This window comes from Paenibacillus athensensis, assembly GCF_004514475.2.
GTDB classification, from domain to species: Bacteria; Bacillota; Bacilli; order Paenibacillales; family NBRC-103111; genus Paenibacillus_AL; species Paenibacillus_AL athensensis.
Map to the genome: position 1 here is coordinate 1 of NZ_MYFO02000009.1, position 57,671 is coordinate 57,671.

At 56.2% G+C, this 57,671-nt stretch carries 46 protein-coding genes, 13 tRNA genes, 1 rRNA gene and 1 other annotated feature (1 of these 61 running past the window's edge); of the genes, 48 read left to right on the forward strand and 12 right to left on the reverse strand.

The features are described 5' to 3' along the window. Positions 1 to 42: 42 nt before the first annotated feature. The 10 genes from rrf (at position 43) to B5M42_RS16380 (ending at position 1,006) form a co-directional block, all read left to right on the forward strand. Positions 43 to 159 (forward strand): 5S ribosomal RNA (gene rrf / locus B5M42_RS16335). A 12-nt stretch (positions 160 to 171) separates the two neighbouring features. Beyond that, positions 172 to 247, forward strand: a tRNA-Asn gene (locus B5M42_RS16340). 1 nt (position 248) lies between these two features. Further along, positions 249 to 324 (forward strand) — tRNA-Thr (locus tag B5M42_RS16345). A gap of 7 nt (positions 325 to 331) precedes the next feature. Beyond that, positions 332 to 403, forward strand: a tRNA-Glu gene (locus tag B5M42_RS16350). A gap of 20 nt (positions 404 to 423) precedes the next feature. Next, a tRNA-Val gene (locus tag B5M42_RS16355) sits at positions 424 to 499 on the forward strand. Positions 500 to 528: 29 nt separating this feature from the next. Further along, positions 529 to 601, forward strand: a tRNA-Thr gene (locus tag B5M42_RS16360). Between the two features lie 9 nt (positions 602 to 610). Continuing rightward, positions 611 to 682: transfer RNA gene (locus tag B5M42_RS16365), tRNA-Gln, on the forward strand. 6 nt (positions 683 to 688) lie between these two features. After that, positions 689 to 764, forward strand: a tRNA-Lys gene (locus B5M42_RS16370). Between the two features lie 17 nt (positions 765 to 781). Continuing rightward, positions 782 to 861: transfer RNA gene (locus B5M42_RS16375), tRNA-Leu, on the forward strand. Positions 862 to 921: 60 nt separating this feature from the next. Then, positions 922 to 1,006 (forward strand) — tRNA-Leu (locus B5M42_RS16380). Positions 1,007 to 1,420: 414 nt separating this feature from the next. Here the strand turns inward: B5M42_RS16380 and B5M42_RS16385 are convergent. Further along, complete coding sequence (locus B5M42_RS16385; protein ID WP_134753959.1) at positions 1,421 to 2,920, reverse strand: DHA2 family efflux MFS transporter permease subunit; 1,500 nt, start codon at positions 2,918 to 2,920, stop codon at positions 1,421 to 1,423. A 218-nt stretch (positions 2,921 to 3,138) separates the two neighbouring features. On the opposite strand from B5M42_RS16385, the gene B5M42_RS16390 reads away from it, so the two are divergent. From B5M42_RS16390 to glmS, 14 genes are all read left to right on the forward strand, one after another. Beyond that, entirely contained in the window at positions 3,139 to 3,702 is a 564-nt protein-coding gene (locus tag B5M42_RS16390; protein WP_134753961.1) for a TetR-like C-terminal domain-containing protein, read from the forward strand. Positions 3,703 to 3,833: 131 nt separating this feature from the next. Continuing rightward, a complete protein-coding gene (locus B5M42_RS16395; RefSeq protein ID WP_134753963.1) occupies positions 3,834 to 4,049 on the forward strand; it encodes a RidA family protein in 216 nt (71 codons plus the stop codon). A 304-nt stretch (positions 4,050 to 4,353) separates the two neighbouring features. Then, positions 4,354 to 4,428: transfer RNA gene (locus B5M42_RS16400), tRNA-Gly, on the forward strand. A gap of 6 nt (positions 4,429 to 4,434) precedes the next feature. After that, positions 4,435 to 4,511, forward strand: a tRNA-Arg gene (locus B5M42_RS16405). Between the two features lie 19 nt (positions 4,512 to 4,530). Next, positions 4,531 to 4,604, forward strand: a tRNA-Pro gene (locus tag B5M42_RS16410). Between the two features lie 19 nt (positions 4,605 to 4,623). Then, a tRNA-Gly gene (locus B5M42_RS16415) sits at positions 4,624 to 4,697 on the forward strand. Between the two features lie 279 nt (positions 4,698 to 4,976). Beyond that, positions 4,977 to 7,763 (forward strand): phosphoenolpyruvate carboxylase, encoded by a 2,787-nt coding sequence (ppc, locus tag B5M42_RS16420; RefSeq protein ID WP_134753965.1) that lies wholly within the window; start codon positions 4,977 to 4,979, stop codon positions 7,761 to 7,763. 129 nt (positions 7,764 to 7,892) lie between these two features. Continuing rightward, on the forward strand, positions 7,893 to 8,762 hold the full coding sequence (locus B5M42_RS16425) for an EamA family transporter (protein WP_230632953.1): 870 nt from the start codon (positions 7,893 to 7,895) through the stop codon (positions 8,760 to 8,762). 151 nt (positions 8,763 to 8,913) lie between these two features. Continuing rightward, positions 8,914 to 9,498, forward strand: a complete 585-nt coding sequence (gene sigW, locus B5M42_RS16430) for an RNA polymerase sigma factor SigW (RefSeq protein ID WP_134753967.1) — start codon at positions 8,914 to 8,916, stop codon at positions 9,496 to 9,498. An 84-nt stretch (positions 9,499 to 9,582) separates the two neighbouring features. Further along, positions 9,583 to 10,188, forward strand: a complete 606-nt coding sequence (locus B5M42_RS16435) for a zf-HC2 domain-containing protein (RefSeq protein ID WP_134753969.1) — start codon at positions 9,583 to 9,585, stop codon at positions 10,186 to 10,188. A 221-nt stretch (positions 10,189 to 10,409) separates the two neighbouring features. After that, positions 10,410 to 11,225, forward strand: a complete 816-nt coding sequence (cdaA, locus tag B5M42_RS16440; RefSeq protein WP_134753971.1) for a diadenylate cyclase CdaA — start codon at positions 10,410 to 10,412, stop codon at positions 11,223 to 11,225. Continuing rightward, on the forward strand, positions 11,218 to 12,462 hold the full coding sequence (locus tag B5M42_RS16445) for a CdaR family protein (protein WP_134753973.1): 1,245 nt from the start codon (positions 11,218 to 11,220) through the stop codon (positions 12,460 to 12,462). The genes cdaA and B5M42_RS16445 overlap by 8 nt, the downstream gene beginning before the upstream one ends. 46 nt (positions 12,463 to 12,508) lie before the next feature. Further along, positions 12,509 to 13,852 (forward strand): phosphoglucosamine mutase, encoded by a 1,344-nt coding sequence (gene glmM / locus B5M42_RS16450; RefSeq protein ID WP_134753975.1) that lies wholly within the window; start codon positions 12,509 to 12,511, stop codon positions 13,850 to 13,852. Between the two features lie 660 nt (positions 13,853 to 14,512). Continuing rightward, positions 14,513 to 16,342, forward strand: coding sequence for a glutamine--fructose-6-phosphate transaminase (isomerizing) (gene glmS, locus B5M42_RS16455; protein ID WP_134753977.1), 1,830 nt, complete (start codon positions 14,513 to 14,515; stop codon positions 16,340 to 16,342). 95 nt (positions 16,343 to 16,437) lie between these two features. Here the strand turns inward: glmS and B5M42_RS16460 are convergent, their stop codons facing one another. Further along, a complete protein-coding gene (locus tag B5M42_RS16460) occupies positions 16,438 to 17,688 on the reverse strand; it encodes a hypothetical protein (protein ID WP_134753979.1) in 1,251 nt (416 codons plus the stop codon). A gap of 85 nt (positions 17,689 to 17,773) precedes the next feature. Beyond that, on the reverse strand, positions 17,774 to 18,532 hold the full coding sequence (locus B5M42_RS16465; RefSeq protein WP_167690002.1) for a cysteine peptidase family C39 domain-containing protein: 759 nt from the start codon (positions 18,530 to 18,532) through the stop codon (positions 17,774 to 17,776). Positions 18,533 to 18,931: 399 nt separating this feature from the next. On the opposite strand from B5M42_RS16465, the gene B5M42_RS16470 reads away from it, so the two are divergent. The 14 genes from B5M42_RS16470 to B5M42_RS25375 all read left to right on the forward strand — a co-directional run bounded on the left by B5M42_RS16470 (position 18,932) and on the right by B5M42_RS25375 (position 41,687). Then, positions 18,932 to 23,074, forward strand: coding sequence for a discoidin domain-containing protein (locus B5M42_RS16470; protein ID WP_134753983.1), 4,143 nt, complete (start codon positions 18,932 to 18,934; stop codon positions 23,072 to 23,074). A 47-nt stretch (positions 23,075 to 23,121) separates the two neighbouring features. Beyond that, positions 23,122 to 23,385, forward strand: a binding site (T-box leader). A gap of 79 nt (positions 23,386 to 23,464) precedes the next feature. Beyond that, complete coding sequence (gene leuA, locus B5M42_RS16475; RefSeq protein ID WP_134753985.1) at positions 23,465 to 25,132, forward strand: 2-isopropylmalate synthase; 1,668 nt, start codon at positions 23,465 to 23,467, stop codon at positions 25,130 to 25,132. 307 nt (positions 25,133 to 25,439) lie between these two features. Continuing rightward, on the forward strand, positions 25,440 to 27,419 hold the full coding sequence (locus B5M42_RS16480; RefSeq protein ID WP_167690004.1) for a LacI family DNA-binding transcriptional regulator: 1,980 nt from the start codon (positions 25,440 to 25,442) through the stop codon (positions 27,417 to 27,419). 36 nt (positions 27,420 to 27,455) lie between these two features. After that, entirely contained in the window at positions 27,456 to 28,274 is an 819-nt protein-coding gene (locus tag B5M42_RS16485; RefSeq protein WP_134753989.1) for a sugar phosphate isomerase/epimerase family protein, read from the forward strand. A 52-nt stretch (positions 28,275 to 28,326) separates the two neighbouring features. Further along, the gene (locus tag B5M42_RS16490; protein WP_134753991.1) at positions 28,327 to 29,490 is read left to right on the forward strand and encodes a levoglucosan dehydrogenase; all 1,164 of its coding nucleotides are present in this window, start codon (positions 28,327 to 28,329) and stop codon (positions 29,488 to 29,490) included. Positions 29,491 to 29,562: 72 nt separating this feature from the next. Continuing rightward, positions 29,563 to 31,059, forward strand: coding sequence for a sugar ABC transporter ATP-binding protein (locus B5M42_RS16495; protein WP_209280733.1), 1,497 nt, complete (start codon positions 29,563 to 29,565; stop codon positions 31,057 to 31,059). Then, a complete protein-coding gene (locus B5M42_RS16500) occupies positions 31,040 to 32,017 on the forward strand; it encodes an ABC transporter permease (RefSeq protein WP_134753993.1) in 978 nt (325 codons plus the stop codon). Before B5M42_RS16495 ends, B5M42_RS16500 begins: the two co-directional genes overlap by 20 nt. Positions 32,018 to 32,030: 13 nt before the next feature. Next, positions 32,031 to 33,185 carry a Gfo/Idh/MocA family protein gene (locus B5M42_RS16505; RefSeq protein WP_134753995.1) on the forward strand — a complete coding sequence of 385 codons (1,155 nt, stop codon included), beginning with the start codon at positions 32,031 to 32,033 and terminating at the stop codon, positions 33,183 to 33,185. 127 nt (positions 33,186 to 33,312) lie between these two features. Next, positions 33,313 to 34,536 (forward strand): substrate-binding domain-containing protein, encoded by a 1,224-nt coding sequence (locus B5M42_RS16510; RefSeq protein ID WP_134753997.1) that lies wholly within the window; start codon positions 33,313 to 33,315, stop codon positions 34,534 to 34,536. A gap of 39 nt (positions 34,537 to 34,575) precedes the next feature. Next, complete coding sequence (locus B5M42_RS16515; RefSeq protein WP_134753999.1) at positions 34,576 to 35,721, forward strand: agarase; 1,146 nt, start codon at positions 34,576 to 34,578, stop codon at positions 35,719 to 35,721. Between the two features lie 172 nt (positions 35,722 to 35,893). After that, positions 35,894 to 37,879, forward strand: a complete 1,986-nt coding sequence (locus B5M42_RS16520; RefSeq protein WP_134754001.1) for a LacI family DNA-binding transcriptional regulator — start codon at positions 35,894 to 35,896, stop codon at positions 37,877 to 37,879. A gap of 297 nt (positions 37,880 to 38,176) precedes the next feature. Continuing rightward, positions 38,177 to 38,923 carry a polyphosphate polymerase domain-containing protein gene (locus tag B5M42_RS16525; RefSeq protein WP_134754003.1) on the forward strand — a complete coding sequence of 249 codons (747 nt, stop codon included), beginning with the start codon at positions 38,177 to 38,179 and terminating at the stop codon, positions 38,921 to 38,923. After that, positions 38,916 to 39,605, forward strand: coding sequence for a DUF4956 domain-containing protein (locus B5M42_RS16530; RefSeq protein WP_134754005.1), 690 nt, complete (start codon positions 38,916 to 38,918; stop codon positions 39,603 to 39,605). The genes B5M42_RS16525 and B5M42_RS16530 overlap by 8 nt, the downstream gene beginning before the upstream one ends. A 12-nt stretch (positions 39,606 to 39,617) precedes the next feature. Beyond that, a complete protein-coding gene (locus tag B5M42_RS25375) occupies positions 39,618 to 41,687 on the forward strand; it encodes a carbohydrate-binding domain-containing protein (protein WP_209280734.1) in 2,070 nt (689 codons plus the stop codon). Between the two features lie 411 nt (positions 41,688 to 42,098). On the opposite strand, the gene B5M42_RS16545 is transcribed toward B5M42_RS25375, so the two are convergent. Next, complete coding sequence (locus B5M42_RS16545; protein WP_134754007.1) at positions 42,099 to 43,172, reverse strand: DJ-1/PfpI family protein; 1,074 nt, start codon at positions 43,170 to 43,172, stop codon at positions 42,099 to 42,101. A 4-nt stretch (positions 43,173 to 43,176) separates the two neighbouring features. Beyond that, on the reverse strand, positions 43,177 to 43,827 hold the full coding sequence (locus B5M42_RS16550) for a DUF2306 domain-containing protein (RefSeq protein ID WP_134754009.1): 651 nt from the start codon (positions 43,825 to 43,827) through the stop codon (positions 43,177 to 43,179). Positions 43,828 to 44,023: 196 nt separating this feature from the next. Between B5M42_RS16550 and B5M42_RS16555 the strand changes: the two genes are divergently transcribed. The 3 genes from B5M42_RS16555 (at position 44,024) to B5M42_RS16565 (ending at position 46,192) form a co-directional block, all read left to right on the forward strand. Further along, positions 44,024 to 44,710 carry a response regulator transcription factor gene (locus tag B5M42_RS16555; protein WP_134754011.1) on the forward strand — a complete coding sequence of 229 codons (687 nt, stop codon included), beginning with the start codon at positions 44,024 to 44,026 and terminating at the stop codon, positions 44,708 to 44,710. Positions 44,711 to 44,715: 5 nt separating this feature from the next. Further along, positions 44,716 to 45,801 (forward strand): sensor histidine kinase, encoded by a 1,086-nt coding sequence (locus B5M42_RS16560; RefSeq protein ID WP_134754013.1) that lies wholly within the window; start codon positions 44,716 to 44,718, stop codon positions 45,799 to 45,801. 70 nt (positions 45,802 to 45,871) lie between these two features. Next, positions 45,872 to 46,192, forward strand: coding sequence for a hypothetical protein (locus tag B5M42_RS16565; protein ID WP_134754015.1), 321 nt, complete (start codon positions 45,872 to 45,874; stop codon positions 46,190 to 46,192). A gap of 161 nt (positions 46,193 to 46,353) precedes the next feature. Here B5M42_RS16565 and B5M42_RS16570 read toward each other — a convergent pair whose 3' ends face one another. Continuing rightward, the gene (locus B5M42_RS16570) at positions 46,354 to 46,848 is read right to left on the reverse strand and encodes a glutathione peroxidase (RefSeq protein WP_134754017.1); all 495 of its coding nucleotides are present in this window, start codon (positions 46,846 to 46,848) and stop codon (positions 46,354 to 46,356) included. Positions 46,849 to 46,970: 122 nt separating this feature from the next. On the opposite strand from B5M42_RS16570, the gene B5M42_RS16575 reads away from it, so the two are divergent. The 3 genes from B5M42_RS16575 to B5M42_RS16585 all read left to right on the forward strand — a co-directional run bounded on the left by B5M42_RS16575 (position 46,971) and on the right by B5M42_RS16585 (position 48,790). Further along, positions 46,971 to 47,435 carry a MarR family winged helix-turn-helix transcriptional regulator gene (locus B5M42_RS16575; protein ID WP_134754019.1) on the forward strand — a complete coding sequence of 155 codons (465 nt, stop codon included), beginning with the start codon at positions 46,971 to 46,973 and terminating at the stop codon, positions 47,433 to 47,435. Between the two features lie 14 nt (positions 47,436 to 47,449). After that, positions 47,450 to 47,908, forward strand: coding sequence for an SRPBCC family protein (locus B5M42_RS16580; protein WP_134754021.1), 459 nt, complete (start codon positions 47,450 to 47,452; stop codon positions 47,906 to 47,908). Positions 47,909 to 48,136: 228 nt separating this feature from the next. Continuing rightward, a complete protein-coding gene (locus B5M42_RS16585; RefSeq protein WP_134754023.1) occupies positions 48,137 to 48,790 on the forward strand; it encodes a FusB/FusC family EF-G-binding protein in 654 nt (217 codons plus the stop codon). A gap of 109 nt (positions 48,791 to 48,899) precedes the next feature. Here B5M42_RS16585 and B5M42_RS16590 read toward each other — a convergent pair whose 3' ends face one another. Further along, entirely contained in the window at positions 48,900 to 50,168 is a 1,269-nt protein-coding gene (locus B5M42_RS16590) for a hypothetical protein (protein ID WP_134754025.1), read from the reverse strand. 160 nt (positions 50,169 to 50,328) lie between these two features. Between B5M42_RS16590 and B5M42_RS16595 the strand changes: the two genes are divergently transcribed. Further along, on the forward strand, positions 50,329 to 51,078 hold the full coding sequence (locus B5M42_RS16595; RefSeq protein ID WP_134754027.1) for a response regulator transcription factor: 750 nt from the start codon (positions 50,329 to 50,331) through the stop codon (positions 51,076 to 51,078). Continuing rightward, positions 51,056 to 52,507, forward strand: a complete 1,452-nt coding sequence (locus B5M42_RS16600) for a sensor histidine kinase (protein ID WP_134754029.1) — start codon at positions 51,056 to 51,058, stop codon at positions 52,505 to 52,507. The genes B5M42_RS16595 and B5M42_RS16600 overlap by 23 nt, the downstream gene beginning before the upstream one ends. 193 nt (positions 52,508 to 52,700) lie before the next feature. Here the strand turns inward: B5M42_RS16600 and B5M42_RS16605 are convergent, their stop codons facing one another. The 4 genes from B5M42_RS16605 to B5M42_RS16620 form a co-directional block, all read right to left on the reverse strand. Further along, the gene (locus B5M42_RS16605; protein WP_134754031.1) at positions 52,701 to 53,087 is read right to left on the reverse strand and encodes a GIY-YIG nuclease family protein; all 387 of its coding nucleotides are present in this window, start codon (positions 53,085 to 53,087) and stop codon (positions 52,701 to 52,703) included. A gap of 16 nt (positions 53,088 to 53,103) precedes the next feature. Further along, a complete protein-coding gene (locus B5M42_RS16610; protein WP_134754033.1) occupies positions 53,104 to 53,586 on the reverse strand; it encodes a DUF6530 family protein in 483 nt (160 codons plus the stop codon). A gap of 276 nt (positions 53,587 to 53,862) precedes the next feature. Then, positions 53,863 to 54,186 (reverse strand): YnfA family protein, encoded by a 324-nt coding sequence (locus B5M42_RS16615; RefSeq protein WP_230632955.1) that lies wholly within the window; start codon positions 54,184 to 54,186, stop codon positions 53,863 to 53,865. Between the two features lie 210 nt (positions 54,187 to 54,396). After that, the gene (locus B5M42_RS16620; RefSeq protein WP_134754037.1) at positions 54,397 to 54,882 is read right to left on the reverse strand and encodes a DinB family protein; all 486 of its coding nucleotides are present in this window, start codon (positions 54,880 to 54,882) and stop codon (positions 54,397 to 54,399) included. A gap of 102 nt (positions 54,883 to 54,984) precedes the next feature. On the opposite strand from B5M42_RS16620, the gene B5M42_RS16625 reads away from it, so the two are divergent. Continuing rightward, positions 54,985 to 55,935 carry a helix-turn-helix transcriptional regulator gene (locus B5M42_RS16625; RefSeq protein ID WP_134754039.1) on the forward strand — a complete coding sequence of 317 codons (951 nt, stop codon included), beginning with the start codon at positions 54,985 to 54,987 and terminating at the stop codon, positions 55,933 to 55,935. A 292-nt stretch (positions 55,936 to 56,227) separates the two neighbouring features. On the opposite strand, the gene B5M42_RS16630 is transcribed toward B5M42_RS16625, so the two are convergent. Then, positions 56,228 to 57,010 (reverse strand): hypothetical protein, encoded by a 783-nt coding sequence (locus B5M42_RS16630; protein ID WP_134754041.1) that lies wholly within the window; start codon positions 57,008 to 57,010, stop codon positions 56,228 to 56,230. A gap of 266 nt (positions 57,011 to 57,276) precedes the next feature. Here B5M42_RS16630 and B5M42_RS16635 point away from each other — a divergent pair, with 266 nt between their 5' ends. Continuing rightward, positions 57,277 to 57,671: the 5' end (the start) of a fibronectin type III domain-containing protein gene (locus tag B5M42_RS16635; RefSeq protein ID WP_134754043.1), read on the forward strand. It continues 1,336 nt past the right edge of the window; only the first 395 of its 1,731 coding nucleotides appear in the window; it begins with the start codon at positions 57,277 to 57,279; its stop codon lies off the right edge, out of view.

Below are 57,671 nucleotides of genomic sequence, written 5' to 3' on the forward strand. Positions count from 1 at the left end.
TATCTAGTTTTCAGGGAATACCGTAAGGTATTGGACTGACTGTTTGGTGATGATGGCGGAGGGGACCCACGCGTTCCCATCTCGAACACGACCGTTAAGCCCTCCAGCGTCGATGGTACTTGAACCGCAGGGTTCCGGGAGAGTAGAACGTTGCCAAGCAGAACTTCATATTCCCTGATAGCTCAGTTGGTAGAGCACTCGACTGTTAATCGAGTTGTCACAGGTTCGAGTCCTGTTCGGGGAGCCACGCTTCCATAGCTCAGTAGGTAGAGTGCATCCATGGTAAGGATGAGGTCACCGGTTCGATTCCGGTTGGAAGCTCCAGTTGTTTGGCCCGTTGGTCAAGGGGTTAAGACACCTCCCTTTCACGGAGGTAACAGGGGTTCGAATCCCCTACGGGTCATTTTCTTTCTATATAAATATGGAGGCTTAGCTCAGCTGGGAGAGCATCTGCCTTACAAGCAGAGGGTCGGCGGTTCGATCCCGTCAGCCTCCACCACTTCAACTTAGAAGTGGACACAAGATTATGCCGTTGTAGCTCAATTGGTAGAGCAACTGACTTGTAATCAGTAGGTTGGGGGTTCAAGTCCTCTCGACGGCATGTTTGTATTGGGGATTAGCCAAGCGGTAAGGCAACGGACTTTGACTCCGTCATGCCTAGGTTCGAATCCTAGATCCCCAGTTTCTTGAGCCATTAGCTCAGTCGGTAGAGCACCTGACTTTTAATCAGGGTGTCGTAGGTTCGAGTCCTACATGGCTCACCATTTGTGAGCAACGATTTGCGCGTATGGCGGAATTGGCAGACGCACCAGACTTAGGATCTGGCGGGAGACCGTGGGGGTTCAAGTCCCTCTACGCGCATGCTTTTACTTGTTCTTCTCCCGAATGAATGATCGGGAACGGTGGTTTTTCTTTGATTATGCGGTCGTGGCGGAATTGGCAGACGCGCACGGTTCAGGTCCGTGTGGGCTAACCCCCCGTGGAGGTTCGAGTCCTCTCGACCGCATCTACCCAAACCGAACAGCCTCGGGGCTTGTGCCCTGTGGCTTTTTTTATTGCCTGATTATCTAGAGATGGATGATGATTGGACCGTGAATCATGTTGTCCGCATGGACTAGTGAAGCTACTTGCTGCTGCTCAAAAAGGTTGTGGCTGAAGCTTGAGCGGTTGTAGAGGTTGTAGGGCCGCGGGAGCCATTACACCTCTCTATAGCCGGCACCGGGCTCTCTTAGCCGCGTAGGGGACAGACCTCTCGCTAATAGACCTTGGTACAGGCGTTATAAGCGGCGCAAAGACACTTGATTTGCCCAGGTAGGGGAAAAGTATTCATGCCCGCCCTTAGGCGTTAAAACACAAAAAAAGCGTGCGAGAACATCATCTCGCGCGCTCTTTGCTATTTTGGAGGAAGGAAGCGGCCGTATCAGGCCGGGCTTTCGTTTTGGGCCAGCTTGGCTTTGCCGAGCGGGACCTCTTGTGCTTCAGGAGCGGCAGTCACTTTTCGAATAAAAAATGAAAGAATCAAGCCGATCACGCCGATGGCGATAATGACCAGGTAAGCATCGTTGATGCCTTGGATGGTCGCCTCCTGCAGCAGATGCTGTTTGTTGGCGTTGGCTCCTGCGGAAGTCATCATTTCCGTCAAATGGCTTTTGGTACGCGTAGTCATGACGGTTACGAGCAAGGAGGTGCCGATCGCACCGGCAACTTGCTTGATGGTGTTGGAAATCGCGGTACCGTGAGCGTTCAGGCGGGCCGGCAGCTGATTCAGACCGGCTGTTGTAATAGGCATCAGGAACATGGCCATCCCGAAGCGGCGGCCTGTAGACATCAGCACCAGGTAAGTGTAGCTGGTAGCGTCGGTCAAGTTCACAAAGCCAAGCGTCGTGACAATCGTAATGGCCATGCCGATCACGGAAAGCCATTTGGCTCCAAAACGGTCGAACAGCTTGCCGGTAATCGGCATCATCACAGCCATCAGGAGAGCGCCGGGCAGCATCAGCAGGCCGGATTCAAGCGGCGTGTAGCCGCGAACATTTTGCAGATACAGGGGCAAGAGCATCATATCGGCGTACATCACCATTGTGACGGCGATGTTGATAATGGTGGTCAGTGAGAACATGCTGTACCGGAAAGCGCGCAGATCCAGCAGCGGATGTTTGATGGTCAATTGACGCCAAGCGAATGCAATGAGCGCAACGGCGCCGATAATCAGCAGGGAAACGACCTCTGCGCTGGACCAGCCTTTGCTGCCGGCAGTGCTGAAGCCGTACAGCATGGTGCCAAAGCCAATGGTTGAAACAATGACGCCCCACATATCGAGGGTAGGGAACGTGCGTTCGGCGACATTTTTCAAATAGATAAATGCTACGACGATGACGATAACGGCTAAAGGAATAATGCTATAAAATAACACGCGCCAGCTGAAATGGCCTAACACGTAGCCGGCAACCGTCGGTCCGATGGCCGGAGCGAAGACGAGCGCAAAGCCGACCATCCCCATTGCAGCGCCGCGTTTATCCGGCGGGAACAGGGTAAGAATAACGTTCATCAGCAGCGGAATAATGATACCTGCGCCAGCGGCTTGAATCAGCCGTCCGGTGAGCAGGATTTCAAAGCCCGGCGCAAGCCCGCAGATGACGGTACCGATCAGAAACAGCAGCATGGAGGTCTGGAAGAGCTCGCGCGTCGTAAAGCGCTGCATCAGATAGGCGGTAATCGGGATCAGGACGCCGTTGACGAGCATGTAGCCCGTGGTCAGCCATTGTGCGGTGGAAGCCGCGATTTGGAAGTCGGTCATCAACTCCGGCAGCGCTACGCTCATAATCGTTTGGTTGAGCACGGCAATAAATGCGCCGAGAATCATGACGAAGAGTAAGGGGCCTCTTTTGATAGAGTCGCCGGTTCTCTGAGTGGAAGTCATGGAAGGGTTCGGTCCTTTCTGGAATGGATTTTAATAAACAGAGTGTAGTATAATTTACTCATTGTTGAATTATAAAACGTGATATGCAAGGCGGCAAGCGACAGGATGAAGCCGTGTGTCGATTAATCAACATGGAAGCGATTAATTGTCGTTTATGAATCAGATATTAGACATATCGTAAGCAATGGTTATTTTGAAAGCTGTGGGAGGGCTGGAGGATGAATGGTTCGGGAAAAACGGTCAAGCTGGACCCGCGCGTTGTGCGAACGCGTCAGCTGATCCGGGAAGCTTTTGTGGATCTGCTGGGTGAAATTGATGTGGAGAAAATTACGGTGAACCGGATTACCGAGCGGGCGACCATCAACCGGGTAACCTTTTATCTGCATTACAAGGACATTCCGGATATGCTGGAGAAAATGGCTGACGATATTATTTCCGAAATGCAAGAGGCGATCCGCGGCGCCGATGAACAGCCCTCTGAGGTGCTGGTGGTGATGCTTGAGCATATCGCAGAGAACGCCAAGCTGTTCAAGCTTCTGCTGGCGACCAAGCGGGTGCCGGTATTTACCGAGCGGTTCTTGAGTGTGACGATTGGCATGATATCGAGCCGGATCGAGCATCGGCTTAGCTCATCAGCGCAGACCAGCGTCCCTGCGGATATCGGAACGTGGTATTTGACCTCGGCGATTATCGGAACGATTATTTTTTGGCTTCGCAACGATATGCCGTATCGGCCGGCTTTTTTGGCCAAGCAGATTATCAAAATGGCTCCACATTTATGAAGCTTCACGCTTTGGGTGTCTTTAGTGTGCCAATCGACGAGCCAAAGCATCACGATGCCGCGTTGGACAAAACAGGAAGCGGCTTTCATTTCATCCAGATGAGGTGTGTTTGCAATGAGCATTGAACACGTTTGGCGGAAATGGGGCTGGTGCTGCCGGAAGCAGCCAAGGTGCCTGCCGATGTCGTTCTGGACTTCGCCTGGGTGCGCGTACACGGCAGCAGGATGTTTGTATCAGGTCACGGGCCGCAGGCGGCGGACGGAACGGTAATTGGGCCGTTCGGGCGCGTAGGGGAGGAAGTGAGCTGTTCCGTCGTTCTCGCGGCGGAATTGGCGATCAAGGCTTAGCCGGATATCGAGCATTGGGGCGTAATTCCAACCGCCGGAGTGCCGTCCGGCCCGCGGTGGGCTCGCGTTCCCGCGCTTTTTGGAGATCGGGCTGAACAGAGGGCGCAAAGTCCAGCTGCAAGTGGGAACAGGTGCCGAAAATCGGTTTTAGAATTTTTTTTGCAAAAACATTTGCTTTTTCTCAAGAAACCTGATATATTAACACTTGTCGCGTTTGACACTGAAATATGAAACACAGGTTCACCTGGCAGGACAAGCTCTTGCGGGGAATCGGATGGAATCATGGACAGCAGTCAAGCATCATGCGGAAGTGGCTCAGAGGTAGAGCATCGCCTTGCCAAGGCGAGGGTCGCGGGTTCGAATCCCGTCTTCCGCTCCATAGTGTGTGCCCATAGCTCAGCCGGATAGAGCGTTTGACTACGAATCAAAAGGTCGGGAGTTCGAATCTCTCTGGGCACGCCATTCTTACCATGATAAAGATCGGGACGTAGCTCAGCTTGGTAGAGCACCTGGTTTGGGACCAGGGGGTCGCATGTTCAAATCGTGTCGTCCCGATAATTTTCACCTCACACCTGCGGGTGTAGTTCAATGGTAGAACTCCAGCCTTCCAAGCTGGTAGCGTGGGTTCGATTCCCATCACCCGCTCCATATTGCGACATGACAGCCACCCGTTGCGGTGGTTTTTTTGATTGTTGGGAATCGGCTTGGGCAAAGCGCTGACGGGTCAGCGTTCATCTTTTTACGAAAAATTGTGACCGGCGTTTATTGAATTGCAATGATCGTGGGTATAATTTACCAGGAGGTTTATTCAGGCTTTTTTTAATTTTGGTCTATGACTAGGCAATGAACTTGTGGTAAAATATTCTGAAATGGTTTTTGCTAGAGAGAAGCTTTACCGCAGCAAAGAAGATTGATGAGGTGGAGAATATGTCAGAGAACGGTAACGCCCAACAAAAGCAGACGACCAACAATCTGTTGCGCCGCGACGTGCGCTTCCTGGGTCATATTCTGGGTGAGGTGCTGGTGCATCAGGGCGGTCATGAGCTGCTCGACGTTGTGGAGAAAATCAGAGAGATGAGCAAATCGCTTCGCGCTCATTTTGTGCCGGAGATATACGATGAGTTCAAAAAGACAATCAGCCTGCTCGCTCCTGAGATCCGGCATCAGGTGATTCGGGCTTTCGCGATTTATTTTCAGCTGGTCAACATTGCCGAGCAGAATCATCGGATTCGCCGCAAGCGCGATTACGAGCGGACCTCCGGCGAGATTGTACAGCCGGGCTCGATTGAAAGCATTGTGCAGGAGCTGAAAAACAACAATGTGCCGTACCGCGAGGTGCAGGACATTCTGCAGGCGATTTCGCTGGAGCTGGTCATGACGGCCCATCCAACGGAAGCGATGCGCAGGGCGGTGCTGGACATTCACCTGCGTATTTCCGATGACATGATGAAGCTCGACAATCCGGTGCTGACGCACCGCGAGCGCGAACAGCTTCGCGAGAAGCTGCTGGGCGAGGTGCTGAACCTGTGGCAAACCGACGAGCTGCGCGACCGCAAGCCTACGGTTATCGACGAAGTGCGCAACGGCCTGTTTTATTTTGACGAGACGCTGTTTGACGTGCTGCCAGAGGTGTACTACGAGCTGGAGCGCTGCCTGAACAAATATTATCCGCAGGAGCAGTGGCATGTGCCGTCCTTCCTCAAGTTCGGCTCGTGGATCGGTGGCGACCGAGACGGCAATCCGTCGGTTAAAGCCAAGGTGACCTGGGAGACGCTGGGCTTGCACCGCCAGCTGGCGCTGCAGAAATACGAAGAAATTCTCAAGGAAATGCTCGGCCATATGAGCTTCAGCAAAAATATCGTCCAGGTCAGCGACGAGCTGCTGCAATCGATCCAGGAGGACCGCGAGGCGCTGGGCAATGTGCAGGACGTATGGCGCAATGAGAAAGAGCCTTACCGGATCAAGGTTACGTACATGATCGACAAGATTCATCATACCGGCAATCCAGGCGTGCCGGCTGCGCAGAAGTACAGCAGTCCTGCCGAGCTTATCGCCGATCTGGAGATCATCGACCGCAGTTTGCGCAATCATTTTGCCCATTATGTAGCCGATAAATATATCAAGAAGCTGATTCGTCAGGTGGAGCTGTTCGGCTTCCATCTGGCCGCGCTGGACATTCGTCAGCACAGCAAAGAGCATGAAAATGCGATGGCGGAAATTTTGTCCAAAATGGGCATTGTCGAGAACTACGCCGAGTTGTCGGAGACGGCGAAGATCAAGCTGCTGACCGACATTCTCGAAGATCCGCGTCCGATCACTTCGACGTATCTGGATTATTCCGAGAATACGGAGGAGTGCCTGAATGTGTACCGCACGGTGTACAGCGCACAACAGGAATTCGGCCGCGGCTGCATCAACAGTTATCTGATCAGTATGACGCAAGGCGCCAGCGATCTGCTGGAGGTGCTGGTGTTTGCGAAGGAAGCGGGACTGTACCGCAAGGAAAGCGACGGCAGCGTGACTTGCACGCTGCAATCGGTGCCGCTGTTCGAGACGATTGACGACTTGCATGCTGCGCCGGAGATCATGAACACGCTGTTCGAGATTCCGGCCTACAAGGCGAGCCTGGACCCGGAAACGCAAATGCACGAGATCATGCTCGGCTACTCCGACAGCAACAAGGACGGCGGCGTCATTACCGCCAACTGGGAGCTGCGGATGGCGCTGCGCAACATTACGGAAACGGGCAAGAAGCACGGCGTGAAGCTGAAGTTCTTCCACGGCCGCGGGGGCGCGTTGGGCCGCGGAGGCATGCCGCTGAATCGGAGTATCCTGGCGCAGCCGGCCGATACGCTGGGTTGCGGCATCAAGATCACCGAGCAGGGCGAGGTGCTGTCGTCGCGCTATTCGCTGCAGGGCATCGCGTACCGCAGTCTGGAGCAGGCAACGTTCGCGCTGATCACGGCATCGAAGATGGCGCGTTCGCCGCAAGCCGAGCCGTCGGAAGCGGAGTGGGAAGCAATCATGAAAGGCATTTCCGAGCAGGCGCAGACGAAGTATCAGGATTTGATTTTCCGCGACCCGGATTTCCTGACGTTCTTCAAGGAATCGACGCCGCTGCCGGAAATCGGCGAGCTGAACATCGGCTCCCGTCCGTCCAAGCGCAAGAACAGCGACCGCTTCGAGGATTTACGCGCGATTCCTTGGGTGTTTGCCTGGACGCAAAGCCGCTATCTGCTGCCGGCCTGGTACGCTGCGGGAACGGGGCTGCAAAGCTTTTATCAGGGCAAAGCCGAGAATATGGAAATGCTCAAGAAGATGTACGAGGAATGGTCGTTCTTCCGTTCGATGATCGACAATTTGCAAATGGCGTTGTCCAAGGCCGATCTGCTGATTGCCAAGGAATACAGCGACATGGTGAAGCAGTCGGAGATTGCCGAGCGTATCTTCGGTCTGATTCGGGCAGAATACGATTTGACCTCGTCGCTGATTCTGCAAATTACCGGCCAGCAAGAGATTCTGGACAATGTGCCGGTTATTCAGGAATCGATTCGCTTGCGCAACCCTTACGTCGATCCGCTGAGCTACATGCAGGTCGAGTTATTGGCTGAGCTGCGGGCGCTGCGGGACAACAATGAAGATGACGCGCTCTTGCTGCGCGAGGTGCTGTTGACGATTAACGGCATTGCGGCGGGACTGAGAAATACAGGCTGATGCCGGAAAATACGGTATGCGGCTAGACAGGATGAGAAAGTCGGGGTGCTCCGGTGATGCGGAGCGGCTCGACTTTTCCTGTGCTTGCGCAAATCGCAAATGCGCCTGGAGGCGGGAGGGACAGACGGCTTGGGACGTTGGGTAGCGGTGCTGCTGGTTATCGTGGGAGCTTCAAGCTATGGCTTGCTCTCATCCTTTATCAAGCTTGCTTATGAACGGGGGTTTAACGACGGACATATCACACCGGCGCAAATGACGCTGGGCACGCTGCTGGTATGGCTGTTGGTTGCGTTTCACAAGCCCTCATGGAAAAATCCGTTTCGCGGTCCGTGGATCAAGCTGGGGCTGATCGGCATTTTCGGCTTGGCGCTGACTACGATTTTTTACAATATCGCTTTGGCGGAGCTGAATGCTTCGCTTTCGATTGTACTGCTGTTCCAGTTTACGTGGATGACGATTCTGATGGATTGTATCGCCACCAAACGTTGGCCCCGCAAGGCTGAGCTGGCGGCGATTACGCTCATTCTGATCGGCACGCTACTGGCTGTGAATCTGGTGGAAGCGGACTGGAGCCAGTTCAGCGTCAGGGGGCTCGTCTTCGGTCTGCTGGCCGGTTTCACTTATAGCCTGTTCCTGTTTCTGACCGGACAGGTGCGCAGCGACCTGCCGCCGCTGATGAAATCGGCGGTTATGCTTACAGCGGCGATTCCCGTGTTGTTCGTGTTGTATCCGCCGACTGTGTTTGTGGGAGCGGGCAGCGGCGAGCTGCTGCTTTGGGGGCTGCTGCTTGGCTTGCTCGGGCAGGTGGTGCCCACGATCAGCTTCAATATCGGGATCCCGCGGATCGGCAGCGCGCTTGCAGCGATGCTGGGCTCGGTCGAGCTGCCGGTTGCCGTGTTGGCCGCGTTCCTGATCGTGCATGAGCCGGTAAACGGCTGGCAATGGCTGGGGATGGTCTGTATTCTTGGCGGAATCATAATTTCTGAAAACAAATCGTAGCTGGCTGCGTATAAGTCTAATATAGGCGCGATGACGAGCTGCAAGGCCGCCAGGAGCTGGCAAGCGAACGGCAGCCCTGTGGGGCAACGCTCGGAAATCGCCGTCTTTCTGGTAGAGATTGCCGAATGTCGGGAAGTTGGAGGAACAGTCAGTGAATAGTGTGGAAGCACGGTTGGCGAAGTTGGCCCGCAACGGGGATCGCGGCGCTTTTGCTGAGCTGGTGGAGCTCTACAAGGACAAGATTTATTATTTGGCCTACCGGATGCTGGGCAACAAGCATGAAGCGGAAGACGCCGTTCAGGAGACGTTTCTGCGGGTGTATACGAATTTGCACAAGTATGATGAGAATCAAAAATTTTCAACCTGGATTTTCCGCATCGGTACGAACCTGTGTATCGACAAATTGCGCCGACGCAAGCACAATGCCTATTCGCTGGACGCTGAAATGCCGGAAGGAGACGGAGCGGATTATTATTCCGCGCTGCCCGGCCATGAGGATACGCCGGAAAAGCAGGTGCTCGTGTCGGAGACGCAGGAGCAGATTCGCGAAGCAATCGATACGCTGCCCGATAAGTACAAATCGATCGTCGTTTTGAGATATTTGCACGATTTGTCGCTGCAGGAAATCGGCAATGTGCTGAAGATGCCGGTGACGACAGTCAAGACGCGGGTGCACCGGGGCCGGGAGTTTTTGCGAAAGAAGCTGGAGCAATTTACAAATGGAACCAGTTTGTAATCCGCTTTTTTGTGAAACACTTTTGAAGTTCAAACGTATGGTATACCACATTACGCAAAAAGTAGAGGAAAGGGGTGGCTGATCATGAATTGTAAAGAGGCCCTCCCGCTCATGCACGAATATCTCGACGGCGATCTGACGGGCCCGGAAGCGCTCCGGCTGAAGGAGCACCTGCTGCAATGCACAGCCTGCCGCGCGTTGTTTCAACAACTGGAGCACACCGATGCCATTGTGCGTTCTCTGCCCTCGCCAGCCGTTCCGGCCGACTTGACGCAGCGGATTATGGCCGGCCTGCCGCCGGCGCGCAAGCGCAGCTCCTGGAGCGAATGGGTGCGACGTCATCCGGCCGTATCGGTGGCGATTGTCTTTGCTCTGGTCATGCTAGGCAGCTTTATGTCGATGTGGAACGACGACCACGAGCTGATGGTCAAGGGCAACGATTTGCAGGATGTCATCATTCAGGGCGACACGGTGATCGTGCCCAAGGGGCATACGGTCAAGGGCAATCTGGTGGTGCAGCGCGGAAAGCTGGAGGTCGAGGGCGACGTTGCGGGCAATTTGACCGTGATCGACGGCTCGCTGAATCTGGCATCAACAGCGCATATTTCCGGCCAAGTGACACAGGTGGATGAAGCGGTCAGCTGGGTTTGGTACAAAATTAACGAGTTTTTCTCGAATCTGTCGAAATAAGAGCGGATGGACATTCTCACCCTCCCGCGGCCCGGTGCTGCGCGGAGGGTTTTTGGCGTGGAAGCGGGCAGAGTGACCCGGTCATAGGCGAAGCGGGCGGTTTATCGTCCCAAAGTCTCAAAGCGCGGCGCTGCAATAGAAGTATGATCCGGATTATGGTATTATCTATAGTTAGGAACAAAAGAGATGGACGTCGGCAGGGTTTGGGGGAGAACTATCAGATGGACTTACTCACGGGGATTTCGATCAAGGACATCGTCGATATCCTGATCGTCAGTTACGTCATATACAAGCTGATTCTGCTCGTTCGCGGGACGAGAGCCATCCAACTGATGAAGGGGATTCTGGTTGTTGTCATCACCTGGGTCATCAGTATCTGGTTCAAGCTGAGCACTTTGCAGTGGATGATGAATCAGGCGTTTACGTTCGGGGTGCTTGCGGTCATTATTATTTTTCAGCCGGAGCTCAGGCGCGCTCTGGAGCAGCTCGGCCGGGGCAAGCTGTTCAGCCGTTCCTCCAGCGAGGAGGATCAAGATGTGAACAAACGGATCGGTGAGGTGATCCGGGCGGTTAATTATTTGGCGAAGCGCAAAATCGGGGCATTGATCGTGTTTGAAAAAGAGACGGGCCTTACCGATTACGTGGAATCCGGGATTGCCATACAAAGCCGGATCAGCGCCGAGCTGCTGATCAATATTTTCATCCCGAATACGCCGCTGCACGACGGTGCGGTGATCATCCGCCAAAGCCAGCTGATGGCGGCGGGCTGCTACTTGCCGTTGTCGGAGAATCCGTTCATCAGCAAGGAGCTGGGGACGCGGCACCGCGCAGCGATCGGTATGAGCGAGGTGTCGGATGCGATGTGCGTGATCGTCTCCGAGGAGACGGGGCAGATTTCGCTGACGATGAACGGCCATATCGTGCGCGACATCAAGGAGGAATCGCTGATCGGCAAGCTGTTCGAGGAGCTGAAGCCCAAGACGAAGGCGAAGGAAAAGAATCCTTTCCTGAAATGGAGGGGACGCTCGAATGGATAAATGGCTGCGCAATACGAATGTGGTGCGCGTGGTGGCGCTGGTGATCGGGATATTGCTCTGGGTGGTCGTACATATGGAGGAAAGCACGGTCAGCGAGAATTCGCCGCTCGGCACCCGCGAGGAAACGATCAATAATGTGGCGATTACGAAGAAATATGATGAAAGCCGGTTCTATATATCGTCGATGGATCCTTCGAACGTGCAAATTATTTTGCGCGGTAAAGCGTCGAGCGTGAAAAAGGTGACGACGAGCAACAACTATACGATTGAGCTGGACCTGACCCATGTCGGCAAAGGGCAGCACGATCTTGCGCTGAACGCGGTAGGCATTCCGTCCGATCTGGAAGTGCAGATTATTCCGCGGACGGTACACGTTGCGATCGAGGAGCAGCAGAAAAAGGAGGTGCCGGTTGTCATTCAGGTTACCGGCACGCCAGCGGCCGGGCTGAAGGCGGGCCAGCCGATTATCAAGCCGAACAAGGTATACATCACGGCGCCGACAAGCCGGCTCGACGAGATCGAAGAGGTGCGCGGCGAGGTATCGGTGGAGGGCGCGCAGTCGGCGGTGACCAAGCAGGTGCGTCTGACGGCTGCCGACAAGAACGGCAAGGAGCTGGCGCTGGATATGACGCCGCAGGTGGTCGATGTCGAGATTCCGATTACGAGCCCGTTCCAGACGATTCCGCTGCAGCTCAAAGTCGAAGGAGAGCCGGCCAAGGGCTTTGCGATTGCTTCGATTGTGCAGACGCCGGACAAGGTGACGGTATACGGCACACAGGATGATGTCGATAAGCTGGAGTTCTATCAGGGGCCGCAGCTCAATTTGCAGGACATTAAGGAATCGAAGGAATATTCACTGGACGTGCCGCTTAGGAATAAAGTAACGCAGGTCGACCCGGCCAAAGTGAATGTCAAGGTGGAGGTTGTGCCGTCAGTGACCAAGGCGTTCGAGAATATTCCGGTCACGATCATCGGACAGAACGAAACCTTTAACACGAAGGTAATTTTGCCGGAAAGCGGCAAGGTGAACGTCTCGCTGGAGGGTGCGCCGGACCTGATGGACGCGCTCAAGGCCCAGGACGTGCAGGCGATTGTCGATGTCAGCAACCTGCCGCCCGGCCAACACGAGCTGAGCGTTACGCTCAACCTGCCTTCGTTTGTCAAGCAAAACGCGCCGCAGGAGCTAAAGGCGACTGTGGAAATCAGCGAAAAGACGCCTAAGCTGGCCAGACCTTAGCTTAGGCGCATATCCAAGTCAGCGGAGAAAAGGGAGAAGAAGATTCATGGGGAAATATTTTGGTACGGACGGAGTCCGCGGCGTCGCTAACGACGGCTTGACTCCCGAATTGGCTTATAAAATCGGCCGCTGCGGCGGCTACGTGCTCGCTGGGCAGGCCGAGCGGCCGAAGGTCGTCATTGGCCGCGACACGCGGATATCCGGGCCGATGCTCGAAGCCGCGCTGGTGGCGGGGCTGCTGTCGATTGGCGCGCATGTCATTCGCCTGGGCGTGGTAAGCACGCCGGCGGTGGCGTATTTGACCAAGCGGCTGGGCGCTGACGCGGGGGTCATGATTTCGGCGTCGCACAATCCCGTGGAGGATAACGGGATCAAGTTTTTCGGCGGCGACGGATTCAAGCTCCTCGACGAGACGGAGCTGGAGATTGAACGGCTGCTGGATGCAGCAGCCGATGAGCTGCCGCGGCCGGTCGGCGCAGCGATCGGCACGGTGTCTGATGATCTGCAGGCGAAGCAGCAGTATCTGGATTTTCTGCAGTCGACGGTCGAGAGCCGCGATTTCCGCGGCATGAAGATCGTGCTCGACTGCGCACACGGGTCGGCGTATGAGCTGGCGCCGACGGTGTTCCGCGCCTTGGGCGCGGAGGTGGTGACGATCGGCGCGGAGCCGAACGGCTGCAACATCAACGATCAGTGCGGATCGACGCATCCCGAGCGCTTGCGCGAGCTGGTGACGGAGTGCGGCGCACAGATCGGGCTGGCTTTCGACGGCGATGCGGATCGGCTGATCGCGGTCGACGAAACGGGCGCCGAGGTTGACGGCGACTTCATCTTGAGCATCTGCGGCGATGCGTTGAACCGTGCGGGCAAGCTGAACCACGGGACGATTGTGACGACGGTGATGGCGAACATCGGCTTTTTCAAAGGGATTGAAAAAGTGGGCTTGAAGGCCATGCAGACGGCGGTAGGCGACCGTTACGTGATGGAGGAAATGCGCAAGGGCGGCTATAATCTCGGCGGGGAGCAGTCGGGGCATGTGATTTTCCTCGACCATATTTCGACGGGTGACGGCATTTTGACGGCGCTGCAGCTGGTCGATACGCTGGCGCAGTCCGGCAAGAAGCTGAGCGAGCTGAAGCAAATTATGCGCAAGTATCCGCAATTGCTCGTCAACGTGCGCGTGGCGGACAAGAGCAAGTATGCGAATAATCCGGTGATTGAGGAAGCGATCCGCAAGGTGGAGTTGGAGCTGGGCGACAACGGTCGCGTGCTGGTGCGTCCATCGGGGACGGAATCGCTGATTCGCGTGATGGCCGAAGGGCCGGATAAAGAGCAGGTTGAGGCTTACGTGTACGAGATTGCCCGCGTGATTGAAGCGGAGCTGGTCTAGTCTAGGCGGTTGTGAAGCGGGAGGCTGTGCGCAGCTCGGCATTCGCATCGCGCGCAACTGTTCGGGGACTGTCAGATTGGCAAGCTGCACGATGCTCCTGGCGCGTTGCCGGGAGTCACGGCGGTGGTCAGCACTGCGTAGAGCGCGCAAGCTGGCGTGAGGCAAGCCCTCTTTTCGCCAAAACGGAAAGAGGGTTTAGCTTTTGTCAGGGTTTTTCCGAAATTGGCGTAAAAATAAGTTGCACATGCTGGGCAAAATGAATAAGATGAATATATGTTTTCATGAAATTTTCATGAAAGCGGGGCAAGATGACTCTGGAAGGAAAGGTAGGGTAGAGGTTGGACGGTAAGTTAAGCGCCAGAACTCGCGGACGGGACGGAGTTATATCGGAATCGGCGAGTTGACGAGGTGAAGGTGTTCGAATTTTCGGCGGGGACCTTCCGGCATGCAGATGAGTGCCGTTAAGCAGGACAGCAAACCGCTTGGGCGACTGAGCGAACAAGAGTCCGGCATCGTTGTTTTTTTGTCATGCACTTATAGGATCGGCCATTATAGATGATTACGGCGGGGAATCACGTGCGGTTCGCCTGCGAACGGGAATGCAAATTTGCGAAAAAAGCCTTGAAAAACAGGCTTATTCAAACATGGAGGCTAGACATTATGTGTGGAATCGTAGGGTATATCGGGAAACGGAATTCGCAGCAGATTTTGCTGGACGGGTTGAAGAAGCTGGAGTATCGCGGGTATGATTCGGCGGGTGTAGCTGTATACACAGCGGACGGTTTGCAAATTAAAAAAGCCAAGGGGCGGATCGCCAACCTGGAATCGCAGCTGGAGGGAGCTCCGCTGGAGGGCACGATCGGTATCGGACATACGCGTTGGGCGACGCACGGCAAACCGTCGGATGTGAACTCGCATCCGCATACGGACAATTCCTCAAAGTTTTCCGTGGTGCATAACGGAATTATCGAGAACTATTTGACGCTGAAGGAAGAACTGACAGCGAAAGGCCACCGTTTCGTATCGGAAACGGACACAGAGGTCATTTCGCATCTGATCGCTGATTTGTATGATGGTGATATCGTTAAGGCTGTACAGATGGCGGTGAAGCGGATTACGGGTGCTTTTGCGCTGGGCGTTCTGACGGAATATGAGCCGGACCGGCTGGTAGCGGTTCGTCAGGCGAGCCCGCTGATTATCGGCTTGGGCGAAGGTGAAAATTTCATTGGCTCGGATATTCCGGCGATTCTGGAGTATACACGCAATGTGTTTATTTTGAACGATGGCGAAATGGCGCTGTTGACGCGGGAAGGTGTCGAATTAATGACGCTGGAGGGGAATTTTATTTCCCGAGAAATATTCCATGTCGATTGGGACATCGTGACGGCGGAAAAAGCCGGCTTTGACCATTTCATGCTGAAGGAAATTTATGAGCAGCCTAAGGCGTATCGCGATACGATGGGCAGCCGCATTGCCGAAGCGGGCGACCGGGTAACGCTGAATGAGCTGAAAATGAGCGACGACACGATTCGCGGCATCAGCCGTATTCATATTGTAGCTTGCGGTACGGCATATCATGCAGGCATGATGGGCAAATATGTGATCGAAAAGCTGGCGCGTATTCCGGTGGAAACCGATGTGGCTTCGGAGTACCGCTACCGTTCGCCAATCATTACGAAGGATACGCTTGTGATCGTCGTCAGCCAGTCGGGCGAGACAGCCGATACGCTGGCGGCTCTGCGTGAAGCACAGCGCTGCGGCGCACGCGTACTGGCGATTACGAACGTCGTAGGCAGCTCGGTAGCGCGTGAAGCGGATGATCTGATCGTCACGTGGGCCGGTCCGGAGATTGCCGTTGCCTCGACCAAAGCGTATACGTCGCAGCTGATTGCGTTTTATTTGCTCGGCTTGCATTTGGCGCAGGTGCTGGAAACGCAGACGCCTGAGTATGTGCGCGAGGTCATCGGGGCGCTCAAGGCGCTGCCAGGTCAGGTGGAAGCGATTCTGGAGAAGGCCGAGGACATCAAAGCCGTGGCCGAGGAAATGGCGAAGCATGACAACCTGTTCTTCATCGGTCGCGGCGCGGATTATGCCGTAGCGCTGGAGGGCTCGCTCAAGCTCAAGGAAATTTCCTACATTCACTCCGAGGCCTACCCGGCTGGCGAGTTGAAGCACGGCACGCTGGCGCTGATCGAAGAGGGCATTCCGGTGATTGCGCTGGCCACCCAGCATGACCTACTGGAAAAAACGGCCAGCAACATCAAGGAAGTCAAAGCGCGTGGCGCAAATGTGCTTGGCATCGCTGTCGAAGGCGAGCAGGAGCTGCAAAAGTCGGTCGACAGCACGTTCGTCATTCCGAAAACGCTCGACCTGCTGGCTCCGGCGTTGTCGGTAGTGCCGCTGCAGTTGCTGGCGTATTATGCTTCGCTGGCGCGCGGGAACGATGTTGATAAACCGCGGAATTTGGCGAAGAGTGTGACGGTGGAGTAGTTGGTTTGTTGGTGACGCAGATAATCGAAACACCAAAATAAATACAAAATCCCGCTACGGTAAACTCCTTACCACAGCGGGATTTTTTTGTCTTGTCAGCCCGACTTCGGGGCAAATGGGGAAAACTCCAATTCCGACATAGGCACATAATACAATCTGGGCTCCAGCTCCTGGCCGGTGTCGGGGTTTTTATACCGCATGGTGATCAGGAGGTGGTCCTGGGTATCTCTTGCAATGTTGATGATATAATACCGTTTGTCGTCAACGGTAAATGTTGCTTTTTGCAGCGTGCCGTCCATGTAATTGAGCAAATACAGGTCATTGTTCGGGCTGAAGGATTGATAAAAGAAACCGGAGGTATTGTTTTTGATCGATTCCGAAGCCATTTCGAATTCGGGACTGACGTTCATGATCGAGCGTAGGGAGTCTTTTTCGATTTTTCCCAAAAATCGGGTAATGCTGAAATTTGCATAGTAGATATAATCGTTGGCAGCGACAAAGCTGGAGACGCCTTGACGCAATTCGTTGTCTGGCGAGTCGGTAGATTTGGCTGGAATTGTGGATACGTCTACCGAACGCAGGAAGTTCATCTCATGGTCATAGACGTCCAGATACAACGATGATTTGCCGCCGGATTCTATTTTCAAACGGAGTAAGGAGATGGTATGGTCGTCAGAGGTAATCTGGCGGATCGCTTCTCCGCTATGCGCTTTGTCGTCGAAAGCAAATTTCTTTAGCAGTTTTCGTTCGTTCGTTGCTGTGTTATATACGTCCAGCTCGGAACCGCCGGTTGCGAGTACTCTGACGATGTATAATTGATTCCCCACAGCGGTCATGGTGTTGTAGGGAAATCCGCCCTGTTCCGAAAAAACAACGGACATGGTGTTATGGAGCAAATCCACTTTGTACAGGTGCAGCGTTCTGTTTTGAATATCCGAAATTTCACCCGTGGTGACCAACATATATAAGGAGTTGCCAATGACGGTTGTGTCATATTTGGCTTCGTATGCCCAATTGTTGACGGTGCCCAGTTTAATATTTTCTTTGGTTTTAAAGATGTAACGGTAGTAATCCATTGCGGTTATGGAGTCGGTGGACTTGGTCGGAATTTTATTGTAAATGATGCTGTCATCGGTAAGCACCAGGATGCCATAGCGCTCGATTTCTCCGATTTTGGCATGATGAATGTCATAAATCGAAATGGTTTCATTCGAGATCGAGGCGGTTGCGGTATCGGTGGTCATGGTTTGTCGGGAATTGCGTAACTCGGTGTTCTCGGAATTGTCCGTACAACTGCATAGAATGAAAAGCAGAGCGAAGATTAGCAAACCGATTATTTTTTTCAAAACGAACCCATCCTTTTCGCTAAAGCCGTTTGCTTGAAAGCCAGAGGCGTTTGCTGAACAAACACCTCTGGATGATGAAAGATGATTACCAAACTACGCGTGTACACACACTGTTGGCTACGGCTGCTGTTTTTTCATAATAGTAGGCCCAGCCGGATTGCGTGCCGCCCAGGGGATCGGCGATTTGGATCTTGGACTTGTCGTCATAGATGGCGTTGACAACCAGGCTGTGGCCCGTGGTCGCATAATGCCAATTGGCTCCTGTCGGATTCGAAATGCCCATCGAACCGGGCGCTTGCATCGTTACCACGTCGTAATATAAATCGTTGACCATCGTTGTCTGGCTGGGACTTGCCGAATAAATATAATAAACTTTACTTTGCTTGCCGTTTAAGTACGGCGCAAGCTTCGTCGGGTCTGTGCCGCTGGCATCGGTCCCCACAGCGGTTGCAATGGTAGACTGGCTATCGGAGGATCCGGCCAGATATTGCACCATGCTCTTTAATGTTGCCGGAACGCAGTAATTACTTTGCGTTTGCTGGTACATGGTGAATGTACCGGGTATTGAAATTTTGGTGGCTGCTGCTTTGGCTGTGGCGTTTCTTGCGGTATCCTGAGTCGCGAGCTCGGCGGCGATCCGCAGTTTTTCAGTGACTTTTGCGGCATCGCTTTTGGACAGGCTTTTCAAATAGTTCTCATTTTGTGCAGGGGTCAATACGTGCTCGCCAGAGGGAGCCGCTCCTACTTTCTCAGCTTTATTCTCCTCTGCGCTGGCAACAGTAACAAACGAAGAAAGCAAGCCCACAGCCAAGAGAAAACCTAAAGCTTTATTTGTCTTTTTCAAAATAAACATCCTTTCATATTGGCATTTGTATATTGAAAGCTGGCCAGCTGTTCAATCCGCATCAGGTCTGTTGCAGACAAGGTGGATAGTTCATACTACAAGAGGGGGCGCGTATCGCGTGATCGCCCAAGTATGCTTACAAAGATTACTATACTGCAAAATTCATATTTTTACAATATATGTATTTTTTTATAAAAGGTAAGCGCGCAGAAGCTCCAGAAGGAGGATTATCCTCGATTCCGGAGCTTTTTGCGCTGTTTGCGGCAGAGGCGTGTTCGGTATGCTTATAAAAACTGGTAAAAATAATTTATTATTTACAAAAAATCGATCTCGTAAGCGCATACATCAAATTGATACAGTGAAGGAGCTTTCATCTGATTTATGAAGGAGGAATTTCATGTGAGGCTTTATGGGAAAAAAAGGTGGGGCGGCTGGCTAGGGATGCTGCTCGCGGTGGTGCTTACGTTCGGGGCGGTGACGGTGTACCCGCCAACGACCGGGAGGGCAGCCGGTTCGTATTTGCTTTCGCTGAATCGACCGGCGTTTGCTTCGTCCGTTGAAGGGACGAGTTATACGGCGGACAAGGCGTTTGACGGCGACTTATCGTCGCGCTGGAGCAGCGAGTTTGCCGATCCGCAGTGGATTTATGTGGATTTGGGCGCGGTTGCGGCGATTGATCAAATTGTTTTGCGCTGGCAGAATTCGTATTCGAAGGCGTACAGTATTCAAGTGTCCAATGATGAAATCAACTGGACGACGATTTACACGACAGCAGCGGGTGCTGGCGGTGTGGAGACGCTGGCGGTGTCGGGGAGCGGCCGCTATGTGCGGTTGTATTCGACGAAGCGCAAGTCGACGTTTGGCAATTCGCTGTACGAGTTCGAGGTATATGGAACTGGCGGGGCGAATCCGCCTCCGGCAGCGTTGGGCCCGAATGTGGCGCTGAATCGCCCGGTGACGGCTTCCTCTGCGGCGCAGCCGTCCGCAAATGCGGTGGATGGGAACGGGGCGAGCAGCTGGGCATCGAATGAGACGGACGACGAGTGGCTGTATGCCGATCTGGGAAGCGTGCGCACGCTGGGACGGGTTGTGGTGAAATGGGGTAGTAATCCGGGCCGCACGTTCGATATCCAGGTGTCCAATGACAGCACAAGCTGGACGACGGTTTACCGCGAGCTGCACAGCACGGGTGAGACGCTGAATCTGCCTATGTATGCCAGTGGCCGTTATGTGAGGATGAAGGGCATTGTGGCGATGTCGGGCAACGGGTATTCGATTGCCGAGCTGCAGGCCTATGATTATGTGACAGGCGATCCTAAGCCGAGCTATACGATTCCGGCGCTTCCCGTCATTTCCACGGTGACGTCGGGGCAGGGCAGCTATGCGGTGAACGATCTGTCGATTCGCCAGCCGCGGTATCCGAACTATGCATCGGCCAATGTGACCTCATCGCCGATTCCGTCGAACGATTGGTGGACCTCGCTGATGGTCGATCCGTTCGGCAGCGGGATTGTCGCTTTGCCGCTCAAGCTCAGGTATGCCAAGCAAGGGCTCGGGGTGCTGACGCCGGGAGCGGGATATCTGAAGACGGACGGCAACGGGCAAACCGCGGCAGGCAATCCCGACTTTTATTTGTCGGCGAGCAATATGTCGTGGGACACGCTGGTAAACCGGGTGACGGGCTACGGCGACTGGTCGGTGAATGTGGCGCTGAGCGATAATGCGGTCGATAAGATGAAAACGACGATTGTGAAGGGCTCGCCGTATTTATATGCGGAGTTTAGCGACCCGGCGTCGCCTGAGCTTTTTTTACCGAATGCGGTGCGGTTTTTCGATGATAGCAATCATACGGTGCTGACGACGGACGGGGTTCCCTGGACGGGCGATCATATTGGGGTGGAAGTCACGAATACGGACGGCGCGCCGACGCCTTCGATCGTGAAGCGGTATTACGGGCTGTTTGCGCCGCCGGGTACGGTGTTTACGCGGGCCGGGGTGAAGCTGAAGCTGCAGCTGGGCGGGGGGCAGACGTATTTGTCCTTGGCGGCGCTACCGGGGACGGCGGAGCTGAATTATTTTTATCAGCACGGTTATGCTTTTGTGACCGATACGCAGGTGACGTACAGTTTTAACGAGGCGACTGCGGATGTGACGACGAATTTCAAGGCGACGACGAGTCTGAAAAGGAACGGTTTTGCCAATACGACGCTGATGGCGCAGCTGCCGCATCAATGGAAGCTTACGACGACGCCGTTGACGGGAGTGACGTATCCGTCGATTCGCGGGTTGTTGAAGGTGACGGAAGGGAATATGTTTACAACCGTGAACAAGTTTTATGGGGTGGTGCCGCAGTTTACGGAGCCGGGGGATTCGACGTATTCGCGCCAGACGCTGCTGTCTTATTTGGCGACGCTGGATTCGGAAACGAGCAAGAATCTCATGCAAAAGGATGCGTATTGGGAAGGGAAGAAGCTGCAGCCGCTGGCCATGGGGGCGCTGATGGCCGATCAGATCGGAAATGAGTCGTACAAGAATTTGTTTGTGGGCCGGATCAAGTCGATTTTGCTGGATTGGTATACGTATGGGTCTTCGAGCGATGATTATTATTGGGCCTATAATCCCGATTGGGGCACGCTGTATTACAAGCATAGCGATTACAGCTCGAATTCGGCGAGCTTTACGGATCATCATTTTACGGACGGGTATTTCGTGTTTGCGTCGACGATTTTGGCGATGTACGATGCGGATTTCAAGAATCAGTACGGCGGGATGGTGGAGCAGCTGATCCGCGATTATGCGAATCCTTCGAAGACGGATGCGCAGTATCCGTTTTTCCGTCATTTTGATCCGTATGAGGGTCATTCCTGGGCCGGCGGTTACGGCGATAATGCCAACGGGAACAATCAGGAGGCTGCGGGCGAAGCGTTATATAGCTGGGTGGCTGAATATTTGTGGGGGTTGACGACGGGAAATAAGGCGTACCGCGATGCCGGTATTTACGGGTTTACGACAGAGCTGAAGGCTGTGGAGCAATACTGGTTCAACTATGATCAAGATACGTGGCTGCCGGGCTATACGCATAAAACGGTCGGGCAGGTGTATGGCAGCGCGATTAATTTCGGGACGTTTTTCAGTGCGGTGCCGTATCATGTGTACGGAATTCACTGGCTGCCGACTGCGGAATATTTGACGAGCTACGGGTTTGACACCAGCAAGGCCGCGGGGTTGTACAGCGGGCTGGTGGCCGATAACGGCGGGCCGGAAACCGGCTGGTATCACACGATCTGGCCGATTCAGTCGCTGAGCGACACGCAGGCGGTGCTGAATAAATGGAGTACGGCGAATATGCAAAAGGATGCCATCGCCAATACGTATTGGTTTGTCCACAATATGGCGACGCTCGGGCAGCGGACCAAGGACATCTGGGCGACGGGCGGGGCGAGTGCAAGTGTGTATAAAAACGGCTCCGCCTACAGCGCGATCGTCTGGAATCCGACGGGCAGTCCGGTGACGGTGACGTTCCGCAATGCGGCGGGAACGACCGGCTCGGCTACCGTGGCGGCCAAGTCGCTGGTGAAGGTGAACCCGCAGGCCGGGTCGCTGTTGACGCCGCCGTCGCTGACGGCAAGCGCGACGCAAAATAATGTCGGCCAGTCGATTGCGGTGACGTTTGCAGATAACGCGGCATGGCGCACGGCGATTCAAACGGTCAAGGTGGACGGAACGGTCCTGGGCGCGGGACAATATGCGGTGACGGCGGGTAAAATTACGTTTGGCGCATCCGTATTTACGGCCGCGAAGACGTATGCGATCGAGGTTGCGGCGACGGGGTATGCGAACGCGTCGGTCATGCAGCCGGTCGTGGACAACGTGGCGCCGACGGCTCCGGCCAATCTGGCGGCGACGGCGGTGTCGAGCAGTCAGGTGAGCTTGAGCTGGACGGCTTCGACGGATAATGTGGGCGTCAGCGGCTATGACATCTACCGCAACGGCACGCAGGTAGGCACTTCCGCGACGACGTCTTACAACGACACGGGGCTTGCCGCAGCAACGTCCTACAGCTACTACGTCAAAGCGCGGGATGCGGCCGGCAATGCCTCGGCGGCCAGCAACACGGTTAGTGTGACGACGCCGGGAAGCGGAGGAACGTATACCGCGCTGGCGCGCAGCGGCTGGACGGCGGTGACGAACCCGGTGAACGGCACGCCGGGGAATCTTTTTGACGGGGATATGTCTTCGCGTTGGACAACGGGCAAAAATATGGCCGCAGGCCACTCCATCATCGTCGATCTGCAAGCGGCGCAAAGCTTCCGGCGGATTGTGATGGACTCGACCGGCAACAATAACGACTATGCACGCGGCTACGAGGTGTATGTCTCCGGCGACGGATCGAGCTGGGGAAGTGCGGTTGCTGCCGGAGCGGGCAGCGGCCCGGTCGTGACCGTGGATTTTTCCACACAAACAGCGCGGTATATTCAGGTGGTGCTGACGGAAAGCGCGTCGAAATGGTGGTCGATCCGGGAGTTTAACGTGTACAACTAAGCCCCCTCTTGACAATCGGCCCTTGGTGTTATAATATTTGCCCTATATTGAATACGTTGATAAGGAATAGTACGGTTTTCCAAACGATCAGAGAGCTGCTGGACGGTGCGAAGCAGACGTGGAGGAAATCGGAACTCGCCTTGGAGTTGCTCGCTGAACCCGTTAGAGTAGGCCGAGCCGGAGCCTGACCGTTATATCAGGAGGGTGTGTGGTGGGTCCGTTCGCGGGCAGCCAGCAGCCGTAGAGCGCATGCCGGAAGGCATGAATTCGGAGTGGTACCGCGTAAGATGTCCAAGTCTTTCGTCTCTGTGAATCGGAGACGGAAGGCTTTTTTTGCGCGTTCGATCTTGGGCAGATGAGCTGAGCAACTTGATGAAGGGAAGGATTGTCATGAAAAACGTGGAAAAGTACGCCAGAGGCTATTTTATGCCGCCGCAAACGAGCTTGAATTGGACGAAAAAGGAATATATTACCGAGGCGCCGACCTGGTGCAGCGTGGACCTGCGCGACGGCAATCAGGCGCTGATTGTGCCGATGAATTTGGAGGAGAAGCTGGAGTACTTCAAATTGCTGGTCGAGATCGGCTTTAAAGAAATCGAGGTGGGCTTCCCCGCGGCGTCGGAGACGGAATTTGCTTTCCTGCGCACGCTGATCGAGCAGGATTTGATCCCGGACGATGTGACGATTCAGGTGTTGACCCAATCGCGGGAGCACATTATCCGCAAGACGTTCCAGGCGCTGAAGGGCACGAAGAAGGCGGTTGTCCACCTGTACAATTCCACGTCGGTGGCGCAGCGGGAGCAGGTGTTCCGCAAATCGAAGGAAGAGATTATCGACATTGCGGTGAGCGGCGCGAAGCTGTTGAAGCAATGCGCGGAGGAGACGGAGGGCAACTTCCAGTTCCAATATTCGCCGGAAAGCTTTACGGGGACGGAGATCGATTTTGCGCTGGAGATTTGCAATCGTGTGCTCGATGTGTGGCAGCCGACGGCGGAGCAGCCGGTTATCATCAATCTGCCGGCGACGGTGTCGATGTCGATGCCGCATGTGTACGCCAGCCAGATCGAATATATGAGCGAGCATTTGAGTTTCCGCGAGCATGTGATTGTATCGCTGCATCCGCATAATGACCGGGGAACGGGCGTGGCCGACGCGGAGCTGGGCATGCTGGCCGGGGCGCAGCGCGTGGAAGGCACGTTGTTCGGCAATGGCGAACGGACCGGCAATGTCGACATTGTGACGCTGGCGCTGAATATGTATTCCCACGGGGTTGATCCGAAGCTGAATTTCACCAACATTCCGGCGATCATCGCGGTTTACGAGCGTCTGACGAAAATGCGCGTAGGCGAAAGACATCCGTACGGGGGCGAGCTGGTGTTTACCGCATTCTCGGGCTCGCATCAGGATGCGATTGCCAAGGGCATGAAATGGCGCGAGGACGAAACGCCGGCGCACTGGTCGGTGCCTTATCTGCTGATCGATCCGAAGGATATCGGCCGCGAATACGAGGGCGACATTATCCGCATCAACAGCCAGTCCGGCAAGGGCGGTATCGGGTATATTTTGCAGCAAAAATACGGTCTCGATCTGCCGGCAAAAATGCGCGAGAATTTCGGTTACTGCGTGAAAAACGTGTCCGACCAGCAGCAAAAGGAGCTGTTGCCGGATGAAATCTACCACATTTTTCAGCAGGAGTACGTCAATATCAAGACGCCGGTTGAGTTTGTCAATTACCGCTTTACGAGCAATGATGATTTTCAAACGGTCGTTACGATCCGTTCGGGCGGCGAGGTCAAGGAAATCGCCGGTAACGGCGACGGCCGACTCGATGCGATCAGCAATGCGCTGCAGACGGAGCTGGGCATTCAATACAGCGATTTGATCTACCGCGAGCACGCGCTGGAAACAGGCTCGAAGTCGCAAGCGGTCTCGTATATCGGCATCACGGCGGCGGATGGCAGCGTCTATTGGGGCTGCGGCATCGACGTTGACATTATGACCTCTTCGGTCAAAGCGCTGTTCAGCGCGGTCAACCAGATGAACCGGAAAACCAGTTAACGGTAAGGAACATACAGCTTAAAATCAGCAGGAATGAAAACCAACTTCACATGAGGTTGGTTTTTTTTATGTAACAGCTTAGTATTTACGTAAATAAATGAAGAAAATAATGCCTTTTCGTTAGAAAAACAGCTTTAAAAACTTGGTTTTTTCAGTTTTATTAATAATATACGTAAATATATTGACGACTATCGTTTGTCATGATATAAATAGAGTATAAATCGTGTTAACCACACAAAAAGCTTCAGTTTCCGGTTAATAATTTACGTAAATTTATGAAATGCGAAGCGGCGACAAGGTGAGTGCGATGAATATTAAACAAATTGCAGAAAAAGCCGGGGTTTCTGTAGCGACGGTCTCGCATGTGGTGAACAAGACGCGATTTGTCAGTCAGGAATTGACAGAGCGGGTTTTGCAGGTGCTTGGCGAAATGGACGGGCACGGCGGCACGCTTTTACGTAATATGAAAGCGGTTCAAGCCCCAACCATTCTCGTTTGGATGGAAAGCGTGATTGACCCGTTTTATGGAGAGGTTCTTCAAAGTATCAAGAAGACCGCGGCCAAGAGCGGACAGCAGGTGGTTGTCCTGCACACCAGCGGTAACGCCGGGCTGCAGGAGTACATTCGGCTGGAGAAGCCGATCGGCTTGATTGTGGCGACGGAGTCCTATCGCGAGCCGGAGATTCTCAAGCTCAAGGGGTTTAGTCTCCCTACGGTGATCATTGGCGTCGGAGGGATTGGAGCCGGTGGCGGACATTTGATTCGCGATGAATATGAAAGCGCATACAAGGCGGCGTATCATTTCATTCGCAGCGGGCATGAAGGCATTGGTTTCGTGTACGCCGCCGCCGAGGGGCGGGCTGATCGTGCCGCTTTATCCGGTTTTCTGGGTGCGCTTCGCGATCACGGTCTCCGGGCTGACGATCCGTTGATCCTTGCGCTTGGGAGCGAAGATGATCCCGCTAATCAAGTAAACAAGGCGCTGGATTCGCAAGAAGAACCGTTGACCGCCATCATTTGTGCCGATAAGCAGGCGACCTTGGCCATGTGGAAATGGCTGAAAAGCAGCCCTTACCAATGTCCTGACGATATCTCGCTGCTGAGTCTCTATGCATTCGAATTCAGCCATATGCTCAGCCCGCCGATGACGACGGTAGCGCATGATCCGGCGGAGCTGGGAAGAAGAAGCGTAGAGAAGCTGTTAGGCAAAATTGCCGGCGCAGACGGCTGCGAGGAGGACGAAGCGGTTGCCAGCCGCATCGCGGTTCGCACGTCTACGCAGTGTATCGGACGCGGCCCGCTGGGCGAACGATCGGCAAGCCCGAATATTTTGCAGCTCAGTCCTTTGGAGATTGAACGAATCAAGTCCGGTTCGTATTCGGCGGCAATCTCGTTTCACTATGCCGGAACGGCGTGGGCCCGGCTGCACGAGAAGGGCATCAAGGACGTATTCGCGGAGTTTGGCGTCAAGATTCTCGCCGTAACCGATGCGCATTTCGATCCCGAGCTCCAGAATAAGCAGCACGCAAGCATTTTGACGATGAAGCCCGATGTGCTGATCAGCATTCCGGCCGATGAAATCTTGACGGCTCCAGGCTATCGTGAGGTCGTCCAAGCCGGGACGAAACTGGTGTTGATTAACAATGTGCCGGCAGGCTTTGCCCGTGACGATTTTGTCACCTGCGTTTCTATCAATGAAAGGGAGAACGGTCAAATCGCCGGCAGGCTGCTTGGCGAGCATCTGACCCGGCACGGCAAGAAGTATGTCGGATTGCTGGTGCACGGGGCGCCGTTTTTTGCCACCCGACAGCGGGATACCGCGGCGGAGCAGGTGCTGTCTGAGGAGTTCCCTGAGTTGGAGATTGTGGCATCGGCCGCATTCCTGAAAGAATCCAGTGTGTTCGACAAGTGTTACGAGCTACTCAAGCGCTATCCGCAGATCGAAGGCTTGTACGTGTCCTGGGAGGGGCCGACACTGGACGTGCTGCACGTCTTGCGCGAATTGAAACGGGAGGATATCAGCGTCGTTACCGCTGATCTGGATCTTGATGTTGCGCTGCATATGGCGCGTGGCGGCCCGGTCAAGGGCATAAGCGCTCAACGGCCCTATGATCAAGGCCGGGCGGTTGGTATGGCGGCAGCCAATGCGTTGTTGGGCAAGTCGGTGCCCTCGTTTATCGGCATTATCCCTTACCGGATTACAACTGACAATCTGCTGACCGGCTGGCAGGATATTGTGAAGCAGCGTGCTCCCGCGCAACTGGTGCATGCCCTGAAAATGGGCTAGTGCGAAATTTATTTTTATATCAGGAGGTCTTGATCGATGAAACTGGGCTATCAAACGAATACTTGGGGCGGCGTGTTCGGTCATCCGGGCGGCGTCACTTCGGTGAAGGACGCTTATTATATGGCGGGCGGTTCGACGGAAGAGGCTGTAGCCGATATCGCCCAAGCAGGTTATCAGGGCATTGAGTTGTTCGACGGCAATCTGATGCAGTATGCGGGCCGGATCGATGAATTCAAGCAGCTGCTGCATAAGCACGGACAGGCGCTGATCGGCGTCTATACGGGAGCCAACTTTATTTACGAGGAAATTCTGAACGACGAGCTGTACAAGATCGAACAGGTGGCGAAGCTGGCGGCGGAGGCCGGAGCCGAGCATCTGGTCATTGGGGGCGGGGCGCTGCGGGCCGGCGGCATTCGCGAATCCGATTATGTTGCTTTGGGCAAGGCGCTGGACCGGGTGAAGGCGATAGCGGAACGCTGGGGTCTGGTTGCCAGCTATCATCCCCATTTGGGCTCCCTGATCGAAAAGCCCGAGCAGTTAACACGTCTTATGAAGCTGACCTCGATCTGCTTGTGCCCGGATACGGCACATCTGGAGGCAGGCGGCTCCGACCCGGTAGAGGTGATTCGAACTTATGCGGATCGCATTCGCTACGTGCACTACAAGGATTATGCCAACGGCCGCTTTCTGCCGCTGGGCGAAGGACATCAGCGCTTTGATGAAATGACCGCGGTGCTGCGCGAGATGCATTATGACGGCTGGATTACCGTTGAGTTGGACAGCCATGAGAATCCGCTGCAAGCTGCCGGCATCAGTAACAGATATCTGCGTGAGCAACTGCAAATCGGCGAGTAAACGGTTCGGTGAAAGAACGGCTACTACAACATAAAAAAGGTGGATGACAAACATGCGTACTTTAAATGTAGCAATGATTGGCGGAGGTTTCATGGGAAAGGCGCATTCGATTGCGTATGCGGGCATGCCGATGTTCTTCTGGCCGGCTCCTGCGATCCCTTATCGGAAGACGGTCGTCGACATTAACGACGATATGGCGCGGACGGCAGCAGCCCGCTATGGCTTCGAATCGTATTCCTCGGACTGGAGAAGCGTTATCGAGGACCCGACGATCGACATCATCGACATTGTGACGCCAAACGATTCACATGCGGATATTGCGATTGCAGCGGCCAAGGCCGGCAAGCATATTATTTGCGAGAAGCCGCTCGCCCGGACGGCCGAGGAGTCCAAGCGGATGTGGGAGGCGGTGCGCGAAGCAGGGGTCAAGCATATGGTCGCTTTTAACTATCGTCGTACCCCGGCGATTGCGCTGGCGAAAAAGTATATTGAGGAAGGCGCGTTGGGCGCTATTCTTAGCTTCCGCGGCACGTATTTGCAGGACTGGTCGGCCGATCCGAACTCTCCGTTGTCCTGGCGGTTCCGCAAGGCGATTGCCGGCTCTGGCGCGCTGGGCGATATCGGCACCCATGTGATCGATATTGCCCGGTATCTGGTCGGGGAAATCGCCGAGGTGATGGCTACGGCCAATACCTGGATCAAGGAACGGCCGGTACAAGCCGGTGGTGTTGACAAGCTGGGCACGGTCAAGCTCGGCGGAGAGGTGAAGAAGGAAGCGGTTGATGTCGACGATGAAATCAGCTCGCTCCTGCGCTTCGAGAACGGCGCAGTTGGCAGTCTGGAGGCAACGCGCAATGCCTGGGGCCGCAACAATTTCATTACCTTTGAGATTCACGGCGAAAAGGGCTCTGTTTACTTCAACTATGAGCGCCGCGATGAGCTGCAGGTATGCTTTTCAAGCGATCCGGGGGACCGCAGAGGCTTCCGCACGGTGTACACGGGGCCGGCGCATCCGTATGGCGAGGCGCTCTGGCCGATTCCTGCGCTGGGCATCGGTTATACCGAGACGAAAATCATCGAGGCCCATGATTTTATTGCTTCCATTGTGAACGATACCGAGGTTTCGCCGAACTTCTATGACGGTTACCGGATTGCTGTTATTGCGGATGCGATGATCGAATCGGCCAATACCCGGCAATGGGTGAAAACGATCTAGGGCAGGCTTTGCACAGGCGAGGGCCGAAGCGGCTTGTTCGCATTGGCCCAGCTTGACAAGGGGGGACTACACGTGGAAACGCCAATTTTGCAGATGCGGAATATTTCAAAATCGTTTAACGGCATTCAAGTGCTGCATGATGTGCATTTCGAGCTGCGAAAAGGCGAAGTGCACGCCTTGATGGGCGGCAACGGGGCGGGGAAGTCGACCCTGATGAAGATTTTGACCGGGGTGTACGGGCTGGATGAGGGCCGTATCGAGCTGAACGGCTCCGAGGTGCAGATCAGAACGACGCAGGATGCGGAGCGGCAAGGAATTTCGATGATTTTTCAAGAATTCAGCCTGATTCCGACCCTGACGGTCGCGCAGAATATCTTTCTGGGCAGGGAACCGCGGACGAAGCTTGGTTTTATCGACGATGCCCGGTGCGTGCGGCTGACTCGGGAGCTGCTCCAGGAGCTGGACGTGGAGATGCGGCCGGATGCGACCGTTGCGGAGCTTGGCGTCGGCTACTGGCAGATGACGGAAATCGCCAAAGCGCTTTCGAAGGAGTCCAGCATCCTGATCATGGATGAGCCGACCTCCTCGCTGACGAAGCGGGAGACGGAGATTTTGTTCGCTTTTATCGAAAGGTTGAAGGAGAAAGGAATCTCCATTATTTACATCTCTCATCGAATGGAAGAGATTTTCCAAATCTGTGATCGGGTAACGGTCATGGGGGACGGACGGCATGTCATTACCGAGGATACGAAGAAGCTGGATATGGAGACGCTTGTGCAGTATATCGCCGGCAAAAATCTGGAGAAGTTTGAATGGAAGCCGCGGCAGGGCGTATCCGACGGATCGGTGGTGCTGGAGGTTCGCAATCTGAAAACACACAATCGTGTAAACGGTGTCCATTTTGAACTCAAGCGTGGGGAAGTGCTGGGGATTGCAGGCTTGATGGGAAGCGGACGCACCGAGACGCTGCGGGCGCTGTTCGGGATCGATCCGATTACGGAAGGTGAAGTTCTCATCAACGGCAAGCCTTCGCGCATTCGTTCTCCGCAAGACGCGATGAATCGCGGCATTGCGCTTGTTCCCGAGGACCGCAGGGTGCAGGGGCTGGTGCTTCATCATCAGGTCAAGGATAACATTCTGCTGCCTTCAATTGTGAAGATTGCCAGCGGCGGGATCGTGGAAGAGGCCAAGGGCCGAAGCATCGCTCAGGATTGGGTGGCCCGGTTGAATATCAAAACAGATTCGATCTACAAGACATCGGGGCTATTATCGGGTGGCAATCAGCAGAAGATCGTGTTCGCCAAATGGCTCGCCAACGAGCCGGACATCATCATGCTGGACGAGCCGACAATCGGCATCGATATCCAGGCCAAGATCGAAATTATCGACCGGGTGCGGGAGCTGGCGGACGAGGGCAAAAGTATGATTCTGGTGTCTTCGGAAATGCCGGAGCTGCTGGCGGTCAGCGACCGGATACTCGTCTTCCGCGACGGTCGGGTGATCAAACAGTTCATGCGTGAGGACATTCATACGGAGGAGGATCTGCAGCATGCAATCCAAGGAACTTAACGCCAAGCCGGCCTTGGCCATACGGACTTTCAACTGGCGGCAATACATCGTTTATATCGCGTTCGTCGGCGTTCTGATTTATTTCTCGATCGTGCTTGGCAGCGACGGGTTCCTGTCGGCGAACAATCTGCTGAATATCGCCCGGCAGACGGCGATTATTTCCATCGTGGGCGTGGCGATGACCTTCGTGATAACCGCAGCGGAAATCGATCTGTCGGTCGGCTCCATCGCCGCATTGTCGTCACTGACGACGGCGCTTGCACTGAAAGCAGGCTTCGGTATTCCCGGAGCGCTGGTGGCGGGTCTGGGTTCCGGCACGATAATCGGCTTGATCAACGGACTGCTCGTAACCAAGGTTGTGATTCCTTCATTCCTTGTAACGCTTGGGATGATGGGGGTCACAAAGGGGTTGGCGATGTGGATCACCAAGACGGCTCCGGTGCCGATTCAGAGCGAATCGTATGTGTTTGCTTTCGGCTCCGGCGATATTGGCAGCATCCCGGTCTTGTTGATTTGGACCGTGATTATCGTTGCCGCAGGCCATGTGCTTTTGAAAAAAACGACCTTCGGGCGTAAAACGCTTGCCGTAGGGGGCAATCAGCATGCCGCCAGATTCTCCGGCGTAAATGTAGCGCGTACGAAGCTGTATGTCATGATCGGTTCGGGGATGGCGGCTGGTCTGGCCGGCATGCTGTATGCCGGACGTATGCATTCCGGTCGCTATACCTTTGGAGAAGGCGACGAGCTGTCAGTCATTGCTGCCGTTATTCTCGGCGGGACCAGCTTGTTTGGCGGCGTCGGCACGGTAGTCGGTACGGTCATCGGATCGCTGATGATCGGTACGGTCAACAATGGATTAATTATCATGGGGCTTGACGTGAGCCAGCAAATGATCGTCAAAGGGCTGATCATTATTCTGGCCGTGGCTTTCGGCCGCAAAGCGATAACCAAGTCATAGAGAGGCGATGGCAATGAACAAAGTGAAAACGGCCATACTGGGCGCGGGCTTCATCGGCCAAGCCCACATTGAAGCCATTCGCAGACTCGGCTTCGTCGAGATTGCGGCCGTAGCGCAGGACGACCCGCGCAAGGCAGCGGAAGCCGCCGCGGCGCTGCATATCCCGCGGGCAACGGACAACTATATGGAGCTGTTGGCCGACCCGGATATTCAGGTGATTCATAACTGTACGCCCAATCATCTTCATCATGAAATCAACCGGCAGGTGCTTTTGCACGGCAAGCATTTACTCTCGGAGAAGCCGCTGACGCTGACGAGCGACGAGGCGAAGGAGCTGTATCTGCTGGCTCAGGAACGCAAGCTGGTTACAGGGATCAATTTTAACTACCGTCAATTCCCGATGGTTCAGCATCTGAAAGGGATGGTGCGCGACGGCGATCTGGGCGATATCCGCATCGTGCGGGGGCATTATCTGCAGGACTGGCTGCTTTACGATACCGACTACAACTGGCGGATTGAGCCGGCTTACGGCGGTCAAACTCGGGCTATCGGCGACATCGGCTCGCATCTGTTCGATTTGGCCCAATATGTGACGGGACTGCGCATCCGCGAGGTCCTGGCCGACAAGGCGATTCTCGTTCCGCGGCGCTTCAAGCCGATCGGCAGTGTCCAGACGTTCCAGTCGGGACAAACGGCGGAGCTTGAGCCGGTCGAGGTGACCACTGAGGATTACTGCTCGGTGCTGGTGAAATTCGAGAATGGCGCCAGCGGCGTGTTCACGGTATCCCAGGTGTCGGCGGGCTATAAGAATGCGTTGGAGCTTAATGTGGATGGCGCAAAGGCGTCGGGCAGCTGGGAGCAAGAGGAGTCGTTCAAGCTGCGGGTGGGCTACCGCGATCAGCCAAGCCAGACGGTGCTTCGCGATCCAAGCCTGCTCAAGAAGGAGGCGTTGCCGTTCCTGCATTATCCCGGCGGTCATGAAGAAGGATGGACGGAAAGCCTCAAGAACATGATGCATCACTTTTATGCGGGCGTTATGTCTGAAGGAAAAGCTATATCGGATTCCGTGGCCTCATTCAAGGATGGCTATCAGCTCATGCTGATCATCGACGCGATGATACGCAGTGCCGAAACCGGCACCTGGCAGTCGGTGGAGCAGCTTCGTTAGCAAGTGAATTTCACGCGGGAGGGATGCGATGAACCAACCGGCAGATCAAATGCACGCCCAAGCGTAATCGGAATGTGGAGAAACCAAGCAGAGAATAATAAAAAACAAGACAAAGGGGAAATAAGCGATGACAATCAGATCGAATCGCGTACTTGCAGGACTGGTCCTGATCATTATGCTGGTCGCTATGACAGCTTGCGGCTCATCCAATGGAGATACGGGAAGTAAGCCTTCGGAAACGGCTGCAGCAACGGAAGCGGGCTCTACAGATGCGCCTAAGGCGGAGGGCGCCCAGACGACTGCGCCTGACCCGGCGGCCGAGCTGGCCAAATTGGCCACGCAGGTGCTGACGAAAGGGCCAAACGGCGAAGAGCCGGTTTCCGCAGCCGCGTTGGAATTGACCGACGCCGACATTCAGGCGCTCAAGGATAAGAAGGTTACAGCGGCGATTTCCATGCAGTACATGGGGAACGACTGGTCGACGACGCAGGTCAATGCATTGAAGGAGCAATTCGCCAAAATGGGCATCGAAGTGGTTGCGGTAACCGACGCCAACTTCAAGCCGGAGAAGCAAACCTCGGATATTGAAACGATTTTGGCCAAAAAACCGACTGTTCTGGTGACCATCCCGACAGATACGGTAGCCACAGCGCCAATCTACAAAAAAGCTGCCGAAGCCGGCGTGAAGATTGTGTTCATGAATCAGGCAGCAGACGGACTGAAGGCGGGCACAGACTATTCAACCATCGTATCGCCCGATGATTATGCAAACGGCGCTACCGCCGCTTACTACATCGCGAAGGAACTGAAGGGCAAAGGCAATATTGCTGTGGTGTACCACGATGCCGACTTCCCAACGACGAAGATTCGTTATGATGCGTTTAAAACGGTTATGGCTCAGTACCCGGATATCAAGATTGTCGAGGCGCAGGGGATCGCTGGACCCGATTTTGCCGGTGATGCCGAGAAAGCAGCTTCCGCCATTTTGCTGAAGCATTCCGATGTTCAGGCCATTTGGGGTGTGTGGGACGTGCCGGCCGAAGGCATCATCTCGGCTGCCCGCAACGCCGGTCGCGAAAAGGATCTGATCATCACCACAATTGACCTTGGCAAAAACGTCGCGATCGAGCTGGCCAAAGGCGGTCTGATCAAAGGGCTTGGCGCGCAAACGGTATATGACGCCGGCGTAGCGGAAGCAAAAGCGGCTGCACTGACAGCGCTGGGCAAGGAAATCCCGCCGTTTATCGTGATGAACGGTATTCCTACGGATAAAAGCAATGTATTGGACGCATGGAAGCGCGTCTATCATCAGGACCCTCCGAAAGAGCTGACTGACGCGGCGGCGAAGTGATCATAGTGACTAACTAATTGAATAAAGGAGTGTATTTCGATGGCAAACCTCGATTTCTACGGCGGCACGACGAAACGCCAATTTCAAGCGACCGGTTTTTTCCGGCTGGAGAAAACAGAAGAAAGATGGTTCCTTGTCGATCCTGACGGCTACCCATTTATTACAGTTGGCGTAAACCATGCGGACGAGACGAACCTGAAGTACGATCACAATATTGAAATTTGGGAGAAAAAATACGGCTCCCGCCAGAACTGGATTCAGGGCCTCGTTCATGATCTGAAGGATTGGGGCTTCAACACGATCGGCTGGACAGCCGACTACATCAGCGGCGATTGGGGCGTTGCCCTGGACTGGTTCGGCGACCCGGTCGATCTCGGCCACTCCAGCGGCTGGGCGGCGCAGGACTACAAGCTGGCGAACATGCCTTATTGTGTACAAATTCGCGTTCAGGAGATTGAAGACTGGAACGGCTTCCCGAATTACCGTGACGTCTACTCCCCGGACTTTGACAAATATTGCGATTATCTGGCCCGTGCGGTCTGCCACGAGCACAAGGACAGCAAAAATCTGATCGGCTACTTCCTGGTCGATATCCCAGGCTGGATTCCTCATGCCAGCGGCCGCTTCTTCCAGGGGATGGAGCATCTGAAGGGTCAGGAGTTCGATGACAAGCTGTTCGATATCGCTACGAAGTACTACGATACCATTACGAAATATATTCGTAAGTATGATCCCAATCATCTCATTCTCGGCGATCGTTATAACGGCGATAAAGGTATTCCCGAAATCGTGCTGCAAGCGATGAAGCCTTATGTTGACGTGCTGTCCGTTCAATATTTTCCTGCAAGCACGGATGAAGCGCATGAGAAGATGAAGAACGACCTGGCCCGCTGGTCCGAGCTGACCGGCAAGCCGGTGCTCATTGCCGACATCGGCAATTGGTGTGCGACGCACATGAATCCGAACCGCGTCAGCGATTTGAAGTCGCAGGGAGAGCGAGGGGCAGATTACACCCGCTCGATCGGCAAAGTGCTCCATGAGCCCTGGTTCATCGGCTGGCACTGGTGCGCGCATCTGGAGAACAAAGCCAGAGGTTGGGGGATCAAGGACCCGTTCGATCAGCCATATCAAGAGTTCGTCGATCCGGTTCGCGAGTTTAACCGGAAGGTGTACGATCATATCTAATATCCAAGTAGACAGGCGATGACGGGAGTTTCTGTTATCGCCTGTTTTTCTTGCATGAGATCCGAAAGGTTCCGATCCGCATTTTCGTATCCGTCATCGGTATTGACCTGGGCTGTTTCAAGTGATATATCTGAGACAGGCAATCAAATTTACGTAAAATGGTGCGTGGACAATGAAGCTGAATATCAAGGAAATCGCCAAACAAGCGGGCGTCTCGATTGCGACGGTGTCCCACGTTGTCAACAAGACCCGCTATGTTAGCCCCGAGCTGACCGAGAAGGTGATGAAGGTTATCAATGAAGCGGAGGGGGCGCCAGGTTTTTTGCTGCGCAACTTGAAGACGTTGAAATCCGACGTTCTGCTCTGTCTCGTCGAAAATCTGGAGCATGTCGGCTATATATCGATTCTTCGAGGCGTGCAGGCCGGTGCGCTGCGGCACGAATACAAGCTTGCGGTGATCAGTCCATGCAACAAGGGCTTGGTCCATGAATATATCCGGCTGGAGAAGCCGGGCGGTCTGATGGTTATTCCCGACCCGAACCGGGCAGAGGATGTTTGGAAGCTCAAGGGCTTGACTATCCCGACGGTCGTCATCGGGCAGCGGCTGCATGCGGAAGGGACAGGCGGCGTGATCATCGATTATCGGGAGCGTGCTTCGCAAGCCACAGCGCATTTGATCAAATGCGGGCATGAACGCATCTGCTGGTTTGGCAGGCCGGACAGCGGCAGCATGCACCAGCAGTTTCTGGCGGGCTATGAGGAGGCGCTGTGGCGCGGCGGGATAACGCATGATCCCGAGCTGGTCGTAGCTGTGGATTCCCTGGAGCCGATCAACAAAAAGGGGCTGGATGCGCTGCTCGCCGGGACTGATCGACCGACGGCCATAGTGTGTGCAGACGAGAGCATTACCGCTGAACTGCTGAAATATATGAGTGTGATGAATTTGAAATGCCCCGACGATATTTCCTTGATCAGTCTGGCTGAGTTTGCGTTCAGCGAGCTGCTGAATCCGGCGATTACGACCTTTACGCACGATCTGGCGGAAATCGGGGAGCAAAGTGTGGAAAAGCTGCTCGCCAAGATGAACGGCGTGGCCGATGCCGGGAAGGATTGGTTGGCGCCCAGCAGAATTACCGTGCGCAATTCGACGCAATGTATCGGCAGAGGGCCGCTTGGCGAGCGTTCAGCGAGCCCGGATACGTTGCAGTTGAGCCCTGCGGAGATCGAGCTTGTACGTGCAGGCTCCTATTCGGCGGCCATCTCGTTCCATTACTCCGGTACCTCGTGGGCGCGGCTGCACGAAAAGGGAATGAAGGATGTGTTCTCCGAGCTGGGGATCAGGATTCTTGCGGTGATGGACGCCCATTTCGATCCGGAGCTGCAGAACAAGCAGCACGAAATTTTATTGACGATGCACCCTGATCTAGTGATTAGTATTCCGACCGATGAGCAGCGTACGGCGTCCAGTTACAAAGAAATTGTTCGGACGGGAACCCGGCTTGTGCTGATCAATAACGTTCCAGAGGGCTTTGAGCGGGAGGATTACGTTAGCTGTGTGTCTGTTAACGAACGGGAGAATGGTCAGAGCGCCGGAAGACTTCTCGGCGAGTATATGACAGAGCGCCAAAAGACGAAAGCGGCGTTTCTTGTCCACGGCGCTCCCTTCTTTGCCACCCGGCAAAGGGATTTGGCAGCCGAGCAGGTGTTGACGGACGAATTCGCCGGCATTGAGCTTGTTGCTGTAGAGAGCTTTTACAATGAAGGTCAGGTATTCGATACTTGCTATGAGCTGATCAAACGCCATCCCGAGATTGAAGGTTTGTACGTTTCCTGGGAGGGGCCGGCGATGGTTGTTTTACAGGCCTTGCGGGATTTGAACCGTGAGGATATTGGAGTCGTCACGGCCGATCTCGATGTCGACGTAGCCTTGAATATGGCTATGGGAGGCCCGATAAAAGGATTGAGCGCCCAGCGGCCCTACGATCAGGGACGAGCCGTAGCGCTCGCGGCAGCAAATGCGCTGATTGGCAAGCGTGTGCCATCCTTCATCGGCGTTACGCCGTCGAGAATCACAGTGGATAATCTGCTGATCGGCTGGCAGGATATTCTGAAGGAGAGAGCTCCGGCGCAAGTGGTGGAGGCGCTCAAAAAGCTGTAGGCGCGGCAAACAATCGGCATTCGAACGTCTGCTGCAGGAAACAGATTATCAGGTGAACGGCTCGGATCCGCGGATTGGCGTGAAAAGGGCGCATGAACCTTCATAAGCATCGACACGATCATCGGCTTTTGCAGAGGAGCCGGTGATTTTTGTATGCCCGCGGCCGGGCGGCGGGGTTCGTTTTCTTTTCAGCATTCCTTCAGCGAACTTTCAATTGACTTTCAGCGGTCTTTCAGAGGGGGTTCAGATTAGGCGTCTATACTGGGTTTGTAAGCAAGGAGCGAGAGGAGCGGTGACATGGCGATTGAAGTATTCAACCGATATGAAAACAAATATTTGCTGGACGAGGCCGCGTATCGCCGGGTGTATGATCGGCTGCTGGCGTATATGGAAGCAGATGCGTACAACAAGAAGCATGGATTTTATACGATTGGCAATTTGTATTTCGATACGCCCTCGGACGAGCTGATTCGCAAAAGCCTGGCCAAGCCCAAATACAAGGAAAAGCTGCGGCTGCGCGCATACGGCGTGCCGGACGGCGATGCGAAGGGGTATCTGGAGCTGAAGAAAAAGGTGTTCGGGCTCGTGAACAAGCGCAGGACGGCGCTGCGGTTGGATGAGGCGTATGCGTTTGTCCGCACGGGGCAACGTCCGGCGCAGCAGGCCTACATGAACGGGCAGGTGCTGGAGGAGATTGATTATTTCCTGCAGCGGCATGAGCTGGTGCCCAAGGTGTATCTGGCTTATGAGCGGAAGGCGATGTTCGGCATCGACAGCCGCGATTTGCGGGTTACGTTCGATACGCACATCCGGTCGAGGCGGTATGATTTGCAGCTGGAGCTGGGCGATCACGGCGAGGCGTTGCTGCCGGAGGGCATGTGGCTGATGGAGGTCAAGGCGGAGAAGACGATTCCGCTGTGGCTGTCGCGGCTGCTGTCGGAGCAGGGGATGTTCCGCACGAGCTTTTCGAAATATGGCACGGAGTACAAGCGGTATGCCGCGAAGGTGCGGTATGGCCGGAAGGAGGCGTTTGCTCATGCTTGAGGCGTTGTTTACGACATCTGGGACGACGACGGAACTGACGCTTGCTCATGCGCTGCTGACGATTGTGGTGTCGATTGCGCTCGGGGGACTGATCAGCTGGACGTATATGAAAACCGGGTCGCAGAACGGGTATTCACCGAATTTTGCGCTGACGATGATGATTTTGCCGGCGATTGTCGCCGTGATTATTTTGCTGATTGGCAGTAATGTGGCGCGGGCGTTCAGTCTGGCCGGGGCGTTCTCAATCATTCGCTTTCGCAGCGCGCCGGGCGATCCCAAGGACATTGCGTATGTGCTGCTGACGATGGCGGCGGGGCTGGCGGTCGGGGTAGGCTCGTTCGGGTATGCGGCGCTGTTCACGGTGGCGTTGTGCGTGCTGATGCTGGTGCTGCATGTACTGAAGTTTGGTGCGAAAAAAAGCGTGCAGCGCGTGCTGAAGGTGACCATCCCCGAGGATTTGGGCTATGAAGAGGCGTTTGACGCTGTATTCAAAAGATTCAATGTGGCCTATGAGCTGCGCAAGGTGCGCACGACCGAGCTGGGCAGCTTGTACGAGCTGGTGTATGCCGTCTCGATCGACCATCTGACCAACCAGAAGGAGCTGCTGGATGCGATCCGGGCGCGCAACGGGAATTTGGACATTACGCTGACGATGAGTCCGACTACGGAATATTCAAATTGAGGAGGAATCGAAATGATGATGAAGCGAAGATTGGCGAAAATGAAGCTACCGGTGGCGATTTTGAGCATGGCCGCCATCCTGTCGGCCTGCAATGCCGCAGGGGAGGTCCCTGCGAGCGGGACGGAGGCGGGTGAGGCCGCGGCTGCGGGCAAGACGAAGACGGAAGCTTCGGCGTCTGCGTCGTCCGAGCCGGCTGCGGCGATTGAGAAGGCGACGTACAAGGAAAACGACTTCGCCACCGACTGGACGAGCGAGAATCCGAGCCGAATCGTGCTGAGCGGCAGCCAAGCTGCGATTGAGGGGACGGGTGCGAGTGTGAAGGAGGGCGTGCTGACGATCAGCGCCGGCGGGACCTATGTGCTGAGCGGGGCATGGGCGGACGGTCAGATTGTCGTTGACGCGCCGGAGAAGGACGAGGTGCATCTCGTGCTAAACGGGGTAGAGGTCAAGCGCAGCGGCAGCGCGCCGCTATACGTCAAGGAGGCCGATAAGGTGATTCTGACGCTGCAGGACGGGACGACCAACACGTTCGCCGACTGGACGCAGGGAGCGGGGGAGGCGGCCGAGGATGAGCCCGATGCGGCGATTTACAGCAAGGCGGACTTGACGGTGAACGGCGCCGGAACGCTGGTCGTTCACGGCAGCTACAAGGACGGCCTCGCCAGCAAGGACGACTTGAAGGTGACGGGCGGGACGCTGCAGATCGACGCCAAGGACGACGGGCTGCTCGGCAAGGATTTGCTGGCGGTCAAGGACGGCAAGATCTCCGTGGTGGCAGGCGGCGACGGGATGAAATCGACCAATGACACCGACGCGGGCAAGGGCAACATCGCCATCGAGGGCGGCGCGTTCGACATTCAGGCGGACGCCGACGGCGTGCAAGCGGCGGGCAGCATCCGCATAGACGGCGGCACGTATTCCGTCGTGACCGGCGGGGGCAGCGCCAAGGCGGTGATGAAGACGGAACAGAACGGCCCGATGGGCGGCAATGGCGGCATGCGCGGTCCGGGGCCGGTGAATGGCGACGGCGGCATGCAGGGACCGGGGCCGGTGGACGGCGATGGCGGCATGCAGGGGCCGGGGCCGGTGGACGGCAATGGCGGCATGCAGGGATCGGGGCCGGTGGACGGCAACGGCGGACCTGGCGCTTCCGGTTTGGCGGCCAGCAAGGCCGATTCGCAAGCAGCGCAAACGACGGAAGAAGCGGAAACGGTCAGCGCCAAAGGGCTGAAGGCAGCGGCCAATCTGACGATTGCCGGCGGCACGCTGACGATCGATGCCAAGGACGATGCGCTTCACAGCAACAATTCGCTGAACATCATCGGCGGGCAAATCCAGATCGCTTCGGGCGACGACGGGCTGCATGCCGATACGGCGCTGACGATTGCCGGAGGAAGCGTCAATATTACGAAAAGCTATGAGGGCATCGAAAGCGCGTTGATTACGATTGACGACGGCACGGTGAACGTCACGTCCAATGACGACGGCTTGAATGTATCCACGGGCGGAGACAAGCTGGCCATCAACGGCGGCGAAGTGACGGTGGATGCCGAGGGAGACGGCTTGGATTCTAACGCCTCAATTGTAATGACCGCAGGCCATGTCGTGGTGTACGGCCCGACTGCCAACAACAACGGCGCTTTGGACTATGACGGCACCTTCGAGATAAGCGGCGGAACGCTGATTGCAGCCGGCAGCTCCGGCATGGCGATGGCGCCCTCCGATACGTCGGCGCAGCTGTCGGTCGGCATGACGTACAGCACGGCGCAGGCGGCAGGGACCGAGATTGCGGTGAAGGATGCCAGCGGGGCTATTGTAGCCAGCGTAACGCCGACAAAGACGTACCAGTCCGTTGTGATCAGCTCGCCGGATTTGCAAAAGAACGGAGCCTACACCTTGTATGCAGGCGGTCAGAAAGTCGTGGATTTCACATTGGCCAGCCAGGTAACCTGGGTGAATGAATCCGGTGTGACGACGGCGCCGTCGGGACATGGTGGCATGCCCGGTGGCGGAGGCGGCCCCGGAGGCCGGGGCGGCGGCGGCATGAGAGGCGGGCGCAGTATGCAGCAAGGCCAGCAGTAGAACGCGGCAAGCCGGCAGATGATTGCCGGCTTGTCGATTCGATCGGCGATGAAAGGAAGGGAAAGCTGTGAACCCACATCGACGGCGGCGCAAAGGGCTGCTCATTGCGGCTCTGACCACACTTCTTGCAGCAGGTGTTTGGTAAAGTCTGGCGGATCGATAGCTCATTGGCAGGTTGAGCCGGGCATGCCGCTGTCGCTTGCCAAGCTGCTGGTCAAGGGTCGGCTGTTTGCCTTCTGCTACTGGATGCAGCGCAAATACGTATATGCCTCGCGGCCTCAGCCGTGCGGTTACTGCACAAGAAAGAGCTTCAGCAACGTGAAAAACAGCAAGGGCTCCCCACGGCTATAACCGGGCGGGAGCCTTTTGGCATGCGCTGGTCGGGAAGGGGCGGGCAAGATGCAGACCGGATCAGACCTGCGGTTTCAGCCGGACGCCCTCGACGCGGGACGGCGGCAAAAGGCCGGCTCTGGCGGTGCCGCTCAACCGCTTGCCCTGAACGGACACATCGAATTTGAGATTCAACGACATGGGCTTGGTAACGCGTTGCGACCACATCATGCGGTTGCCTGTGATCACCGGATCGACGAAAGCGACGATGTCGTCGCCTTGCGCGGCGCTGCCTCGCAGGACGCCATCGCGGGCGATAATGTGCAAGACGACTTGCTGCTTGCCGATTGGCGTGAAAATCGTTGTCTGCCAAGAGCCGTCAAAGACGGCCGGGCTGTCGGCGGCCGTTTCGTCCAGCGGGGTTGCTGCGACCGGATTCGGTGCGACCGATGTCTGTCCGGCCTGAAGCGGCGCGTCGGCGGGCTCGGCTGGGGCACCGGCCGTATGGGCCGGTACGCGGCCCTCGGCTCGCCATACGGTACCGCGGCGCTCGTATTCAAACAGCCGCTCCACCGCATGCGCCACCTGCGGCCCCCATTCGCGTTCCACCAGATACAGTGCCACGTCCAGCCCTGACGTCACGCCGCCGCCCGTAACCAGACGCCCGTCTACAACGACTCTGGCGTCCACGAATCGCGCGCCTGTTGCGACCAGCGCCTCCCGGCCGAGCGTATGCGTGGAGGCGTAGCGGTCGGCCAGCAATCCGTCCATCGCCAGCAGCAACGAGCCGCCGCATACGGTAGAAACCGTCAGGCGCTCATTGCGCAGCGCTTGCCTTATGAGCGGCATCAGCCCGCTGTCCTTGGCTGCCAGCAGTTGGGCGACGACGGAAGTTGGCCCGATATCGGCCGGATCAACGCTTCCCATCGCCCCGGGGATCAGCACAATGCCGCTTTTGTCCGGGTCGAGCGCCCCTGCAGCCGGCAGACCGGGACCGTTCATGCCGCTGGGAACGATACGCGCTCCCTCTGCACTGACGAAGCTGATTTGCAGCGCGTCCGGGCAGATGAGCTGCGCGGCGGCAAACACCTCATAAGGCGCTACGGCATCCATCAGATCGAAGCCGTCGAACAAAACCATTTGTACACTCAGCATCTGTTTATCGTCCTCCTTTGCGCGGTCGGGCAGGATTGTTACGCCAGCTTCTCGCCACAGCTTCCGCGGCAAGCGGCAGCAACACCATCGTGCCGATCAAGCCCCCGGTGTAGGCGGTCTCGTAGGCCAGCCCGAACATTGCGGATAATAGCGTCAGCAGCAGATGGATGCTCGGATTTGTAAAGCAAAAGGCATAGCTGCGCAGCATCCAGCGGCGATGGAGATCGAAGCGTCTTCGTTTAATTTGGATCAACGCCGTCGTGGTGACAGCAAGCCAAGCCAGATTCCAGAAGTTGAACAGCATACTGACGAGCCGCCCGCCGGTCGCATACGGAGCCATGTAGCCTGAGGTCACCACTACGGCCAGCACGCATATCACATAGACGTACCCGATCAACCTGTGCAGACGCAGACGAACCTTCATTGCGCCCGTTGCGATGTTGACGGCTCCAGCAAGCAGCCCCGTACAAGCCGCTGCAATATGCACATCCAGTACGGTTAACCAGACCGGCACGCGAATGGCGCGGCCCATTCCGGACTTGTGCGCGAGAAATTCCGCAGCTCCCGGATCGGCGACGAAACGATTCCACAGCGTCCAGACAATCAGGATCACTGCAACGGCCATTAATCCGCCGTATAAACGTCCCTGCTTCATCAAAACTCCCCCTTAACAGTACTTCCATGACTGTTTCCCAGTTTACCGGCAAGCTGTCTCAAGAACGCGGACATCAGCGTCACAAAACCGTCTCAAACCCGTCACGACCTGCACCGACCACCCTGCCGCAAGGCCAAAACGTGTTATACTGATCCTACATTCCGGTCCGTATCGGGCCTCAAAGGTTGGGATTGCCATGAAGCCAGCGCCGACGATTCTGGTCGTTGACGACGATGTCAGCATTGCCTTGCTGATGAAAGATTTTTTAGCCAATGACGGCTTTCAGGTCGTGACGGCTCACGATACGCCTTCGGCGCTTGCTCTCTTCGAACGGCTGCCGGTCGACGGGCTGATTGTCGATGTGATGATGCCTGGACAAGACGGCTTTGAACTATGCCGAAAAATTCGCGAAACGAGTCAGGTGCCGATTTTGTTTCTCAGCGCGCGTGACGACGATTTGCACAAAATCCGCGGACTTGGTCTGGGCGGGGACGATTATATCGTGAAAACGGCTTCGCCGGTCGAGGTCGTCGCACGCGTCAAGGCGGTGCTGCGCAGATCGGGCGCATCCGCAAAACCGGAGACGGAAGCCGTGATCAATTATGGTCGGCTGCAGTGGAATGTGAAGGCTCGCGAGGTATGGGTCGACGGCTCTCCGGCAGCGTTGACGCCTAAAGAATACGAGGTGTTCAAGCTGTTTGCCGAACACCCGCGGCAGGTGCTGACGTATGAGCTGCTGCTGGAGCGTTTCTGGGACGGATTTGGCGACAAGCATACGGTGCGCGTGCTGATCGCTCGCTTGCGCGAAAAGATGGAGCCCGAACCGGACGCGCCGCTGTTTATTACCAATGTGTGGGGCATCGGCTATCGGTTCGAGGGTTAAGCGCGATGAGGACGGTCAAGGTGCGCACGCTGTTGCTTGCCGCTGTGTTCCTGATCACGACATTGTCGTGGATGACGTATGTGGTCGTGCTGCTCGCCGAAACGGGATCGCTGCGGATCGGAGACGGGGAGCCGAGCCGGACCGGACTGGGGCTGGCGGCGGTCATCGGCCTGCTGGGAGGAGTCGCTGTATTTGGATACGGCTTGCACCGTTGGGTCATTCGCCCGCTGGAGGCGACGGCTGCTGCGGCGCGGCAAATTGCCGAAGGCGAACTGGAGGTAAAGCTGCCGTCATCGGGCGTGCGGGAGATTGCCGAGGTCAAGATCGGGTTCGAGGCGATGGTGGCCGGATTGCGCCGTTCGATGGAACGCCAAGGCACATTGGAGGAGGAACGGCGTTTTGTCATTGGAGCGATTGCCCATGATTTGCGCACGCCGCTTTTTGCCTTGAACGGATATCTGGAGGGGCTGAAGCGCGGCATTGCTTCGACGCCCGAGCAGGTCGAACGTTACGTCAACGTGTGTATGGACAAATCGGCACAGTTGGACCGGCTGGTTGCGGACCTGCTGATCTTTGCCAAAACGGAGTACATGGAAGCGCAGCTTCAGACGCAGCAGGTGGCGCTTGCCGGGCTGTTGGGCAAAGCAATCGAAACGATCAGCCATTTGGCCGAAGCCAAGCAGCTTGTTTTTCATTTAACTGCGCCGCCGGAGAGCAACCAAGACAATACGGTCTGCGCCGACGCGTATTTGCTGGAGCGGGCGTTTAATAATCTGCTGGACAACGCGGTCCGGCATACGCCCGGAGGCGGCGTCATTCACGTGTCCTGGTCACGGAGCGCTGCTGGAGCAGAGGTCGTTATTCGCGACTCGGGCACGGGCATCCCGGAAGCGGAGCGGGAGCGCGTGTTCGAGCCGCTATACCGTGGAGAAGCGTCGCGCAATCGCGAGTCGGGCGGCAGCGGGCTGGGACTGACGATTGCACGGCGGATTTTTCAGGCGCATGGCGGTCATTTGTCGATCGCTAACCATCCCGAAGGAGGAGCGGTGGTCACGGGCTGGCTGCCGATGCAGCGGAATCCCGCGGAATAAGGGGAACTTGAGCGCAGGTCTGACCAAGCTTTTCAGATAAGCTGCGGCAAGGAAAGAAAGAGGGATCAAATTGAAAGCGGTCATGGCAATTGGTGTAAAATCTTTACTGATGTTGATTCCGACGATCCTCGCTTTATGTTTGCTGATCCGTTATTTTCCTGGTACGGGACTAGGAAGAATTGTGGCGATTCCTGAAATCATCTTTTTTAATTCGCTCATCGCCGGTTTTGGAACGGTGTTGATCGGGAAATATGCCGCACGGCGCAGAGGTCTGGCTATGGCCGCTTATTTTTTGGTGCTGCTGCTAACTCTTGCATTTACGCTGGCGTGGTATCCGCAGGAAATCGGCCCGCCTGTGACTGTTCAATTATGGAGATTGCTTTTTGAGTAGCAGCAGGGGCAGGTTCAGCTTTAGCCGGGTCTAAAAAAATGAAGGGCGACCAGCCCGCGCAACGAATGTCACCGCTCTGCACATAAAAGGGACTACGGACCAGCGAGCTGCTGTCCATAGTCCCTCTTTGGCTGCTGTGCCGTTTGCGGCGGCATCGCCTGTTACACGCGCGTCGGCACGGCCAGCAGCCGCTTGATGTCGCCGACGATTTTGTCCGGCGTTTCGTTGGGGCCGAACCGTTTGACGACGCGACCATCGCGATCGACGAGAAATTTGGTAAAATTCCATTTAATGGATTTAGTGCCAAGCACACCGCGCGCTTCGCTGCTTAAATGCTTGAACAGCGGATGGGCGTCGGCACCGTTGACGTTGATTTTGGAGAAGAGCGGGAAGGATACGCCAAAGTTCAGCTCGCATACCTGGGCGATTTCCTCGTTGTGCTCTGCTTCCTGGTTGGCGAATTGGTCGCAAGGAAAGCCCAGTACCGCGAAGCCCTGCGGCCCGAATTCGTCATGCAGCTGCTGAAGTCCCTTAAATTGCGGCGCAAAGCCGCATTTGGTCGCCGTATTGACGATCAGCAGCACTTGTCCCGCATAGTCCGCTAACGTTTGTTGCTCCCCGCGAATGGTTTTCACATCATAGGAATAAATAGACATATCGAACGCCTCCGTAGCCTGTAGGGTAACTTCTCTCAATTAGATTGTATACAATTAAATTTGATACGTCAAATATTTCGTGCTACAATAAACGTAAATTGACTTGCAAGGGAGCCGGAATCATGACGACGACAGACCATCAGCTCAAGCTGGAGAATCAGCTTTGCTTCGCTTTTTATGCGTGCTCGCGCGAGATTACGAAGCTGTACCGTCCCATTTTGGCTGAGCTGGGTCTGACCTATACGCAATACATTACCCTGCTGGCTTTGTGGGAAAAGGACGGCGTCGGCGTCAAGGAGCTGGGCGAGCGCTTGTATCTGGATTCAGGGACGCTGACGCCGTTGCTCAAGAAGCTGGAGACGACAGGGCTACTCACCCGGACTCGCAGCAAGGCGGATGAGCGCAGTGTTGTGATTGAACTGACCGCAGCAGGACGGGCGCTCAAGGAGCGGGCGGCGGAGGTGCCGGGCAAGCTGTATGCTTGCGCCGGGCTGCGTGAAGAGGATTTGGCCGGCATTCGCTCGCAGCTGCAAGCGCTGCTGCAGCGGGTTGACGCCGACGCCCAGGCTGACAGGAACGCAAGGTAAAAGGAGGACGACGGGTGCCCGTTATTCGACTGGAATTTGATGTTGCAGCGCCGCCTTCCGTTTGCTTCGATTTGTCCAGAAGCATCGATTTGCACATGGCATCGACGGCTCCTACCAACGAGGTGGCGATTGCCGGACGCACCAGCGGGCTGATCGGGCTCGGGGAAACGGTGACGTGGGAAGCGACGCATTTTGCCATTCGTCAACGGCTGACTTCGGAGATTACAGCGTTCGAGTCGCCGGTTTATTTTGTGAATGAAATGGTGAGCGGTGCTTTTAAGCGTTTCCGGCACGAGCATCGGTTTGAAAGCCGCGGCGAGGGGACGCTGATGACGGATATTTTTGACTATACCTCTCCGTTGGGACCGCTTGGGCGGCTGGCGGATGCGCTGTTTCTTTACCGTTATATGAAAAGGCTGCTGGTGCGCCGCAACCTGTATATCAAGCAGGCGGCCGAAAGCGGACTCGTCTAGCACGGGGCGGATGGACGCCGGACTGGCCCATATTTGATCAGGGAGGTGGTACGAATGGCAATTCGGGATTGCCGGATTGGCAAAAGCTCATGCGAAGCCAGGTAAGGAGGCGATACTTTGCATGGGCATAACGCTTGAATAGCGTCGCCTGGGTGAGTGCGAGATCGTTTTTAATACTTGGCTTTGCCGCAGATTTGCATCCCATTAACGAAAAGGGGCTGATCCTGTATGCAGGGACCATTTATTAGAAACCATGAATATAATTTTTTGAACAAACAAGCGGAGCTTGTGCAGCGTGCGCTGCGGACGAATGCCGGCGCGAATATCGTGCGTTCGGTCAGGGAAGAAGCAGCCGCTCAATTGGCTGCGTTGTTTGTCGCGGCGACCGAGGACCAGAAGCGCCTGTTGCTCCGATTGCCGGAGCTCGAAACGGCGGAGCAGCTTGCCGCCTACTGGCAGGAGCTGCAGCCGTACCGGACGGAATTTCCGTTGCTGGGGGACAAGCAGCTGCAGAAGCTTTTTCCCAAGGTAAAAAAGCTCAAGGCTCCCGACCTGTCGGAGCTTGATCGCCGTCGTCTCACGTATTTCGGCTGGACGGATCTGGCCATGCACAGACTGTTTATGGTCTATCCGCTGGACGGGCGAATGGTGGGAATCGAAGGGAGATTTACGCCAACGGGCAAAAAAGGGTACTGCTTCATCTGCGGTCGGCACGAGGAGCTGGGTCTGTTCTCGGCAATCTCCCGCAAGCGTCCTGCGCATGCTTCGCCGGATTATTATAAAGCAATTGGTAATTACATGTGTGCGGATAGTCGCGTCTGCAATGAAAGTGTGACGGACCCGGGCGCATTGGAGAGATTTATAAGCGCAGTATTGGATTGAGGAAAACGGTTCGCAGTTGGTGAAACGATGAAAGAGGCCGCCTGGGCATATTGTATGCCTTGGCGGCTTCTTTACGTGTGTTCGGCAGCTGTTCGTCGCAGGCAGCGGGTTACTTGCCGGCAGCTTCCAGCTCGGCGATTTTCAGCTTGTATTGCTCCAGCAGCTTGCCAAGCGCGGGGCGGATGGTTGCGGCGTCTTGGGACGGCGCGACGCGAGCCAGCTCCAGCTTTGCTTGCAGGAAGGACAGTTCGGCTGCGGACGGTGCAGCTGCGATGAACATGACGGCTTTGGCTTCGCCTGGAGCGTCAGCGGCTTCGGCACGGACTCCCGCAGGTGCTTCGGCAGTCGGTGACGGCAGCAGCCGGACGGCTTGCAGAAGGTCGGTGACAGGGGCGGTGAAGGTCACCGGAACGGTTACGTCTGGAGCTAGGGGCAGCTCTTGCGTGGTTACACCGTTGACGGTTTTCTCGATGGTGAGTGCACCGGAGCCGTCATCGCTGTGGGTGATACGCAGCGTAGCTGTACCCTTGGCCGCGGCAGGCTCGACCGTTTCTACGGCGCTGGGGCTGTCGTCGGCGTCGGTCGGCGCAGCCAGCTCGGCGGGTGCCTGCAGCGGGGCGGGCGACGTCCACGCCTCGAGGTCGAGCTGGCCGGCGTTGGCCGGGCCGCACGCGTTCAGCGGCAGCGCCGGCAGGGCGGGCAGCGTCTGGGCAACAGGCCCGGCCGTCAGCGCCTCGACGCCTGTGGGTGCGGCTTCGGCTGCGTTGACGTCTGGCGTCGGCGCGGGTGCAGGAGCCGCGGCCGTGGCGTCGCTGCCCGGGGCAGGCGCGGGTGCCGCGACGGCGATGCTGCCGCTGTCGAGCGGCGCGGGGGCCGGAGCAGCACCTTCGTCGCCGCTGCCCGCTGCCCGGGCTGCAGCCGGCTCGGCCTTGACGGCGACGTCCGCCAGCAGCCGGTCCTTGCCGCCGCCCGCCTGGGCGTAGCGCTCCAGCGTCGACTGCCAGTCGGCTGCCGTTTCCGGCGCGTAGGTCTGCGCGAGCTTCAGCGGGTCGGCCGCAGCGATCGGCGCGACCGCGCGGGTTACGTCCAGCTTGCCATCGCCGCTGCCATCGCCACCGTCAGCCACGGCCTCAGCCGCTATGCTGACGACCGCGTCGCCGTCGCCGGTCGCCGCCGTCGGCGCAAAGCCGAGCTCCTCCGGCAGCCGCCACGTCAGCGACGCCTGTGCTTCGCCGCCGCCGATGCAGCGGGTCACGACATTCAGCGTCTTGCCCGAATCGGCAGACGAATCGGCTGCGCTGACTGCAAGCGGAGCCGCCACCGTACATAGCAGCAGCGCGGAGGCGGTCATTTTTTGCACCATCAGTTTGGTTTTCATGTTCAGAAACACTCCTTCTCGGGGGGATTGGCTTACAAGCTCCAGAATAAGGGCGAGAGGTGGCAGAACTGCGGCTGAATTATGGAAAAACGATGGCATTCCCCTTTTACCCTGCGCGTTCCTTTATAATGGAGGGGAGAAGAAAGCGGGAGGAAGCCGCATGCCGAGTCCATATTTGATTGCAATTGTTGACGACGACGAACACATCCGCGCGCTGGTAGAGGCGTATTTGAAAAAAGAAAATTACCGCACGATCGGCCTGGAAAGCGCCGAAGCCGCTTGGGCGCTCCGCACGGAGCAGCCGCCGGACCTGTGGGTGCTCGACATCATGCTGCCGGGAATGGATGGCTATGAGCTGTGCCGGCGCATCCGCAGCGAAGCCGACGTGCCGATCATCATGATTTCTGCCAAAGACAATGATGTCGATAAAATCATGGGTCTGGAGCTGGGCAGCGATGATTATCTGGTCAAGCCGTTCAGTCCGCGCGAGCTGGTTGCCCGCATCAAGCGGCAATTCCAGCGCTGGGAGAAGTTTCAGGAGGCCGGGACGGGCGCGGCGGATAAGCCGCAAGGAGCGATAGAGGCGGCTTCGGCCTGTTCGCTGCCGCTCAGGCTGCTGCTGGAGGAGCGGCGCGTGTTCTGGCAAAACGCCGAGGTCGAGATGACGAACAAAGAGTTCGAGATGTTAAGAGTGTTTGTGGATAACCCTAACCGTGCGTTTACGCGCGACGAGCTGCTGACGCTCGTATGGGGCAACGATTATTTCGGCAGCGACCGCGCCGTGGACCATTTGATCAAACGCATGCGCAAAAAAATCGAGCAGCTGCCCATTGAGGCCGTCTGGGGTCACGGCTACCGGATGCGCGTGGAAAAAGCGGAGGTGTCCCATGAAGCTCATCCATCAAATTAATCTGGCATTCGGCGTATCGCTGGCGCTGATGCTGACCATTACCGCCGTCGTTATTCATTACGTGCTGCTGAACCATTTTATCGATACGCAAAAAAATGATATGCGCACGATGAGCGCGTCGCTGACCGAAACCTTTCAGCGGGCGACGACAATCGGCGTGCTGAACGAGGGGACGGCCGCTGCCGGAGGTACCGCCGCCTTGAGGGATCTCGTCATTCCGGCGTATGCCGACATCCAGGCCGTCATTACCGACGATGCCGGCAATGTGCTGTCGGAATTGGCCGCCCCGGTGCCGGCGCTGCCCGTAGCGATTCGCGCTGCTGCTCCTGCCGCTGCTGCTGAGAATAACGCCTCGCCAGTAACGGCTCCGATTGCATTTCTTCATACTGCTGAAGTAGCCGGCGCGGCTCCAATGGCGGTGTCCGGTACGACTGGAGCGAGCAGCCGCGAAACCTTTCTCGTACAGGCCAACCCGATTCCGCAAGGCACGCTGACGTTGTTTACGCCGATGACGAGAATCAAGGCAATTGAGCGGGAGCTGCTGGTCCGGCTGCTGCTGGTGTTCGGAGCGGGCAGCGCGCTGATGTTCGGGCTGAGCCTGCTGATCACCAAGCGGCTGATCAATCCGCTGGTTCGGCTGCGTACCGAGCTGCGCAAAATCAAAGCCCGCAGCTTCGCCGAGGTCGAGCTGATCCGCACAGGCGGCGAGATTGGCGCTGTGGCGCAGGCGGTGTACGACATGGCGGGCGAGCTGAACAAGTTCATTCACGTGCAAAAGCAGTTCGTCCAGAACGCTTCGCACGAGTTGAAAACGCCGCTGATGTCGATTGCCGGATACGCCGAAGGCATCCGCGACGGGGTTTTCGAGGGGGAGGAGGCACGCAAAGGGCTGGATATTATTCTTAGCGAAAGCGGGCGCATGACCAATATCGTGACGGAAATGACGCTGCTGGCCAAGCTGGACAGCGAGGAGCATATTTTTCGAATGAGCGAAGTCGGCGTTAAGGAGCTGCTTGCAGAAACGGCGGAGCGGGTCAATCCGCTGCTCGTCCGCCGCGGGCTGAAGCTGCATCTGATCTGCGAGGCCGATGAGGAGCTGATTATTCAAGGCGATCAGGACAAGCTGCTGCAGGCGCTGCTGAATATCGTATCAAACGCCATTCGTCACGCCCGCCGCGAGATCGCGATTCAGGCGCGTCCGACGGCCGGAGGAATTGAGATTGCCGTCACCGACGACGGACCTGGCATTGCCGAGGAGTTGTTGCCGTATTTGTTCCAGCGATTTATGAAGGGCAAAGACGGCGAATCGGGCTTGGGACTGGCGATTGCCCGCGCCATTGTCGAACGCTGCGGCGGCCGGATTACGGCCGGGAACGTACAGGGGGGCGGCGCGGCCATTACACTCGGCTTTGCGGCGGCGGGCGGGTAAGCCCCAGACATGCAGAGGTGAAAGTCGAAGGGCTGGTCCTGCTAAAAAAGAAAACAGGCGTATAGGAGTCGTTCCCCATACGCCTGTTCGGGTTGTCGTGCATCCGGCACGGCCAACCAACCAATTGCCGTCCGGCAACGAGAGGAGAACCCTGCGCTGCCTGATCCGGCCATTCTTTATCGTCTTCAAGCCTCTACCTTTTCAGCTTGTTATACCCCTTGTCGCCATAGGGCTCCAGCTTCTCCAGCCACAGCTCCAGCAGCGCGTCGACTTCTTCGCGGTACTGCTTGGCCGCCGCGGGATCGCCGGCAAGCTCCTCGCGTGGCTTGATCTGGTCCAGCTCTTCGAAGACGAACGCTTCCGGACCAAACGTTGCCCAGTCCTGCTTGATTTCATGATGCAGACAATTGTTCATTTGCTTGCAAAAATTGAAGCGGTTCAGCGTACCGGGCAGATCCATACTGCCATCGACGTACACTTTGCCGTTGCGGACGTTGCGCAGCTGGTAGACGCCCATCGGCCGAAACGTTTGCGTATAGGTCGAGGCCAGCTCTTTTTTGCGGTTCTTGTCCAGTGTCACGTGGCTCCCTCCGTTTCTAATAGCCCATGTCCTTCAACAGCCGCGACAGGGTGCTCAGCCGTTCGCCGTTCAGCTCGTCGTCATTGCTGAGCGCCTGGCTGAACAGCTTGATGTCTTGGGCGATTCGTTCGTTATCGGTGCAGACGGCAACCGTCATGGCATCGCCCTGCAGGCCGATGCGGTCGAGGACGGGATTCTCGGTATCGTAAAGCTCCTTGTAGCGATAGGCGTCCTCGCGAAAATGCAGCATCGTCCGGCACACGAGAATCGCCAGATCCAGCACGCGGTGCAGCGGCAGCTCCTCGGATTGGCGCGACCATTTCTCGCCGGTATGCCGCCAGACCTTGGCTGAAATATCGACCTGTCCGCGGTCGTTCCATTGGGCCAGTCCCAGCGACAGCCCTTTGGCGTCGGAGTTCTCGGCATAGCGCCCGTCCACGTGCTCGTAATTCTCGGAGACAATAACCGGCTTGTGCTTCAGCGTAGTAGGTATATTCATCAGGGTATCCCTCACTTTGTCAAAAGTTATATGCAAATTTCATTCAGTAATTTACTAAATTACTAACCAACAAAATCTATCTTAGCTCACGGTTTATTAAAAGTCAACCATCGGCCGTCCGCCATGTCCTGACAGCCGCCGTCCGGCCGGCACCGCGCTCCGGGAGTCGCGCGCCTGTTGTGCCGGCTCAGCGCGCCAGCGCCCTGCCAGGCAAGCGGCCGTCCATTAAGCGGAAAGCCCTCCGCCTGATCTGCCCACATGCATAGGCGCTGTCGGCTATTGCCGCGGCGCCCACAGCATGATGGCTACGCCAAGCAAGCAAACCGCAGCGCCCAGCCAGTCGTACAAATCAGGCGCTTTGCGGTCGACCAGCCATCCCCATAACACAGCCAGCACAATGAACACGCCGCCATATGCAGCGTACACGCGACCGAAAGCCGGAAAGCTTTGCAGTGTCGGCAAGACGCCATACGCAACCAGCACCAAACTGCCGACGATGCCATACGTTACCGACCGGCCCTCCCGCAGCCACAGCCAGACCAGATAACCTCCGCCGATTTCGGCCAAGCCGGCCGCAATAAACAACCATGCCGCTTTCACGCGTTTTGCGCTCCTTTCTTCAATGGCCTTGCGGCGACAACGCCGGCAAGTCATCTGTTAGCTTTGCTTCCAGTATAGTGGAGTTGCGCGGGTCTGCCTATCGAAAATAAGCATCGCTGCCCGCGCATCAAACTCAAAAAACACCGGCGGCAGGCCGGAGAGAGATTCTCCCGGCTTTGCCGGCGGTGTCTTTTCACAAGCTTCACGCTTCTAATACAAGTCAAACATATTGATTTCATAGCCGAGCGTCTTCATATACGTGAACAGCTGCGCGCGGTGATGCTGGGCGTGCGTGACGATCTCAATCAGCCATTTGGCCTGCACGCTGCCATGCTCCAAATAAAACGGCTTGGTCCGGCGATGCAAAAAATCCTCCTCGCTCAAGCTCTCCATATACAGCTTCACGTCGTAAGCGCCGGCCGTCATCCGGTCGATCAGCTTCTCTGTGTCCGTATCGGCCGCGATTTCCGCTTCCAACTGGCGAAGCTCGGCTTCGCTTTGCTCCTGCAGGATCAGCAGGTCTGTCGCGGGGACAGAGACGAGATGGTGGGTCAGCTCCAGCAGCGAGCGCATGCGTTCTTGCGGGCGGTAATCCCAGTGCTCGGGCGAGATTTTGCGGATCAATCGCGAGGTGGTGTTGACAATCAGCGTCAATTCTTCGAGAAGCAGCTGCTTCATTTCCTGTGTGGCTGGCATCGGGATTCGCTCCATTTCTGAAAAAAAGTAGGTTCACAGTTTATTCTAGCGTATAATAGTGACAGTTATTGTCACAATCCTAAAAAATAAATGGGAGCTTGTATGCCCAAATCCAAGCGTTTAATCGAACTGATCATGGCCGTCAATCGAAAAAGAACGTTTACCGTCAAGGAGCTGGCCCGCGAATTCGGCGTCTCCTCGCGGACGATGCAACGCGATCTGCAGGAGCTGAGCGAGCTTGGCGTGCCGCTGTATGCCGAGGTCGGTCCGCACGGCGGCTACCGCGTGCTGAACGAACGGATGCTGCCGCCGATTGCGTTCACGGAGGAGGAAGCCGTGGCGATTTTTTTCGCCAGCCACGCGCTGCGGCATTATGTATTTTTGCCATTTGCTGCGGAAATTTCCTCGGTGCTGAGTAAATTTTATTCCTATATGCCTGCCGACGTGCGCGAGCGCATCGATCAGATGCGGCATCGCGTCGATTTCCGCGCGCCGACGCAGCAGACGCCGTTCCCGCATCTGGCGCTGCTGCTGCATGCGGCCATTCGCCAACAAACGCTGGCGGTTGAATATGAATCGCCGGACGGTAGCCGTTCTACGCGCCGCATTCAGCCCGTCGGCATATACGCCAGCAACGGCTTGTGGTATTGTCCGGCCTATTGTTTGTTGCGCAAGGACTTCCGGCTGTTCCGCTGCGACCGGATTCACGATGCCGTCCCCGACCCTGTGCAGCGCAACGCGCTGGATCTGGCGCACATTCATCTCGACAACTGGGAGGATCAAGCCGCGGCCGAGCGCCGCTTCATCCGCTGCCAGGCCGAGCTGACCCGCGAGGGCGTGGAGCGCTGCCGCACCGACGCGGCCTGGCGCGGCACCGTGAATGTACGCGAGGACGGCACGGGCTGGCTGGACGGCGCAATCCCCTGCGGCGACCTGACGTTTTTCGCCAAGTACTTCATTGGCATGGGCAACGAGGTGACGGTGGTGCAGCCGCCGGAGCTGATTGCGTCCATGAAGGCGCTGCTGCGCGGGATTTTGGCTAAATATGAATAAGGGCGCGTTTGTATGAGCTTGCGAGCGCCATGTGCAATGTCAAAAGGACCCTGATCCCGCCATTTTGCGGAATCAGGGTCCTTTGTTGATGTTGCGCCGAATCCGTCGCGGTCCGGTGCGAGCGTTCCGCCGTCAAGCCGTCCCCGCGCCATGCAAGCCATGCAGGCCATGCGACGGCTGGCCCGTCCTGCCACGCGCGGAGCGCGAGTCCGCCCAGATCCGCGCAGGTCTGCCCAGGTCCGCGCAGGTCTGCCTAGGGCCGCCCAAGTCCGCCTGAGCGTAAAGCGAGCTGTCAGGTGTCTACCTTTTGCAGCTTGGCCGGATTGTTGATTTTGTAAGGGACGGGGTGCTTGGTCAGCTTTTTGGCGACGATTTTGCCCTCGAACGCAAGCGTGTCGCCCACCTCCAGCTCCAGCTTTTTCAGCGTGGCGCTATGACTGGACCAAGCCGTGCCGATCTCGACCGGCGGATCTTCCTCAAGGGAGACCGCTTCATAAATGATGACCTCGTCGTCTTCTTCGGTAAAATGATTCGGCACGCTGGCGAATTCCTTCACCGTCGCTTTCATTTTCACCTTGCCTTCGGGCAGCTCCAGCTTGGACGCTTTTTTCGCCTTTTCCTTGGGCGCAGCCGCTTTGGTCGCCTTGGCCTTCGGCGCTTGAGCCGGCGGCGTTTCATCGGCGCCGTCATCATCGGCAACCGGCGTACCGCTGTCAGCCGCTTGCGCCAGAACGGACGCCTCCGGCTTGTCCGCTTCCGCGCCGGCCGGGCCGGCTCCGGCGTCTTCGGACGCCGCGGCGTTTTTCGCGCCGAAGGTAGAAGCCTGCATCTCCTTCAGATAGGAAGGATGGATGCAGTGCAGGGCGCCGTTCTCAAACCGGATCACGGCGGTCATATCGTCGATGTAGCCGGCGATCGTGCAGGTGAGGCTCATCCCGCTGTTTTTGTAATAAAACGCCTTGGTTTTCGCCGCCTTCTCGGACAGCAGCCCCCAGGCTTTGCATTTCTCGATTTGCTCGCTTTCGTCTTCAAAAGCGTTAAATGCCTCGGGGGAAAGGATGAATGCAGGGACCATAAATCGCTCCGCCTTTCAGGGTTATAGCTCTAGTATAGAATATTATCCCTGAGAATCAATATTTCTACCTTGCTGACGCTCCAGAGGTGGTCAAAAATGGAAGTAGGCGCAGACCTCCAATAGAAGCAGGGCGATGCGAAGGCAGGCCGCGGAAAGGGAGGCGGGGTTCGCGAAGCAAGCGGCTTACGGCATCGGCAGACGAGAAGCGCTTTGCGGTACGGATGTGCAGGCTGAAGACCATATTGAATCGCTAAGGAGGGAATTAAATGAGAAAATTTTCACAAGATCCGAACGGTACGAAAAGGCTGCTGTCGCTGTTTTTGATTGCGGCTTTGCTGGTTGCGCTGCTGCCGTCGATGGCGCTGGCTGCCAACCGCGGGCCGTGGGCACCGAATGTGGCGTATGCCGTCAACGATACGGTGACCTATGGAGGCAGCACATATACATGTATTCAAGCGCATACATCGCTTACCGGCTGGGAGCCGCCGGTCGTTCCGGCATTGTGGGGCTTTGTATCGAGCGGCGGCGACACGCAAGCGCCGTCTGCGCCGGGCAACCTGCATACAACAGGCACAACGACCTCCAGCATTTCACTGGCCTGGAACGCTTCGACGGATAATGTCGGCGTAACCGGCTATGACGTCTACCGCGGGGGTTCGCT

What these genes read in the sequence shown, in the direction of transcription:
- B5M42_RS16530 (WP_134754005.1), top strand. Translation starts at nt 38,916, where the DNA reads ATGCTTGAGGCGTTGTTTACGACATCTGGGACGACGACGGAACTGACG.
- B5M42_RS16485 (WP_134753989.1), top strand. Translation starts at nt 27,456, where the DNA reads ATGAAACTGGGCTATCAAACGAATACTTGGGGCGGCGTGTTCGGTCAT.
- B5M42_RS16490 (WP_134753991.1), top strand. Translation starts at nt 28,327, where the DNA reads ATGCGTACTTTAAATGTAGCAATGATTGGCGGAGGTTTCATGGGAAAG.
- B5M42_RS16500 (WP_134753993.1), top strand. Translation starts at nt 31,040, where the DNA reads ATGCAATCCAAGGAACTTAACGCCAAGCCGGCCTTGGCCATACGGACT.
- glmM (WP_134753975.1), top strand. Translation starts at nt 12,509, where the DNA reads ATGGGGAAATATTTTGGTACGGACGGAGTCCGCGGCGTCGCTAACGAC.
- B5M42_RS16480 (WP_167690004.1), top strand. Translation starts at nt 25,440, where the DNA reads ATGAATATTAAACAAATTGCAGAAAAAGCCGGGGTTTCTGTAGCGACG.
- B5M42_RS16630 (WP_134754041.1), bottom strand. Translation starts at nt 57,010, where the DNA reads ATGGTCCCTGCATTCATCCTTTCCCCCGAGGCATTTAACGCTTTTGAA.
- B5M42_RS16625 (WP_134754039.1), top strand. Translation starts at nt 54,985, where the DNA reads ATGCCCAAATCCAAGCGTTTAATCGAACTGATCATGGCCGTCAATCGA.
- B5M42_RS16390 (WP_134753961.1), top strand. Translation starts at nt 3,139, where the DNA reads ATGAATGGTTCGGGAAAAACGGTCAAGCTGGACCCGCGCGTTGTGCGA.
- B5M42_RS16585 (WP_134754023.1), top strand. Translation starts at nt 48,137, where the DNA reads ATGCAGGGACCATTTATTAGAAACCATGAATATAATTTTTTGAACAAA.
- cdaA (WP_134753971.1), top strand. Translation starts at nt 10,410, where the DNA reads ATGGACTTACTCACGGGGATTTCGATCAAGGACATCGTCGATATCCTG.
- B5M42_RS16445 (WP_134753973.1), top strand. Translation starts at nt 11,218, where the DNA reads ATGGATAAATGGCTGCGCAATACGAATGTGGTGCGCGTGGTGGCGCTG.
- B5M42_RS16595 (WP_134754027.1), top strand. Translation starts at nt 50,329, where the DNA reads ATGCCGAGTCCATATTTGATTGCAATTGTTGACGACGACGAACACATC.
- B5M42_RS16505 (WP_134753995.1), top strand. Translation starts at nt 32,031, where the DNA reads ATGAACAAAGTGAAAACGGCCATACTGGGCGCGGGCTTCATCGGCCAA.
- B5M42_RS16510 (WP_134753997.1), top strand. Translation starts at nt 33,313, where the DNA reads ATGACAATCAGATCGAATCGCGTACTTGCAGGACTGGTCCTGATCATT.
- B5M42_RS25375 (WP_209280734.1), top strand. Translation starts at nt 39,618, where the DNA reads ATGATGATGAAGCGAAGATTGGCGAAAATGAAGCTACCGGTGGCGATT.
- B5M42_RS16610 (WP_134754033.1), bottom strand. Translation starts at nt 53,586, where the DNA reads ATGAATATACCTACTACGCTGAAGCACAAGCCGGTTATTGTCTCCGAG.
- ppc (WP_134753965.1), top strand. Translation starts at nt 4,977, where the DNA reads ATGTCAGAGAACGGTAACGCCCAACAAAAGCAGACGACCAACAATCTG.
- B5M42_RS16560 (WP_134754013.1), top strand. Translation starts at nt 44,716, where the DNA reads ATGAGGACGGTCAAGGTGCGCACGCTGTTGCTTGCCGCTGTGTTCCTG.
- B5M42_RS16545 (WP_134754007.1), bottom strand. Translation starts at nt 43,172, where the DNA reads ATGCTGAGTGTACAAATGGTTTTGTTCGACGGCTTCGATCTGATGGAT.
- B5M42_RS16555 (WP_134754011.1), top strand. Translation starts at nt 44,024, where the DNA reads ATGAAGCCAGCGCCGACGATTCTGGTCGTTGACGACGATGTCAGCATT.
- B5M42_RS16520 (WP_134754001.1), top strand. Translation starts at nt 35,894, where the DNA reads ATGAAGCTGAATATCAAGGAAATCGCCAAACAAGCGGGCGTCTCGATT.
- B5M42_RS16570 (WP_134754017.1), bottom strand. Translation starts at nt 46,848, where the DNA reads ATGTCTATTTATTCCTATGATGTGAAAACCATTCGCGGGGAGCAACAA.
- glmS (WP_134753977.1), top strand. Translation starts at nt 14,513, where the DNA reads ATGTGTGGAATCGTAGGGTATATCGGGAAACGGAATTCGCAGCAGATT.
- B5M42_RS16385 (WP_134753959.1), bottom strand. Translation starts at nt 2,920, where the DNA reads ATGACTTCCACTCAGAGAACCGGCGACTCTATCAAAAGAGGCCCCTTA.
- B5M42_RS16600 (WP_134754029.1), top strand. Translation starts at nt 51,056, where the DNA reads ATGAAGCTCATCCATCAAATTAATCTGGCATTCGGCGTATCGCTGGCG.
- leuA (WP_134753985.1), top strand. Translation starts at nt 23,465, where the DNA reads ATGAAAAACGTGGAAAAGTACGCCAGAGGCTATTTTATGCCGCCGCAA.
- B5M42_RS16515 (WP_134753999.1), top strand. Translation starts at nt 34,576, where the DNA reads ATGGCAAACCTCGATTTCTACGGCGGCACGACGAAACGCCAATTTCAA.
- B5M42_RS16525 (WP_134754003.1), top strand. Translation starts at nt 38,177, where the DNA reads ATGGCGATTGAAGTATTCAACCGATATGAAAACAAATATTTGCTGGAC.
- B5M42_RS16575 (WP_134754019.1), top strand. Translation starts at nt 46,971, where the DNA reads ATGACGACGACAGACCATCAGCTCAAGCTGGAGAATCAGCTTTGCTTC.
- B5M42_RS16550 (WP_134754009.1), bottom strand. Translation starts at nt 43,827, where the DNA reads ATGAAGCAGGGACGTTTATACGGCGGATTAATGGCCGTTGCAGTGATC.
- B5M42_RS16620 (WP_134754037.1), bottom strand. Translation starts at nt 54,882, where the DNA reads ATGCCAGCCACACAGGAAATGAAGCAGCTGCTTCTCGAAGAATTGACG.
- B5M42_RS16590 (WP_134754025.1), bottom strand. Translation starts at nt 50,168, where the DNA reads ATGAAAACCAAACTGATGGTGCAAAAAATGACCGCCTCCGCGCTGCTG.
- B5M42_RS16435 (WP_134753969.1), top strand. Translation starts at nt 9,583, where the DNA reads ATGAATTGTAAAGAGGCCCTCCCGCTCATGCACGAATATCTCGACGGC.